This is a genomic window from Acinetobacter sp. Leaf130 (assembly GCF_001423205.1).
Taxonomy (GTDB): domain Bacteria; phylum Pseudomonadota; class Gammaproteobacteria; order Pseudomonadales; family Moraxellaceae; genus Acinetobacter; species Acinetobacter calcoaceticus.
The window spans coordinates 288,358-346,028 of the sequence record NZ_LMOE01000006.1 but is presented as its reverse complement, the minus strand read 5'-3'; the positions used below and the strand labels follow the sequence as shown (position 1 = coordinate 346,028).

Sequence of the window (57,671 nt, the reverse complement as noted above, 5' to 3'; positions counted from 1 at the left end):
TAACGCTTGTGCGCGCTCAGCAGACATAAGTAACATTGCAGACGCACCGTCAGATAAAGCTGAAGATGTAGCCGCAGTTACCGTACCGCCTTTTGGATCGAATACAGGACGTAATGCTTTGAACGATTCAATGTTTGCATCTGGACGAATCACTTCATCGATGTCACAAAGGATTTTAAAACCATTTGCGTCGTGACCTTCAACACCAACGATTTCGTTTTTGAAACGACCTTCTTGTGTTGCAGCCCAAGCACGGCGATGAGATTCAACACCAAATGCGTCTTGCTCTTCACGGCTAATGCCATTCATACGACCTAACATTTCAGCAGTTAAGCCCATCATGTTAGATGCTTTTGCATAGTGTTTAGATGCTTCTGGGTTAAGGTCGATGCCATGCATCATACCTACGTGCCCCATATGCTCTACACCACCAATAATGAAGATATCACCTTGGTTTGTTGCGATCTGTGCAGCAGCAGTATGAAGCGCTTGCATAGATGAACCACAAAGACGGTTTACCGTTTGACCTGCCACAGTTTTTGGTAGGTCAGCCAATAAGCCGATGTTACGTCCAATGTTCATACCTTGCTCTAGAGTCTGGTTTACACAGCCCCAGATCAAGTCTTCAACTTCATTGGTATCAAACTGGTTACGAGCAACGAGTGCACGAACTAATTCAGCAGATAAGCTGTCAGCACGTACATTGCGGAACATACCGTTTTTGGTTTTACCCATTGCAGAACGTACGCCATCAACGATGACAACGTCACGTGGATTTAAAGTAGCCATTCACGTTGCTCCTTAACCGTAGAATTTTTTGTTGTTAGCAGCCATGTCACGCAACATTTGTGGCGCTTCATAAGCCTTACCTAAGTGTGCATATTTGTCGCAAAGTGCAACGTATTCAGCAACACCTGTCTGGTCGATATAACGACATGGACCACCACGGAATGGAGGGAAACCTACACCCATAATCATTGCCATGTCTGCTTCAGCAGCAGTTGCAACGATGTTGTCTTCTAAGCAACGAACTGTTTCGTTACAGAAGGCAAGCATCATGCGGTCAATGATTTCTTGGTTATCAAACTCGCGTTTTTCACCCGTTACGAAAGGAGCAATGATTTCATACGCTGTTGGATCAACAGTTTTTGCTTTTTTGCCTTTCTTATCGAGTTCGTATTTGTAGAAACCAACGTCATTCTTTTGACCAAGACGTTTAGCTTCGTACATTGCTTGGATTGAACCTTTGTAGTCTGGCTTCATGCGGTCTGGGAAACCTTCAGCCATGACTTCTGCACCATGTACACCTGTGTCGATACCAACAACGTCGATGAGGTAAGCAGGACCCATTGGCCAACCAAACTTAGACATTACATTGTCAACTTGCTGGAAGTCTGCGCCGTCTTTTACAAGAAGGTCAAACGCACCAAAGTAAGGGAATAATACGCGGTTAACCAAGAACCCTGGGCAGTCGTTTACAACGATTGGTGTTTTACCCATTTTTTGAGCAAGAACAACAGTAGTTGCAATCGCTTCTTCAGAAGTCTTTTCACCACGAATTACTTCTACAAGCGGCATCATGTGAACCGGGTTGAAGAAGTGCATACCTACGAAGTTTTCAGGACGTTGTAAAGCTTTCGCTAAACGTGTAATTGAAATTGTAGACGTGTTAGACGCAATAATCGTGTTTTCACGAACATGCTTTTCAGTGTCAGCAAGAACGATTTCTTTAACTTTTGGATTTTCTGTAACCGCTTCGATTACGATGTCGACTTCTTTAAACTCATCGTAGCTTAAAGTAGGACGGATACGTGCAAGGGTTTCACCCATTTGCGCAGGTTTCATTTTCTTACGTTCAACTTGTTTAGTTAACAAGCTGTTCGCTTCTGACATACCTAATGCAAGTTGTGGGTTACCAATATCTTTCATGATAATTGGTGTGCCTTTGCTTGCCGCTTGGTAAGCAATACCACCACCCATAATACCAGCGCCAAGTACAGCTGCTTGGTTTACAGGGTGAGCACCTTTTTCATGTTTCTTAGCAGTTTTCTTAACAACTTGGTCATTGAGGAATAAACCAATCAATGCGCCAGCTTGTGGAGTAATTGCTGCTTTAGCAAAACCTTCAGCTTCAGCTTTTAATGCTTCGTCACGTGCAAGGCTTGCACCTGCTTGTAATGAATCAAGTAATAATTTTGGAGCAGGGTATTGAGCCGGATTCGCTTTAGCAAGTACAGCACCTTTTGCTGTGTTGAACGCCATCATTTGTTCAAGCGGGTTCAATTTTACAGCATCAAGTTTTTCTTGACGTTTTGCTTTCCAGTTCAAACGACCAGAAATCGCCTGTTTAACTAAATCAGTTGCAGCTTCAAGTAATTTATCAGCAGCTACAACCGCATCTACAGCACCGTCTTTTAATGCAGCAGCTGGTTTTTTCGGAGCAGCCATCGCCATCCATTCAACCGCGTTGTCGATACCGATAACACGGCTTAAACGTACGCTACCGCCGAAACCTGGATAAATACCAAGTTTAATTTCTGGTAAGCCAACCTGTGCAGCTTCTGACATCACACGATAGTCACACACTAAACACATTTCAAAACCGCCACCTAACGCCATACCGTTAATAGCAACAACTTTTGGAATGTCTAAATCTTCAAAGCTATTGAAGATTTCGTGAACAGGCATAAGCCAGTCAACAATCGCTTTTTCACCTTGAGCGAAATTTTCACCAAACTCGGTAATGTCTGCTCCAACAATAAATGTTGATTTGCCAGAGGTAACAACTAAGCCTTTAATATCATTATTTGCTTTTACCGCAGCAATAGCAGCTTGGAAATCTTCAATTGTTGCACGGTTAAATTTATTGACCGACTCACCTTGTAAGTCAAAGCGGAATTCTGCAATTCCGTCCGAAAGCATTTGGACGGTAATGGCATTGCCAGCGTGGATCATGCCTGATCTCCTTGGTTTTGGAGGACTTCTAAATTGATGTTATGAAGCGTGTGCACAGCTTTGGTACACATTTATGCTTCGCTAATCTTACGATAACTATATCTAAAAAAAACCTGACAAGTTGTATCAAGCCGTGACGCAAGGGTCATCTTATTTTTTATTTAATTCATCTCTAGTAAATGCATAAAAGAAATCATAAAGATAGGTGTAAACCAAAGTCATTTGTTTTAATTTAATTTTTTCTTTATAACGCATTGGAATTATCAAATTTTTATATAAAAACCATTAAGTTTTAAAGCTTAACTTTTTGTCAAAAAAGTCAATTGTTCAAGTCATAGCCTATAAAAGAAAATAGGAATATGCATAAATTTTAAGTTCTTAAAGTTATGGAAAAATAACGTATATTTATTTTTTTTATTTAAAGTATGATCTCTATCATTTGACTTAATTTTTTTACATTGGCTTTTTATAAGTCAATTTTGTTAAAATTTGCGCCAATTAAATAAACCTCCGGTTTCTATTACCTTAAATATAAGGTGAAGTTGCCCCAATCTTTTAAAAGAGTAGCAATATGATTAAGTGGATCATATTAGCGATTTTTGTGATATCAGCATTGTATATCCAACATCGCGGTAAAGTGCGTCACTCGTTTTATCGTCAGTTTTTTGACCATTCAACCTTGCTCGCACCGATTAACTTTTTAATGTACATCTTTTCAAAGGTGCCGAATCAGCCTTATATCGACACTCAGCATTTTAAAGATTTAAAAGTGTTGGATGAAAATTGGGAAATGATTCGTGACGAAGCGAAAGCTTTATATGATCAAGGTGGGATTAAAGCATCGAGTACTTATAACGATTTAGGTTTTAACTCGTTCTTTAAAACCGGCTGGAAACGTTTTTATTTAAAATGGTACGAATCAAGTCATCCATCTGCTGCTGAGCTTTGTCCAAAAACCACAGCTCTTCTTAAAACATTGCCAACGATTAAAGCCGCAATGTTTACTGAACTTGCACCTGACAGCCGTTTGGTAAGACACCGTGACCCATATGCAGGTTCATTACGTTATCACTTGGGTTTAATTACACCAAATGATGACCGTTGTTTTATTGATGTCGATGGTGAAAGATACTCTTGGCGTGATGGCCAAAGTGTAGTGTTTGATGAAACTTATATTCACTATGCTGAAAATAAGACAGATCAAAACCGTATCATTTTCTTTGCAGATGTTGAACGTCCAATGAAAGTGAAATGGATGGAACGTTTTAACCATTGGTTCGGTCGTAGTGTGATGACCGCGGCAAGCTCACCGAATGAAACAGGTGACCAAACAGGGGGCTTAAATAAAGCGTTTGGTTATGTCTACCAAATTCGTATTAAAGCCAAAGCATTAAAAGCTAAAAACCGTAAGTTATATTACTTCTTAAAATGGTTATTAATGCTTGGAATTTTCTTCCTTATTTTTGTTCGACCATATGTATTTTAATTAAAACGCCCGAAAGGGCGTTTTTTGTTTTGATTATTTAAATAATTTGCATTTATTTTTTCGCACTTAAAAAGATGATTATTAGAGCGGATAGTATTTTTATTTAAAATTTTAGGTGAATTTTATATTAATTATTGGGATGATAATGCAACTGGTAAATATATACCTTTCTTGTACTTGATAAATTTAAAAATTTGCGTGGAATATAAATGAATACGGTGATGAAACAAGCTTTAGTAATAACTACATTCAGTGCAGCAGTAATATTGACGGGATGTGGAAAATCTAAGCCAGAGCCAAAATCAAAAACAGATAAAGTTGAGACAATTTCGGATTGGAGCTGTACACACCCTGAAAATTTAAATCAGATTCAAACCTCATTGAAAAAAGAGTATTTGAAACAAATCGAACGCAGTTTAAGACAAAGTCAATATCAGGTTGATGCGGATATCCTTAATAAAATTAATCAAGGATTGAAGTTTGAAATTAAAAATATTCGCACTTTACCCTTAGAAGACGATAGTCAAAAAAATACACAATTAAGTTGTGAAAGCCAATTGGTCGTTTCATTTCCTAAAGGTTTACAAAAACGTGCGGAAAAAGCATATATTGAAGTGCTGCGCCATTCTAATGAAGAGTCTGATACGCTCAATGATTATTTTTCGGATAATGATTCACCTTTGACGCTTGAAAATGACCAATTGAAAGGTGATTTTTTCTATAACATCACAAAAACAGATAAAGAGGGTTTGGTATTTAATTTGCCAAGTCAAAATACTGTGATTGAAGGAGTGGTTTTTGTTGCCACCAAAGCTGTGCAATATGCGGCTTATGTTAAAGAAAATGAGTTGATAGAAGAAAATATTGAAGAAAATCGACAAATATCTGAGGAAAATAATGAAGAACAGACTTCTTTAGCTCAGGAAGCCATGGATGTTCGTAAAAAAGAATTAGATGCCGAAAAAGCTAAGCAAGTGGAACGTTTAAATCAGACTTGGGATAAATTGAGTGCCGAGAAAAAAATTCAATTTAAACAAGATCAATCGGACTGGTTTAAAAAACGAGATGTTGAGTGTAAGGTACTGGCACAAAAGAGTGTTGATGATATTCCTGAAAAAGATTTAGAAACTTATCAAAAACAATCGAATTACTGGACTGCTGAAATGAGTAAGCAAAACCAAGAGATGCAATATACACAGTGCTTTATCCAAAAAACTATAGAGCGAACGGTTTATTTAAATAATTTAAATTAATCTGGAACTCTCTATAAATACTTGGTCAATCGTGTTTAAAATGGATGGGATTGACCAATTATAGGTAATTACTCTGACTTTATGAGTGAGAGCTTTAACCCAGTAATTATAGATAAATGAATAGTTTTATTACGCCCGAAAGGGCGTTTTTTTATGCTGTACAGTATTTAATGGATTTTGTGACTTACTTCACAGTGCTAGGAAATTGTTACAACTATTAAAAGCCAATAAGCAATTTTGATTCTACAATGACGCGGTTTTTTCGAAGACTGGTTAGCGGAAGTAGGTTTTAAAATGGCTCATGCTCATCACGCAGTTCATGCACATGTTCACCATATCAAAGTGAGAAAAGAAGACAGTTCTCAACGTGATTTAAAAACGAAAGTGATATTACGTAAAGCAGCTTCGACGTCTGAAAAACATAAAAAATCTGATGCTAAAAGACAGTCATCTGAAGATCAAAATATTAATTTGCACAAGTTCTCAAGTAAGCTTGAAAGTATATCTGCCAACCATAGCAAAGAAAAATGTGCCAAAAACATCCGTATTGCTTTACAAGCCGCAGGAGCAGATGTGTCTAAGCACCCAGTAGCTGCCTCTGATTGGGGGCATACGCTTGAACAAAATGGCTATAAGAAAATTAAACCTGCTTTTAACCGTCCCCAAGAAGGTGATATCTATATTATTGAGCGGACAAGTGGTCACACATATGGTCATATTGCAGGTTATACGGGTAATGGCTGGTTCTCGGATTTTCGCCAAAAAACCTATGCGGTCTATAAAGAAAAAGATGTTAAATATAGCTACTATCGTCTCGACTCTTAAGTGAGTACGACATAGTCTGTCGGGGCCTATCAAAATCTCTTTTCAAATTTGGCTTCTGGCACAGTAAAGCACTTGAAAAGTAGTGGTTAAAACATCACATTAGCTATTCAGTATTAAGCCATGTCTGCCGATAGTGAATCAAAACGCTCGTCCCCACATTGAAAAAATTTTAGCCCACATGACCCAACTTCCAGGCGTTTATAAAATGCTAGGGAAAGAGGGCGAATTGTTATATGTCGGCAAAGCTAAGAACCTAAAAAATCGGGTGTCGAGTTATTTTGTTAAAACGATTGAACATCCCAAAACTCAGGCTTTAGTTGCAAGAATTTATAATATTGAAACTTTGGTGACTCGTTCAGAAACCGAAGCATTACTTTTAGAACAAAATCTAATTAAACAACATCGTCCGCCTTATAACATCATGCTGCGGGACGATAAGTCATATGTCTATATTTTTGTGTCGTCAGATAAGCCCTATCCTCGGCTTGCGAGCGGTCGTGGCAAAGGGAAGCATCAAATTGGTAAGTTCTTTGGACCTTATCCAAGCGCCTATAGCGCTCGCGATACTTTACTGGTTTTACAAAAGCTTTTTAATGTGCGTCAGTGTGAAAATAGCTACTTCTCACAGCGCAAGCGCCCATGTTTGCAATATCAAATCAAGCGTTGCTCTGCACCTTGTGTAGGTTTGATTTCACCCGAAGATTATAAAGAAGACGTTAATAACAGTATTCGCTTTTTGCAAGGCGACACCAAAGAGTTAAATCAAGAGCTCATTGCCAAAATGGAGCAAGCTGCGGCTGAGCTCGAATTTGAAAAAGCTGTTTTTTACCGCGACCGATTGTCTTTGCTTCGTGAAGTACAAGCACAACAGGCTGTTTTTAAGGTTAAAGGTGAGGCGGATATTCTGGCAATTGCATATCAGGCTGGCGTGACTTGCGTGCAAATTATGTATGTACGCAATGGACGAATGTTGGGAGGTAAAAGCTATTTTCCCGACATGCTAGGCGATGACCTTGGCCAAATGCTCAGTGACTTTATGGCTAACTTTTACTTTCAGGTTGCAGATGAAGTTCCAAATGAACTCATTGTGAATATTGCTTTACCTGACCGTAAAGAATTAGAAGAAGCATTGGCACAGCAGTTTGGTAAGAAGGTCCAAATTAAGAGTAGTGTGCGAGAAACTCGTGCGGAGTGGCTAGAGCTTGCTGAAATGAACGTTCAACATGCCATTAAGGGACAGTTGAGTAATCATTTGGAACTCAATGAACGTTTTCATCAGTTAGAACAAGTGATTGGAAGACCCGTCGATCGTATCGAATGCTTTGATATTAGTCACACCATGGGTGAAGCTCCAATTGCATCATGTGTGGTGTTTGACCAAGGTGGTGCTCGTAAGCGTGATTACCGCCAATTTGCCATTCAAGATATTACCGGCGGCGATGATTACGCTGCCATGCGCCAAGCTTTAACACGACGTTATAAAAAAGCCATATTGCCCGATTTGTTATTGATTGATGGTGGTAAAGGTCAACTTCACATGGCGATGGACGTCATGCAAGAACTTGGGCTCGATGCTTTTATGGTGGGGGTATCTAAAGGTGAAGGGCGTAAACCAGGCCTTGAAACTCTACATTTTACAGATGGCACGAAAATTCAATTACCAGAAGACAATAAAGCATTGCACTTGATTCAACAGGTGCGTGATGAAGCCCATCGCTTCGCAATTACTAAACACCGAGCTAAACGTGATAAACGTCGTAGTACATCAGTTTTAGAAGCAATTCCGGGGTTGGGACCGAAACGCCGTCGAGATTTATTGACTCATTTTGGTGGGATCCAAGGTGTTTTGAAAGCTTCAGAAAAAGAGCTCACACTTGTGCCTGGTTTTGGTGAGATGATGGCAAGAACAATTTATAAAATTCTGCACGAATAAGCATAGGCTTAAAGTTCGAGTGACAAAATAATTCGCCAATTACTAAATGATTGACCATTCACATTCCAATCAAAATGATGAAAGATATTTCCTAATAACACTTTCGTTTTAGGGAAAGGAATGTCATTGCTGCGATTATTTGAAGAAATAAAAGAAAAGGAATGGATTGAAATACCTGAAGGATGGTTACAAGGCCGCACGGTTTTCGGTGGTTTTGTTGCAGGGTTGTTGATGCAAAAAGCATGTTCAAATATTCACGACCCAAATAAAAGATTATTAAGTTGTAGCATTACTTTTGTTGGCCCTGTACAGCAGGGACCTGCCCAATTGACTATTGAAATTTTAAGGGAAGGAAAGTCGGTCACTACGCTTGAAACCCGTTTATGGCAAGATGGCGCGGTACAAACTATTTTGGTCGCAAGCTTTGGTGTGCCTCGCACTTCGAATATTGAAGTACGCCAAGAACCTATGGTTCCAGTATATGCACAGCCAGAAGACTTACAGCCTCTTCCTTTTGCTAGACAAATGCCAGAATGCTATCAACATTTTGATGTATGCTGGGCAGAAGGTCATTATCCTGTTACAGGAAGTCAGTATGCTGACTTTGGAGGATGGTCAAGATTTTCCCCAGAGAAGCATGAAAACCGTCAAATGACTTTGCCAGATTTAATTGTTCTGATGGATATTTGGCCACCTGGTGTATTGCCGATGTTTAAACAAGTTGCTCCTGCAAGTTCTTTAACTTGGCACATCACCTATGTACATCCGATCCAGCATCAACTATGTGACTGGTTTAAATATAAAGTGGTAACTGAATATGCTGGTGAAGGTTATTCCACAGAATATGCGCATTTATGGGATCAAAATGATCATTTAATTGCAATTTTACGGCAAACTGTTACGGTATTTACCTAAGCAGTCTACTTCCTCGATTCATATATTTCGTATAAAGTGGCTGTTACAGATAGATACAATATTGAAGAAAGTATTTTTGTCTGTTACAAGATGCTTGAAGACTAAATTGGCGGTGTTTATGACCACAGGGCGAATCCTGAATATCCCAAATATCCTAACTTTGGCGCGTATCGCGCTTATTCCTGTATTTTTGGTGATTGCGTATTGGCCGCCTGCAATGGGTATTGGTGAGCATGAAGGAAGTATGAGTCGTCATATTATCTTGACTGCAATTTTTGTGTTTGCTGCTATTACCGATTGGTTTGATGGCTATTTGGCACGAACTTTAAACCAGACTTCAGCATTTGGCCGTTTTTTAGATCCAGTTGCAGATAAGCTTATGGTGGCAGCAGCACTGATTGTTTTGGTGCAATGGAACCCGACCATATCAATGGCTTTTGCTGCAATTGTCATTATTTCAAGAGAAATTACAGTTTCTGCTTTACGTGAGTGGATGGCAGAGCTTGGCGCAAGAACGAGTGTAGCTGTATCAACAGTAGGCAAATATAAAACAGCTTTTCAGATGATTGCCATCAGTGTGTTTTTACTTAATTGGCAACCTTTAGAAATGCTGGCATATGCCTTGTTATATACCGCTGTGATTCTTACTTTATGGTCAATGTTTATTTACCTAAGAGCCGCCTGGCCTTATTTAAAGCAACCTTAATTTCAGATTGAATGATTAAGCCTTTCTATAACGAAAGGCTTTTTTATTTTCGGATAGTGCAAGAATCGGGTCGTCACCGAGCTTTAGGTCCTTTAATGTAAGATATAAGTGCTAAGGAGGTGACACATGCAAATGCTTTCTTCTCGGCAATTTGCTGTAATTGCCACTGTAATTGAATATTTATATGAACATCTGGACCAGCAACCTAGTCTGGACGATGTTGCGAGTCATATGAATTTAAGTTCAGGTTATATTCAACGCCAGTTTCAAGAATGGGTGGGTATTAGCCCGAAAAAATTCGTTCAATATATGAGTTTGCAGCAGGCTAAATACTATTTGATGCAGCAACGCAGCTTATTAGACACTGCTTTAAACACGGGTTTGTCTGGTACTGGTCGTTTACATGATCTGTTTATTCAGCTTGAAGGTATGACGCCTGGTGAATATAAACTGCAAGGTGAAGGGGTTACACTTAATTATTCGATTGAGGCAAGCCCATTTGGTGAGTTGTTGGTTATAAGCAGCGAAAAGGGAATATGTTCTGTTCGCTTTATCGATACTCGTGAGAATATCGAAGAAATAATTAAACAGCAGTTCCCTAAAGCCCAATTAAAAAATCAGGCGCCGATTTGGCATCAACAAATTGCGCAGTGGTTTGAACAAGATTTCTCAGAACACTTACAGCAAAAACTTCCGCTTAACTTGGCTGGAACTCCATTTCAATTGCAAGTCTGGGAAGCGTTACTGACCATTCCAGAAGGTCAATTGCGGACCTATCAAGATATTGCAGAGCAGATTGGAAAGCCTAAAGCTGTTAGAGCTGTTGCCACAGCAATTGGGCAAAACCCGATTGCATATTTAATCCCTTGTCATCGGGTGATACGTGCAACAGGCATGGTCGGAGAATATCATTGGCAAAAGGGGCGTAAATTGGCATTGTTAGCTTGGGAGATGTCAAAGCAACATGGAGAGACCGCATGACCTTGGATTTATTTGCTCCAGAGCCTTGTGAAAATTTATTACCTTATGATGGTGAAGTTCAGGACTATGGTTGTATTTTAAGCCCAGAAGAAGCTGAACAATATTTTCACTATCTTTACCAACATCTCGCGTGGAAACATGACGAGGCTAAGTTGTATGGCAAGCACTTTATCACCCCTCGAAAAGTGGCATGGTATGGAGATAATTATTATCAATATAAATATTCGGGTGTCATTCGTGATTCTTTGCCTTGGGATCGAGCGCTTGCCAAACTCAAACAATTGGTAGAACAGCGACTTTCAGAAAAATTTAACTCGTGCTTGGCAAATCTTTATGAAGATGGAACACAAGGGATGGCTTGGCATAGTGATTCGGATGTTTCTTTAGCGAAAACCACAACGATTGCATCTTTAAGTTTTGGAGCTACCCGTAAATTTTCTTTTAGACACATTCAAAGTAAAAAGAAAGTTGAATTGTGGCTACAACCCGGCCAACTCATCGTGATGCGTGGTGAAACACAACAACATTGGCAACATCGTTTAAATCGCTCAACAAAGATTTTACAGCCGCGTATTAATCTTACTTTCAGGCAGTTTCAGTTTTCATGACTTTCATTAAAAATTCGGCAAGAAAAAAGCCCATGATGGCAACATGAGCTTATTCCTCTGAGGGGGATGCTTCTATTGATGAGCTGCTGATGAAAAGAATCATCAATAAGAGCTAAAATCATAATATGAGAATATTGTGATCTATTCAATGCATTAAAATGTAAGAAAAGGTTAAATTATCATAAAGTCGGGTTTTAAATTTCACCTTTTTCAGATAACTCCATAAAACGTTGTTCAATAAGTGCTGCATTTTCTTGCAAAATTTCGGTGAGCTTTTCAACATTTAAAAAATCAAAACGATTTTTAGAAGCAACTAAAGTTAAAGCTAAAGGTACCTCTTTGTTCGAAAAACGAACTGGAACGGCAAGGCCAGAAACATTGGGGTCAATCTCACCTTGTGAGAAATAGAATCCTTGTTTTTTAATTTTACGCATACGCTGAATAAAGCTTGGTTCATCTTCAGCAAAACCTGATTGTTTTAATTCTTGCTGGTAACGATGATAGTAGTCTTGCATCCGTTGTTTACTTAAATGCGAAACCATCGTTTTTGGAGATGACCCCACGTAAATAGGTCTTGGGCAGCCTCGGCCATATGAGAGTAATTCGGTGTCTTTGAATATTTCATGGTGAATATCAATGCAATAGTCATCATTTAAATAGGTGAGCAAGCAGCACAGTTCGGTACGCTCCACAATGTTTCGCATAAATGGTGTGCTGATTTGAACTAACGGATCAGTAGTTCGAGAAATATAGTCAAGAACTGCAATTTTTGAGCCTAAGGTATAATCGCCAGACGTTCCATTAATGCGTTTTAATAGATCGGTAGACACCAGTTCTTTCAGATAACGGTAACTGGTTGGTTTAGACAAGCCAAGTTCTTCGCAAATAATATCGACATTAATTATTGGACGCGAAACTGAAAATAGGTCCAGTACGGTTAAAATTTTGCCAAAACTTGAAATTGCCATAGCGTCTTGTTCGTATCCTTTAACAAAGAGTCATGTTTGAGTTCTTATAACAGAAAAAAAGAAAATTTGTCTCAATTCTAAAATAAATGCCTTATTTGAGTATTTTACTCTGACAAAGAGAAAACTTCTCTTGGCTTATACATCATATACGATTATCAAAAAATATATCAAATTATCAAATAGAGATATTTTAGTTGACTAAATCGCTTTATTTTGAAAAAATTGCCAAACAAAATATCTAATCGAGAAATTGGTCGATTCTAGGCGAATTTCTTGATACCTCTTCTTTCCAAAGTTTGGCCGTTTAAATAACGTCCAAATTGAAATCATCTGGGCCAATCAGGCAGGATGTGGAAAAATCATTGTATTGAAGGATGCTCCTCATCTCATTTGCTTTTAGGCAAATGGCACAGTTTTGTTGTCTCTAGAAAGGCAATTTAACATTGAAGGGCATGCTCATCAGTTCAAATCTGTATTTGAGATGAGTTCATGTTATTAAAGCAAATACTGGCATTTCGCCCGAGTAGGCTTGATCTGATCTTTGCAACAAAAACATTTATTGCCGGAATGCTAGCGTTATTTGTTTCATTTGAATTAGATCTGATTAACCCGATGTGGTCGATTGGTACGGTCTTGATTATTGCCAATCCCTATTCGGGAATGGTGTCCTCTAAGTGTGTCTACCGTGTGGTAGGGACGATTGGTGGGGCTGTGATTGCCTTAACGCTAACGCCACATCTAATTAATACACCTTGGTTATTTACCGTGGTGTTGTCGTTGTGGGTGGGTTTTGCGCTTTATGTGTCTTTACTTGACCGGACTCCACGCAGTTATGCTTTTATGCTGGCGGGTTATTCGACAGCCATGATTGTCTTCAATGCAATTACGTATATTGATCAATACAATATTTTTGATATTGCTTTAGCTCGGGTCATAGAGATTTCGATTGGAGTGGTTTCAAGCGCTGTGGTTTCTGCCACTATTCTTCCAATGCACATTGGTTCTGCGATTAAGCAACGCGTCATCAAAACGCTGAAAGATACAGAGAATCTGTTTGCTAATTTATTAACTGCTGACCCGAAGCAGAATAATACTCAACTTTTAGCGACCATTACTCGCGACACCACCGATATTCATGCTTTGGCAGTACATTTGAGTTATGAGAAGGGTGAGTTGCATGGCATGACAAAACCATTGCAGGAAATGCTTCATCAAATCTCAATGGTGGTCGCTAATCTAGTCGCTTTGTCTGAGCGTATTAAACAACTTCAAGAACTTCGATTCATCGAGACTCATGCAGAAAAACTGCAACAGCTTTCGGCTCATGTTGTACAGTTTTTAGAGCAAAAAGATCTAATTATTGATGAAAATATTTTGCAGTTACCTGATAAGTTTGAAAGTGACTTTGCAAGTTTGATGGAATCGGCTTCTACACATCAGCAAGTTTTGGTTGCAGCCATGAAAATGGATGTGCGCCATTTCATTAGCAATGTTTTAGCGGTTAAAGTCTTGTGGCAGCGAATTCAGCAAGGGAATAAAGAAATCCCTGACAACATTACGCCAATGACCACCAAATATCCGAGTTTACACCGTGACCATGGTGTGGCTATACGAGGTGGCATCAGTGCAGTCCTTATTACATTTATTGTGACTGGGGTCTGGATTATTTCGGGCTGGAAAGCTGGATTTATGATGGCGCAAATGGGTGCAGTAACGGCCTGTATTCTAACGGCCTTAGATAATCCCGTTCCGGTTTTGCGTATTTTTATCTGGGGCAGTATCGCTTCAGCAGTTTTAGTGTTCGTTTATGCATTTGGTATTTTCCCTCATGTCACCACATTCTGGGAACTTGGACTGGTTTTATTACCTATGTTCCTGTTTGCTGTGTCTATGATGGCTAACCAGATGCTTATGCCAGTAGGTATGGTCTTAGGTATTAATACCATGATGGGCCTAAATCTACATAATGCTTATAGCATGGATGCAGTGTCTTATCTTGATGGTTCTTTTGCCATGATCTTGGGTGTCTTAGTGTCTTTAGTTGTCATTGACGTGGTTCGTGCAATGTCTCCAGACACCAGTGCCAGCCGTATTTTGGCCTTGCATTATCGTGCAATGAGACAGGCGATTTATTTGCCATATGGTCTTGATTTTAAAGTTCACTTACGCAGCATGCTAGACCGAATTGGGATTCTAAACAGCAAAATGGTGCAATCTGGCGAGATTAAAACTTCAATTCATCAAGCACTGATTGAGTCGAGTAGTATTGTTGATTTAAGCCGATTGCAAGAACTGGCGAATCAGTTCCCTCAAAATTCAGAACTGGCTCATCACATCGGAAATCTGCAACAAAATCTGGATGAACTGTTTAGAGCTAAAGAAAATGATGCAGACAATACTGTAGCTTTAGTGGAAAAAATCCATCGAGCTTTATTTGAACTAAAACAGCTTGCTTCAAATGTTGACGATATGACTATGCGACAAAGATTACTCATTTCACTTAACAATATTGCTTATAGCATGTGTCATGTTTCATCAGATCAAATGAGTGAAAACAGCACCTTTAGAGGAGCCACAGCAAATGGGTGAGTTTAATGTTTATGGCATTTACGTGCCTTCTTTGCTCGTTCAAGCCCTCTTAGCATATATATGTTTCCGTGGATTAAGTGTTTTAACCAACAAGTGGATTGCACAAGGCTGGATTGCATTACCTAGTATTTTTAATTTGTGTTTTTACCTTTTATTGCTCTTGGTGATACATCAAATTTTTGTTGGGGTTGGTGCATAGAGATGATTGCGAAATTAAAGATTGAGTTAGGTGAGTGAAATGAATCAGGTGGATTTGAAAAAAGTCATCCGTCCAGTAATTTTGATTGTCGCATTAATGGTTGCGGTTTATACCATTGTGCATTTGTGGAACTACTACAATGCAGCGCCGTGGACACGAGATGGTCGAGTTCGTGGTGATGTCATCCAAGTATCTTCGGATGTAGCGGGTCTTGTCACAGAAGTTTTGGTTCAAGATAACCAGAGTGTGAAGAAGGGACAGGTGCTTTTTAAAATTGATGTGTCTCGCCGGGCTTTAGATGTAGAGCAAGCAAAATCTGATTTAGCAAAAGCGAAAGCAGCATTTGCTCAATCACAAGCAGGCTTAGCTCAAGCAAAAGCAAACCTGATTAAATCAGATACCAATATTCGTTTAGCTGAAAAAAATGCGAGCCGCTATTCAAACTTAATGGATGGGGCGATTTCAAAACAAGAACAAGATCAGGTTTTTGCAACACGTGATCAATCCCATGCAGAGCATGAGCAACTACAAGCAGCAATTGAGCAAGCAGAAGCAACTGTTAAGCAACAGCAGGCTTTGATTGAGGCAGCAACGAGCAGTTTACATTTGGCTGAGCTTAATATGCATCGTGCTGCGGTAATTGCTCCCGCTGATGGTACTTTATCTAACTTTGATATGAGCCCAGGTAACTATGTTCAAGTAGGCCAAGCGGTTGCTGCATTACTTGACCGTAAACAACTTTATGTTGTGGGATACTTTGAAGAAACCAAATTAAATCGTATTCATGTCGGTGATCAGGCCACTGTACAGTTAATGGGTGATAACCAAAAAATTAAAGGCCATGTACAAGGTATTGCATCGGGAATTGAAGATCGTGAGCGTTCAAGTAGCTCTAAGCTTCTTGCCAATGTAAATCCAACTTTTAGCTGGGTTCGTTTAGCGCAGCGTGTACCCGTGAAGATCGTATTAGATGAAACACCGAAGAATCAGCTTGCTTTTGTCTCGGGACGAACTGCTACCGTACATATTGTTGAGAAGTAAAAAAAGAAGGAAGGCTTTAGCCTTCCTTCTTTTTTAAAATCTTAGGGTGTTAAACCGACTGGATTTCGATACCAACTCTGAATGAGTAGTGCAGCTGCAAAACTATCTGCTGATAGCTTTTTTGCTCGACCTTGTTCTTGGTAAAAACCTAACTCTTCTCTCGCTTCACGTGTCGTTAAACGCTCATCTACCATCAACGTTTCTATGTTGGTTTGATGACGTAAACGTCTCGCAAATTTGCGGGCACGTGTAGAGAGTTCTGACTCGCTATCGTCCATATTTAGGGGAAGGCCAACCAAAAATAAATCGGGTTGCCATTCTTTCACGATTTTTAAGAGTTGATCCCAATTTGGGATGCCATCTTTCATGACAAATAGAGGGAGAGGGTTGGCACTTTCAATTGAAGATTGGCCAATCGCCATTCCCATTTTTTGAGTGCCAAAGTCAAAAGCCATAATCGATTTTGATTGTGTTTCGGTCATTAAGCGTGTCCGATTTCAGATGCTAGCCACGCACGATCTACACCAATTTTTTTATAAGCTGCATCCCAACGATCGTCATAAGGCAGGTTAAAAATCAGATCCATATCAGCATCACAAATGAGCCAGTCACCACGCGTAATTTCGTCTTCTAACTGATTTTTGCTCCAGCTCGCATAGCCTAATGCAATTTGGTATCGACCTACACCTTCGTTATGAGCAATCGCATCGAGAATATCTTTACTGGTCGTAATACAAACATTTTCACCTACAGCAATAGATGAATGCCATGTTGGTTGCCCAGTATGGAGAACAAATCCAGCTTCAGGACGTAAAGGACCACCTTGTAAAACCGCATGTGGATTTACATTGTCAGCTTCAATGTCGAGATCATTGAGTAATTCTTTAATTTGAATACCAGAAGGACGATTAATAATAATGCCTTGAGCACCTTCTTCATCATGACGAGCAAGATAAATTACAGTGTTTGCGAAAAAGTCATCTGCCATTTCTGGCGGGGCAATCAGACAACGGTGAGTCAGGTATTGTTTGGTCACCTAAGCGGTTCTCCCTCAAAAAATGTCACTAGAGGGCCTCTCGACCCTTTTATCTATATAGGTTCTTTTTATCAACATACAAGAGTTAATCGGATTTCGCCAATCTTTTTCTCTCATTTTCTTTATTAATTTGAAGAAGCCTGAAATTTAAGTTGGCGTAATTGTTTTGCGTGCTGCAAGGTTGTTTCATTAATTTCAACACCACCTGACATGCGAGCTAACTCAAAAATGATTTGATTTTCATCAAGTTCTATAATTGTACTGCTGGCTGGGTCAGTTTGTTGTTTTTTCACTAATAAATGTTGATCAGATTGTGCAGCAACTTGTGCTTGGTGAGTAATACATAAAAGCTGGACATGTTGCGCTAAGTCGGCAAGTAAACGTCCCACAACTTCTGCGGTTCCACCGCTAATACCCACATCAATTTCATCAAACACCAACACTTCGGATTCGGTTTTCTCAGCATTCATGACTTGCATTACGAGTGCAATACGAGAAAGCTCACCACCAGATGCCACTCGTGCCAGTGGTTGTGGAGGAATACCTTTATTGGCAGTAAATAAAAGTTGAATAAAGCTTAAACCCTCTGCTCCTGGTTGTTCTAATGGTTCGAACTTAAACTCGAAGTGTGCTTCTGGTAACGCTAAAGGTTTCACTTGTTCAGTTAATTGTTTAGCAAGCGGAGCGGCAGCTTCACGACGTATATTGTCTAAATGCTGAGCTTTTTCTAAAAACTCCTCATGCGACTTTTCAACTTGCTCTGCCAGTGTTTCTGGGTCTTCAAGTTGATGTAGTTGCTCAAGCTCACGTTGCCAAGCTTCATATTCTTCTTTAAGTGTTTCCGGTTGAGTCCGGTATTTGCGTGCCAGACGATGAAAAACCTCAAGTTTAGAGTTGAGTTCTTCCATTCGCTCGGGGTCAAAGCTTTGACGATCAATAAATTGACGCAAGTTCGCCGTTGCATCATCTATTTCACTTTGAGCATTCAGTAAAGAATTATAAATCTCAGAAAGCTGATCACTACGCCCGGCATGAGATTCTAGACGGCGAATAATCGAAGACATTTCTTGAGTAATATTCTGCTCAGCTTCATCTAAAACATTTAAGCTGTAGCTACAGTCTTGCATGATATGTTCATGATGACTAAGACGATCAAATTCTTGCTCAATTTCTTTATAGTCGGTTTGAATGACGTCTTCAAGTTCTTCGATTTGATGCTCTAAAGTGCCAATACGTTGCAAACGTGTTGCTTGTGCATCTAAGGCAGCTTGGTGTAAACGAATCGTGCGTTGCCACATACTATAGGCTTCACGTACATCATTCGCTTCAACATAAAAATTGTTATAACGATCTAGCCAATGCTTTGGATAAGGCGGTTCAAGAAGCTGCTGCTGGCTGTGTTGGCTATAGAGTTGAACGAGCAAACGGCCCAATTCTTTGAGTTCAGATAAACTGCTAGGGCGGCCATTGACCCATGCTTTACTACGTCCAGTTGCAAAAATAACGCGACGTAAATGAATTTCCCCAGAATCATCATCTAGCTCGTGTTCTTGTAGCCATTTTTCTTCAGGGCTATTATTTTGATAGGTAAAAACAGCGGTGATATCCGCTTTGTCTGAACCATAACGAACATAATTTGTATCTGTACGTTCCCCTAGACAGGCAGAAAGTGCATCCAGTAATAATGATTTTCCGGCACCTGTCTCGCCTGTTAGAACATTAAATCCTTGTTCTATATCAATAGCTAAATGATCAGCTAATGCAAAATTAATTAAAGTTAAATGTGTGAGCATAAACGCATCCAACGCGCCAAATTATGGGTTAAAGATAGAGAAGTTTTGAATTTGCTACAAGTGATCTATTATTCTAACTGAAATTATAGAACAGCAAGATTGCGGATATTTACAATGAAAAAAACATTAAGCTTACCGAAACCACCGATAGGGATGATTAACCGTCATAAAAAAAACAATCCTGCGGAAATGAATAAAATTTTAAATCAGCATTTTAATGCATTTAAACAAGCAGCCGCACAAGGAGATTATGCCAAAGCTTATCAACATGTTAAACAGGCTGTTAATTTAGTTCCCAAGCATCCGGGAGCATTATCCGATTTGGCATATACCGAGCTACGCTTACACCGTTATAACGATGCCTATCAACACTATTTGCAAGCTATTCAGGCAAGTGGGTCTAACGTAAATACAAACTTATACGATGGATTAACAGAAGTTTGTCATCATTTAAATAAAAAAGAAGAAACAATAAAATTTGGACACTTGGCCATTACAACTAAAAAAGAATTGGCTAAGAACGAACCTGTTTTGCCTATTCCGAGTCATGCGCCCCCAGAGTTTAGTTCAAACCCTCAAGAAAATATTATTGCCTTTTCATTGTTTGGGGCAAACCCGCGTTATTGTGAAACCTCTATTTTAAATACTGAGTTAGCCAAACAAGTTTATCCAGAGTGGACGTGCCGATTTTATGTCGATGATACCGTTCCAGTGCTTGTGCAACAGCGTTTAAAAGAGAAAGGTGCGCAAGTGGTACCAGTGACGGACTCCCAAAAACAACTATCAGGGTTGTTTTGGCGTTTTTTTGTGATGGATGATCCAACAATTAAGCGTTTTCTTATACGTGATGCCGACTCGATTGTGTCGTACCGTGAAAAGGCGGCTGTAGATGCGTGGCTCAAGAGTGATAAATGGTTTCATTTAATGCGAGATAACTATTCTCATACTGAACTAATTCTGGCTGGAATGTGGGGCGGATGTACGGGGATTTTTCATAATATTGAAGCACATATCAGAGATTATGTTGCCACCGGGCGTTATCTGGATAATCGGGTGATGGATCAACATTATTTGCGTTATTGTATTTGGCCGACTTTAAAACAGAGTGTGCTGATACACGATAGTCAGCAATTCGATTCAGATGCTATCGATTTTCCAGCGTATGATCTGGTGTTAATGCAAAATGACAGTGAAAATTTTCATGTAGGAATGAATGACGGTTCACCGGTAGTTGCTACAGCAGTTGCCCATCCAACAGCACAAAGAGTGTGTTGGGTACTCCTAGATGAAAATCAGGTCGAAGTTTGCAGATACGATGCAATTGTGTCGAATAGTCGAAATATTGAGATTAATTTACCTCATGCTTTTGCCAAAAAAATTCAGGCCGAGCAGTGGAAATTACAAGTCTATCCGTATGAAAACTGATTGATTAGTTATTTAGGCACAATTAAACTACATTCATCATAATTTATATAAATATGGCATTATCTGGAGAATGTGCATGAGTACAAACCAATTTGATCATGTAACGGTCATCAAAAAATCAAACGTTTATTTTGGTGGAGCATGTATCAGCCATACCGTGCAATTTGAAGATGGAACGAAAAAAACACTAGGTGTTATTTTGCCGACTGAGCAAGCCTTAACTTTTGAAACACATGTCCCTGAGCGTATGGAAATTATTTCAGGTGAATGTCGCGTAACAATTGCGGACAGTAATGAAAGTGAATTGTTCCGTGCAGGCCAATCATTTTACGTGCCTGGAAATAGCGTTTTTAAAATCGAAACTGATGAAGTCCTCGATTACGTGTGCCATTTAGAAGGCTAAGAAATTCCTGTTCAAATCGGGTACACTATGCCCAAAGAAATCCTGTGAAGTTGGCTTTGCAGGATTTTTATTTTTTTGCTCAAACGTTGTTAGAGGTCATGCATGGCAAAACAGGAATATTATTATGGCGTTCATTCAGTGGAGTCATTGCTAGAACTTGAGCCGGAGCGTGTGCTAACCCTGTTTACTTTAAAAGGACGGGATGATCAGCGTTTGCAAAAGATTTTGCAATTGGCAGAGCCTTTTGGAATTAGTGTACAAAAAGCAAGCCGCGATAGTCTTGAAAAACTTGCAGGTCTACCATTTCATCAAGGTGTAGTTGCAGCAGTGCGTCCGCATCCTGTCTTAAATGAGCAAGATCTTGATCAAATCTTAAGTGAAACTCCAGATGCCTTGTTGTTAGCATTAGATCAAGTGACAGACCCACATAACTTAGGGGCTTGTATTCGTACTGCCGCTGCGATGGGTGTGCAAGCAGTCATCGTGCCTCGTGATCGTGCGGCAAGTTTAACGCCAACTGCTCGTAAAGTTGCAGCGGGTGGAGCCGAGAAAGTTAAATTCATTCAAGTCACAAATTTAGCTCGTACATTGGCTCATCTTAAAGAAACAACTCATGTGCGTGTGATTGGCACCATGCTTGATGAAAGTGCGTTGCCACTTCAAAAATGCGATTTTTCTGGCCCAGTCGTGATTGTGATGGGAGCTGAAGATACCGGTTTGCGTCCTATTACACAGGCACAGTGTGATCATAAAGTTTATATTCCTATGTCTGGAAATCTACAAAGTCTAAATGTCAGTGTAGCGACTGGTATGGCTCTTTATGAGGCTTGCCGCCAGCGTTCTGAGGTATAATTTAGCTGCCTTTCTAGTTTTAAGTCATCTTGATATGTCTCCCCGTAAGCAAGGTTATTTCTTTGTATTGGTGACCATGTGCATTTGGGGCGGGTTTACGCTTTTTGCCCGTTTAAATGCACAGTGGCACATCAGTGCTTGGGATATTGCCGCACTGCGCTTCGCTATAGCCTTCCTAATTTTAATGCCTATTTTGATCTATAAGAAAGATCTCGCTTTTTTATGGAGTAAGCATGCGGTTATTTTGGCCTTGATTGGTGGGGTCATTTATTGTCTTACCGTCTACACCGCATTTCTCTATGCTCCCGCCGCTCATGCTGCAATTTTCTTAAATGGCTGTATCCCAATTTGTACTGCGTTCGCAGCATATATTTTATTTAGACAACCATTTGATAAACATACATGGGCTAGTCTGGCAATCATGATCGCTGCTTTAGGTCTCATGAGTGTTTTGATGCTGCAAGGTAATGCTTCTGCTTTTGGAATAGGTGATCTACTCCTTTTTATTAGTGCGATTTGGTGGGGGATTTTCACTGTGTTACTTAAACAGTGGAAACTGTCTGCATGGCACTCAATGGCAAGTGTTGCGATTTGGTCTGCAATTATTTATTTGCCCATCTATGTTTTATTTTTGCCTAAGCATTTCATGGAAGTCAGTCCTGTTCATTTAGCCATACAAGGCATCTTCCATGGTGTGTTTGTCGTTATTATTGCAACTTTGACTTATGTGGCAGCCATTCAGCGACTTGGTGCTTTTAAAACAGGAAGCATTGTCACTTTGGCGCCTTTTATTGCAGCCATATTGGCCGTACCTCTGTTAGGGGAGGCGTTAAGCCCATCGATTGTTGTGGGCTTGGTCGGAATGGGAATCGGTGCTTTACAACCTTGGCGATGGTTCCGACCAGATAGCTTGGCACAAAAAATTAAACAGCAAAATGAGCCAGATTAGTCTGTACGTTTCAAATAACTTTGATGTAAAGGCTCTAATTGTTGATGTAAATGTTCGAGTAATCCGTCATTAAACACAATGTCATTGGCAAGTTCGCGTTTTCGCTCACGTGGCATTTGCGCCGCAATAATTTTCTGGATTTGTTCTTGGTTTTGTCCATCGCGTTGACTTGCACGCTGAATTTGAGTTTGTTCACTGGCATCAACTAGTAACGTGTGATTAACCAATTCATGCTGGTTGGTTTCAAAGAGCAATGGCGAAACTAAAATCACATAAGTACTACGCGGATTTTGTAATTGTTGAATAATAGATTGGCGGATTGCAGGATGAGTAATTTGCTCAAGTGTATGGCGTGCTTGTGGGTTTTGAAAAATATACTCGCGTAGGGCACGGCGGTCTAAACTCCCGTCTGCTTGAAGTACCCAATCTCCAAAAGTTTGTTGAATTTTTTGAAGGGCAGGTTGGCCTTTTTCAACCACTTCGCGAGCAACGATGTCGGCATCGACGACTTGTATTCCTTGGGATTCAAACCATTGTGTTGCAGCAGATTTTCCACTGCCAATTCCACCTGTGACTCCCAGAATAAAAGCCATCTTAACCTCCCAAATAGATTTTCATAATCTGGTCACCCCATAAAAAGGCAACCCAGCCTGCAATAGCAATATATGGCCCAAAGGCAAAGGGCTGATTGTCATTGCGTAATTTTAGTAAAATGATGCCAATAATTGCACCTAGTAAAGATGACAATAGCACAATTAATGGCAGCATCAATGGCCCCATCCATGCACCTAATGCCGCAAGCAACTTAAAGTCGCCGTAGCCCATGCCTTCTTTGCCAGTAATTACTTTAAATAGGTAATACACAATCCACAGGCATAAAAAACCAATTAAGTAACCCCAAATGGCTGAGGTGGGTGTGGTGTAGATGCTAAAGGTATTAATGCCTAAACCTAGTGCGGCCAACGGTAAGGTAAAACGGTCGGGTAGCAGCTGAGTATCAAAGTCTATAAATGTTAAAGCAATTAAAACCCAAGTCAGGACTAATCCAAAAAGCATTTGTATGGTTGGGCCAAACACCATGACCACAACCAGTGAACATGCCATTGTTAATAGTTCGATGGCTGGGTAGCGCATGCTAATTGCATGCTCACAATGCCCACATTTACCTTTTAAAACCAACCAACTTATGACAGGAATATTTTGATACCAGCGAATGGGCTGGTGACATTGGGGGCATGATGAAGCAGGCTTACTTAATGTCAGTTTTTCATGATCAATGATTGGTTGTTCAGGATTGAGTAACATTTGACATTCTTGCTGCCAATCTTGTTCCATCATTTTGGGGGTGCGATAAATCACCACATTCAAAAAACTACCAATACATAGGCTCAATAGTGCAACTGCAATATAAAGTGCAGTTAAGTTTTGAATAAAATAAGCAATAATTTCTTGCATTACACGACTGAGCCCATTTGGAAAATTGGAAGATACATAGCAATCACTAGACCGCCTACGAGTACTCCTAAAATTGCCATAATTAAAGGTTCCATCATTGAAGTTAAGCCATCAACGGCATTATCAACTTCATTTTCATAGTAGGTGGCAACTTTATCGAGCATGCTGTCTAGTGCACCAGATTCTTCACCAATTGCGACCATTTGTATAGCCATAGATGGAAAACGATTTGAAACGCGCATCGCAAATTGGAGTTGTTGACCTGTTGCAACATCTTCACGAATTTTCATTACAGCTTGTTCATAAATAACATTATTGGTTGCACCTGCTGTTGATTCAAGCGCATCAATGAGCGGAACACCTGCTGCAAAAGTGGTTGCTAAAGTACGGCTGTAGCGGGCAATAATCGCCTTGTAAACAAGATCACCAAAGATAGGCAACTTAAGCGTGAGTTTGTCTAAACCATCACGGAATTTTTTACTACGCTTTTTAGCTTCCATAAAACCAACAATAATTGCAACAATCACAATAATCATAATGAACCAGTATTCCTGCATCCATTTCGACATATTTACGACCATTTGTGTAAATGCAGGCAAATCTGCGCCAAAGGAAGAAAACAGGTCTTGGAAGACAGGAACTACTTTAACCATCAAAATAATGGTAACAACCACAGCAACTACAATAACCGTTGCAGGGTATTTCATGGCTTTCTTGATTTTCTGCTTGAGCAATTCACTTTTTTCTTTGTAAATTGCCACACGATCCAGCATGGTTTCAAGCGCACCAGATTGTTCGCCGGACTCTACAAGAGAGCAAAACAATTTATCGAAGTGCTGAGGATACTTTCTTAAAGCTGATGCAAAAGTACTACCACCTTCAACTTCGCCTTTAATACCGAGCACCACCTCACGCATCGCTGGGTTTTCTAAACCTTCTGCCACAATTTCAAAGCCTTGTACCAGTGGAACACCAGCTTTCATCATGGTTGCAAGTTGTCGGGTAAAAATCGTGATATCGAGCGTTGATACCTTTTTCTTGAATAAACCTTCAAGAATATTTTTACGCTTTTCCCGAATATTACGGACAGTTACCCCTTGTTTGCGTAGGGTGACTTTGGCTAAAGCCATATTTTTAGCCGGAAGTTCTCCCTTAATTTTTACGCCCTTACGGTCAACCCCTTCATAAGCAAAAGTCGGCATCAATTGTGCCTTTTTGACAGTCATGACATTATCCTTATTTTAAATTGTCTTTTATTCACTGGTCACGCGGTTGACTTCTTGTAAAGAAGTAACACCTTGCATGACTTTCTTTAAACCTGAGCGACGCAGATTACTAAACCCCAATTTTTCAGAAGCAGCAGCGATTTCTAAAGCATTGCCATCTTCCATAATAATCTTGGAAATCTCAGGTGTGACTTTCATTACCTCATAAATACCTACTCGACCTTTGTAGCCCTCACGACATTCAGGACAACCGACCGGTTGAAAAACTTGAAAATCGGGATGTGTTAGATCTTGTTCGGTAAAACCCATTTCTAATAGGCTTTGTTTAGGAATGTCACTAGGCACCTTACATTGAGGGCATAATCGACGTGCCAAACGTTGAGCAATAACCAGATTGACCGATGTCGCAATATTAAAAGATGGAACTCCCATATTGCGTAGACGAGTAAGTGTTTCAGGAGCACTGTTGGTATGTAGTGTGGACATCACCATGTGACCCGTCTGAGCAGCCTTAATCGCGATTTCAGCTGTTTCTAAATCACGAATCTCACCGACCATAATAATGTCAGGATCCTGACGTAAAAATGATTTAAGCGCAGCCGAAAAACTAAGACCTACTTTAGGGTTCACGTTAACCTGATTAATACCTTCAAGGTTAATTTCGACCGGATCTTCGGCAGTAGAAATATTGGAGCTTTCAGTATTTAAAATGTTGAGGCCCGTATATAAGGATACTGTTTTACCAGAACCTGTAGGACCAGTAATTAAAAGCATACCTTGTGGCTTATCTAATGCTTCCATAAAGAGTGCTTTTTGCTCTTCTTCATATCCTAGAGCATCAATCCCAAGCATGGCACTAGATGGATCGAGAATACGTAGAACTAGCTTTTCACCAAATAAGGTCGGAAGAGAGTTCACACGAAAATCAATTGCTTTAGATTTCGATAGCTTGAGCTTAATACGACCATCTTGAGGAACACGCTTTTCAGAAATGTCCATTTGAGACATAACTTTTAAACGGGAAGCTAACCGAGTGGCGAGTTGCAAAGGTGGGTTTGCAATCTGACGCAATACGCCATCGACCCGATAACGGACCCGATACGATTTCTCATAGGGTTCGAAATGCAAGTCTGAAGCCCCCATACGAATAGCATCTATTAATAACTTGTTAACATATTTAACAATAGGTGCTTCATCGCCTTGTGGAGTATCCTCATCCTCTTCAGAAGCGGATGAGGTATCAAGGTCTACATCAAGATCAAACTCTTCATCACTAAACTCAAAATTACTTTCTTCATTAAATTGCTGTACCAGAATTTTCTCGAGTTTATGGTGCTCGACAATAATCGGCTCAACCATAAGCTTGCTGTTGAAGCGAATAGCATCAATAGCATCAACATTGCTGGGATTACTGGTTGCAACATATAAAATCTGTCCTCTTTGTACGAGAGGCAAGATCCGATGTTTTAAAATCAGTTTCTGGTCGACCAAATCTTTAGGAATCTGGCTGGTATCGTAAACGTCCAGATCAAAATATGGTTCAGCAAATTCAATAGAAATTGTTTCAGCTAATAAAGAAGGGGAGAGATTAACCTCTTCAATCAGGTACGCAACAGTATCCTGTTTAGCTCTTTTTGCTGCATCTAATGCTGTTTGCATGGTCGCTGCCGACACATGTTTTTCTTCGACTAATCGTCGAAAAAACCCCGAAAATTTTGGAGATGTATGTATGACTGACATCTGCCTACCTGTGCTCATATGTTTATAATTGGTATATAAAAAATTATACTTTTGTTATCTAAAATTACTACCTGAGAAAATGATGCTCTCGTCTTGATCCGCTTATCAAAGCTTGAACCAGTCGAAGTTTTTATTCATTAATTTTTAAAAGCTAAGGCTTTGGGCTCAATAAAGTTTTATTACTGATTTCAAATAGTAGAAAAGATATGAGCAACCCCGTTAAAGAAAAGTATCTGAAATTTGTAGAAATGCGTGTAGAATGTGCTGCATTTTTGATGAAAGGTGAGCCGTATGTCGGGTTCGACGATTACGCCTTGGGTAGTTGGCAACTGGAAAATGAACCCAATGCGTGCCAATGCCAAACAACTTATAGAAGAATTTAAACAACTATTGCAACAAAACCAAATTGCAGATGAAAGCTGCCATGTCGGGGTTGCTCCAGTTTCTATTGCACTTGCAATGGTACAAACACAATTGCAAGATGCTGCAAGAACAGTATATACAGTTGCACAAGATGTATCGCGTGTAGCAGGTACAGGCGCCTATACTGGTGAAGTCAGTGCAGAATTATTAAAAGATAGCCAAATTAATTTTGTATTGGTAGGTCACTCCGAACGCCGTGATTTATTAGGTGATAACGTTGAAATTTTGAAGGCCAAACTCCAAAATTCTTTAAATGCAGGCTTAACTGTCATTTATTGTGTGGGTGAAAGTCTCGAACAGCGTGAACAAGATCTGGCAGAACAGGTTGTATTGCAACAAATCTGTGATATAGCTCCTGTAGTGACTGCAGAGCAATGGCAAAAGCAAATTGTAATTGCTTATGAGCCAATCTGGGCAATTGGTACAGGTAAAACTGCTTCACCACAAGATGCACAGGCAATGCATGCTAAAATCCGTGAAGGTTTAAGTCAGATTACTTCTGCGGGTCCAGACATTGCGATTTTATATGGCGGTAGTGTAAAAGCTGAAAATGCAGTCGAGTTGGCAGCATGTCCAGATATTAATGGCGCGTTGGTTGGAGGTGCTTCGTTAAATGCAGCATCTTTTTATCAAATCGTAGAAGCCTTTGCACAAAGTAAATAACGAGGATAGGGTATGCACTCTTTTGTACTGATCGTACATATTATTTTAGCGGTACTGATGATTGGCTTGATTCTAGTGCAACATGGTAAAGGTGCGGATGCTGGTGCTTCTTTCGGCGGTGGCGGAGCAGCCACTGTATTTGGCGCATCGGGTTCTGCTAACTTCCTTACTCGACTTACTGCTGTGTTAACAGCATTGTTTTTTGTGACTAGTTTAACCTTAGCTGTTTTTGCTAAAAAACAGACTACTGAGGCATATAGTTTAAAAACTGTACAGACGACAGCGCCAATTCAAACAACATCGCCTGAAACTTCACCAAATGCACCAAAAACGAGTCAATAATTCGAAATAAGGCTTTCCTTTTGCAGTTGGAAGCACTAGAATGCGTCCCACAAGCTGCGGTGGTGGTGGAATTGGTAGACACGCTACCTTGAGGTGGTAGTGCCTTCGGGCGTGGGGGTTCAAGTCCCCCCTTCCGCACCAGCTTTTAACCAGAAAGTTGAGTGCAAGTAGTTTGTTTTTGTTGCGGGATGGAGCAGTCTGGTAGCTCGTCGGGCTCATAACCCGAAGGTCGTTGGTTCAAATCCAGCTCCCGCTACCAATTTGATTAAGGTGCAACTTAATCAGGCAAATATCTAGTAAGTTTACATTGACTTTATTTGATATTTGTATATAATTTTTGCACGTTGATGCGGGATGGAGCAGTCTGGTAGCTCGTCGGGCTCATAACCCGAAGGTCGTTGGTTCAAATCCAGCTCCCGCTACCAAGTTTCTTAAAAGAGGCTCACAGACAAGTGGGCCTTTTTGCACAGTGGACTATTGTTTTCTGTGCAAAATAGGGGCGATTAACGCCCTTTTTTATTGGTTATCGTATCGCTATCGTGTAGTTTCGACATCAATTGGTCAAATAGTCATGCTTCACTATAGTAGGTCTGTGTCGGTTAAAACAACCGATTGAATCGCACGAGAATGACGAGAGTAAATGAAATTATCAAATAAATCCCAAGCATTGCATGACTTAATTGTTCCTGCAGTACAAGCATGTGGTGTCGACCTTTGGGGAATCGAGTTTCTCCCACAAGGCAAACGTTCATTATTGCGTATTTATATCGATAAAGCGGTAAGTGAAGATGCTGAGCCTGTACTTAATGAAGATGGCGAAGTAGAACAAGGCCGTGGTATTGGTGTACAAGATTGTGTGCGTGTAACACAACAAGTTGGCGCAATGCTGGATGTTCATGATCCAATTTCAGGTGAGTATTCATTAGAAGTTTCTTCCCCGGGCTGGGATCGTCCATTTTTTCAACTAGAACAGTTACAAGGCTACATTGGACAACAAATTGCTTTGCGTTTGATTGCAGCAGTAGAAAACCGTCGTAAATTTCAAGCAAAACTTATCTCAGTAGACCTTGAAAATGAAGAAATTCAGGTTGAAGTTGATGGGAAGCACGTGCTTGAGATCGACAGCAACAATATCGATAAAGCAAACTTGATCTATCAAGATTAAATTTATTAAATTTTATAAGAAATCGGTAGGTGACTTATGGGCCGCGAAATTCTTACCGTTGTTGAAACGGTTAGTAATGAAAAAGGTGTTAGTCGTGAAGCGATCTTCGAGGCTTTAGAACAAGCTCTAGTTGCTGCAACGAAGAAAAGATTTTATGAAGGTACGCATGCTGAAGAAGCTCAGCTTCGTGTAGAAATTGATCGTAAAACTGGTGATTACAGTACGTTCCGTCAATGGACTGTTGTGGCAGATGAAGATCATGAAATGCCAGCTTGCCAAGATGCGATTTCTGACCTTGACCCATCTAAATGGTCAATTGGTGATGTACGTGAACTTGAAGTAGAATCTATTGAGTTTGGTCGTATCGCTGCACAAATTGCAAAACAAGTTATTGTACAAAAAATTCGTGAAGCTGAGCGTGCGTTAGTTGCTGATGCATACGAGTCTAAAGTTGGTGAGTTGATTTACGGTGAAGTGAAAAAACAAACCAAAGATGGCTTTATTATCGATTTAGGCGACAACGCTGAAGCTTATCTTGCGCGCGAAGAAATGATTCCTAAAGAAATTCTTCGTCCAAAACAACGTATGAACGCTATTTTATACAATGTGAACCGTGAAGGTCGTGGCGCTCAGTTGTTGTTATCACGCGCTAAGCCTGAAATGTTAATTGCTTTAATGAAAAAAGAAATTCCTGAGATTTCTGAAGAAATTATTGAAATTAAAGCAGCGGCACGTCAACCAGGCGTTCGTGCTAAAATTGCAGTGAAAACAAATGACCATCGTATTGACCCTGTAGGTGCATGTATTGGTATGCGTGGTACGCGTATCCAAGCGGTACAACAAGAGTTAAACGGTGAACGTATTGATGTAGTGGTCTGGTCTGATGATCCAGCTCAGTACATTGCAAGTGCATTAGAACCAGCTGATGTTTCAGGCATCGTGCTTGATGAAGATGCAAGAAGTGCCGATATTATTTTTGCAACCAGCGATCAATTGGCTCGCGCGATTGGCTCACAAGGCCAAAATGTTCGCTTGGCTTCTGATTTAACTGGCTACAAACTCGACATGATGCTTGAAGAAGAGTATCGTGCTCGTCAGCAAAATGAAGCTCAGCAATATCTTGACATGTTTGTATCACGTCTCGATATTGAAGAAGATTTAGCAATGGCATTGGTGGAAATGGGCTTTACCTCTTTAGAAGAGATTGCTTATGTTCCAGCTGAAACTTTTGACGAAATTGAGCTTGATGCTGAATTGGTTGAGTTATTGCAAAGTCGTGCAAAAGAAGCAGCACTTACTGATGCTTTGAAACAGCAAGAAAATATTCAAGAACCGAGCGCAGACCTTCTAACAATGGAAGGCATGACTTCTGAGATCGCTTACTCGCTTGCCGCGCGCGGTATTATTACTGTCGATGATTTGGCAGATCAGGCTACTGACGATATCTCTGATATTGAAGGACTTGATCATGAAAAAGCAGGTCAATTGATCATGAAAGCTCGCGAATCATGGTTTAACTAGGAGATGAAATATGACGGACAAGTCGATTAAAGAGTTAGCTCTCAGTGTAGAACGTCCTGTTGAGAAGCTCCTAGAACAGGCTCGTGAAGCAGGTTTGCCTCAACGTACAGCAGACGATATTATTACCACTGAACAACAGGATACTTTAGTCAATCATTTGAAAAAAGTGCATGGTCAGGAAAGTGGTAACACAGGAAAAATTGCGTTGAAACGTAAAACAACCAGTACCGCTAAAGTTGCAAGTACTTCAGGTAAAGCAAAAACAATTAACGTAGAAGTACGTAAAAAACAGGTTTTTGCTAAACCAAACCCTGAACAAATTGCAGCTGAAGCTAAAGCACGTGCAGAAGCTGAAGCTAAAACACGTGTAGAACAGCAAACGCGTGACACTGCACAGCAAAACGCGCGTCTTCAAACAGAGCAAAAAGCAAAAGCAACTTTAGATGCTATGCGTGCTGCTCATCAACAAGATAGCGCTGCTCAGACAGCTCCTAAAGCTGCTGTAGTCGTGAAAAGACGTGGTGGTGGTACAGTAAAACCTGCACCAAAACCAGCAGAAACATTAGAGCAAAAGAAAGCGCGTGAAGCACAAACAGCTCAGTTAAAAGCAACTGAAGAAGCTGCGCGTCGTAAAGCGGCTGAAGAAGCTCAGCAACGTACACTTGAACAAATGCGCAAAATGGCGTCTAAGTATTCAAATGACGAAGCTACTACTACAATTCGTGTGATTGATGATTCTCCACTTGCTTCAGGTCTAGTTGGCCAAGCTTATGAAGATTCATTTAAGCAAGAAGACCGTGAAATTAAACGCGGTGGCGCAACTACTAACCCACGTGCGGGTAAAAAAGGTGGTCGTCGTGGTCAAGAAGAGCAAAGCTTTGTTAACCATAACAAACGTGGTTTAAAATCAAGTCAGGCAAATAAGCATGGATTTGAAAAGCCAGTTAAAAAGCAAGTTTATGATGTAGAAATCGGTTCAAGCATTGTTGTTGCCGATCTTGCTCAAAAAATGGCGATTAAAGTACGTGAAGTTATCAAATCACTTATGAAAATGGGTGAGTTGGTTAATCAAGATCAAGCTATTGATCAAGATATAGCAGCACTTGTTGTTGAAGAAATGGGCCATAACCCTGTTTTAGTTTCTGATACACAAGCGGAAGATAACTTGCTTGAAGCGGCTGAAGAAGCACGTGGTGAGCAAACAACTCGTCCGCCAGTTGTTACCATTATGGGTCACGTTGACCATGGTAAAACATCATTGCTTGACCGTATCCGTCGTTCGAAAGTGGCGGCAGGCGAAGCAGGTGGTATTACCCAGCATATTGGTGCATATCACGTTGAAACAGACAAAGGAATCATTACATTCCTTGATACACCGGGACATGCTGCGTTTACTTCAATGCGTGCACGTGGTGCTAAAGCAACAGATATCGTTGTATTGGTTGTTGCAGCAGATGACGGTGTAATGCCACAAACTGCAGAAGCAATTGACCATGCGCGTGCAGCAGGTACTCCAATTATTGTTGCAATCAACAAAATGGATAAAGAATCTGCTGATGTAGACCGTGTGTTAAATGAATTAACAACGAAACAAATCGTTCCAGAAGAATGGGGTGGTGATGTTCCGATTGCTAAAGTTTCTGCACACAGTGGACAAGGTATTGATGAACTCCTTGATTTAATTCTTATTCAATCAGAATTGATGGAATTAAAAGCATCTGCTGAAGGTGCTGCACAAGGTGTTGTTATTGAAGCGCGTGTTGATAAAGGCCGTGGTGCAGTAACTTCTATTCTTGTTCAAAACGGCACATTAAACATTGGTGACCTCGTTCTTGCAGGTTCATCATATGGTCGTGTCCGTGCAATGTCTGATGAAAATGGTAAGCCTATTAAATCAGCAGGACCATCTATTCCAGTAGAAATTCTGGGTCTTCCAGATGCTCCAATGGCAGGTGATGAAGTTCTTGTTGTAAATGACGAGAAGAAAGCACGTGAAGTTGCTGATGCTCGTGCTGACCGTGAACGTCAAAAACGTATTGATCGTCAAAGCGCAATGCGCCTTGAAAATATCATGTCGTCAATGGGCAAAAAAGATGTTCCTACAGTGAACGTTGTTTTAAGAACAGACGTACGTGGTACTTTAGAAGCATTGAATGCAGCTTTACATGAATTATCTACTGATGAAGTAAAAGTTCGTGTAATTAGTTCGGGTGTTGGCGCGATTACTGAGTCTGATGTGATTCTTGCTGAATCTTCAGAAGCTGTATTGTTAGGCTTTAACGTTCGTGCTGATACGACTGCTCGTCAGAGAAGTGACCAAGACGGTATCGATATTCGTTACTACAGCATCATCTATGAATTGATTGATGATGTGAAAGATGCCATGAGCGGTAAACTTGCTCCTGAACATCGTGAAACTATCTTGGGTGTTGCTGAAGTACGTGAAGTATTCCACTCAAGTAAGTTTGGTGCAGCAGCTGGCTGTATGGTACTTGAAGGTGTATTGCATCGTAATAAACCGATTCGCGTATTACGTGATGACGTGGTTGTGTTCCAAGGTGAGCTTGAATCTCTTCGTCGCTATAAAGAAGTGGTTGAAGAAGTTCGTGCCGGTATGGAATGTGGTCTTGCGGTGAAAGGTTATAAAGACATCAAAGTGAAAGATAAAATTGAAGTCTATGATGTTCAATTGATTAAACGGAGTCTTTAATGGCGGGTAGCCAACGCTTAAAGCGCATGGCGGATTCAGTTCAACGCGAGTTGTCTGAGCTGATTCGTCAGGAGCTTAAAGATCCTCGCTTAGGTGGTCTAGTGACCATCTCTGCGGTGAAAGTCAGTGCAGACATGGGTTATGCTGAAGTTTATGTCACCGTAATGGGACGTGAGCTTGGTGATGAGCAAAGTGAAGCAGCAAATAAAGAAACTTTAGATGTATTAAATAAAGCTTCTGGTTTCTTGCGTCATGAATTGAGCCGTCGTATCAAGACACGTATTACGCCAAGATTGCGTTTCCATTATGACAAGACTAATGCCTATGGTAACTATATGTTTGGTCTGATCGAGAAAGCGGTAAATGATTTACCGAAACGCGAGTCAGATGACGAACAGTAATATAAATTAAATAAAAAAAGCCACCTTCGGGTGGCTTTTTTTATTGGTTGTCTTTTTTCCCTATTCTTTTGGAGGGTCCATAGGTGGTTTATTTTGTGAGAAACGCTGTCCAATTTTATAACGATCCCAAGGCAAAGGGCGTTCAATTGCTTCAGGAACTTCTCCACTCAATGAGCGCAAACGTAAATGTAGCGCAGCTTGAGCAATTAAATTTGCTGAAACCGGTGCAGTAATAAAAGCTAAAAGTGTGATCAGTAGCTCGGCAAAACCAAAGCGGCCTTGAAAAGCAAAAAAGATCATGGAAGCAATCAAGAAGCTGCCTAATCCTAACGTACTCGATTTTGTGGGTGCATGTAAGCGCATGAATAAGTCAGGTAAGCGGACCATACCAATTGAGCCGACTAACATAAAGAAAGCGCCAAAAATCAGAAAGACCGAAACAATAATTTCCATTACAAACTGCATTTTGATCTCTCCTTAATCGACAACATGACCGGTTGTGAAGTAACGTGCTAAGGCTGCTGTAGATACGAAACCTAGCATAGCAACCAGCAGCGCTCCTTCAAATAAAGAAGTCGTCATCCAGTAAATGCCTAGCACAACAATGAGGCAAGTTGCATTTAAGAAAAGAGTATCGAGTGCTAAAAGTCGATCTACAATTGATGGACCGATTACCATTCGGAAAAGACAAAGTAGCATAGAGATTGTAATGGCAATTAAGCTAATACCTAGAGCATAGGGTAGGATTGTCATACACTTGCCTCCGTTTCGCTTTTTACATCAAAAATTTCCATAAGTGGAATTTCATAGCGTTGTTTGATGTCTTGAATGTCAGATTCGGTATCATCCGTGCTCAAGGCGTGAACCAAAATATCTCCACGTTCCTGATCAATACCGGCAGAGACAGTACCAGGCGTTGTCGTAATGATCATTGCCAGTAATGTATTGACCTGCTCATGTTCCGTTTCTAGTGGCACACGATACCATTTAGGATGTAAATTTTTGGTAGGTCCTAAAACGAGCTTTGCTACTCGAAAGTTAGAAATGACAATATCCCAAAGAACTACAAAGCATAATTTAACAGCAGGTTTCCAGTGAATATGCGGTGTGCGGGTAATGAACGGTTTGACTAAACGAGGAATAATCAAGCCTAAAAGCACAGCCGTCAAAAGATCACTGGCATCAAGACTATGTGACAGCATCAGCCAAAATAAAATGATAAGAACGGAAACAAATGGATGTGGAAACCAGCGTTCAAGCAAATGAGATAACTGCATTGTTATGGCTCCATAGGTTTCAATTGACTTTCATCAACAATGGTAGGCGTTTGTAGTTTGTCCTGTTGCTGAATTTGTCGATGTTTATATTCTGAAATATGTTCACCATTGAAGGTATCTTTCGAAATAATATCAGGAATGAGGTAAGCATTATGATCTTCAACTTCACCCCCATATTTAGTTTCTGGTAGGTAAGCGGGATCAAATGGTTGCACGCTGATAAATTCACCATTTTGATCTACTTTAAGAATAGTACGTTGGTAAAGCGCATGGTCTTGGATCTGCTGGGCAGTACTTAATGTGTAATGCTGAATAGGTGCAGCAAATACGACATAAGCCATTAAGCCAGCAAGTAACACATAGATGACTTTATCATTACGTGGTGGAGCTCGTTCTGGTAAGGCCCGATAAAGAATATAAGCAGGATGGATTGGATCTTGTTCAGGAGGTGTTGCTCGCCAGAACAAGATAAAACCAACACGTGTTAGAGCAATAATACTTAATAGGCTAACAACAAGTACCACACCAATGATCCATGCTTGATAACTGGTTTCAACGGTCGCTTGTAAAATGAATACTTTTCCAAGGAAACCACTAAAAGGTGGTAAGCCGGCCATCATCATCGCAATGATGAAATAAGTAAATGCAGCAGCTTTTTCTTGTTTAATTCTTGGGGCAACCTTTAAATGATCTTTAAAATCTCCACGTTGTGAGGTTATCCATCCACAAAATAGATAAAAAGCTGCTCCAATCAGCGTACTGTGCACTAAGTAATATAATGCGCCAGACCATGCTTGTGTATTCGACATGGCAATTGCCGTGAGCAAGGTGCCAATTGAAGAAAGCACCATAAACCCGACAAAGCGACGTAATCGATCTGCTCCAATTGCTCCAATCACACCATAGAGTGATGTAATTAAGCCAATCGGAAGTAACCAGCTTTTTAAGATTTCTTGACTAAGCGCATCGTCAAATACAGTTCCATTCACACGCAAAATCGAATATATACCGACCTTGGTCATAATGGTGAAAATTGCAGCTACAGGCGTACTTGCAATAGCATAAGTTTTTGGTAGCCAAAAACCTACAGGAAGCATGGCTGCTTTAATGCCAAACACTACAAATAAAAGTAACGCACCTGCTACGGCTAATTTATGTTGATCTGCTTCGAGTGTGGGGATAAGACGTGAAACATCCACCATATTGAGGCTACCCACACTACCATAAATCATACCAAGGCCAATTAAGAATAGGGCAGAGGCTAACAGATTGATAATGACGTAGTGAACACCCAGCTGAAAGCGTGGCTTGCCTTGTCCATGTAAAAGCAAAACATACGAAGCCATCAACAAGATTTCAAAAAAGACGAAAAGGTTAAATAAATCGCCTGTTAAAAATGCTCCGCAGATACCCATTAACAAGAAATGAACCATGGCATGGAAATAGCGACCACGGGTATCCCAATTGTCGCTTGCATACCATAAAACTGGGACGACTAGTGCATAGGTCAGTACCAGCATAAAAGCAGAAAGGCGATCTAATACGAGTACAATGCCAAACGGTGCCGACCATTCACTCAGTTGGTAAATGGTAATTTGGCCCGTGCTTGCAAAGCTCAAATATACAATTGCGGTAATTAATCCAGCAATTGCCGAAACAAGACTAATGCCACGACGCCATGGTTGTCGCCAGTCATCTTTTAAAGCACCTGCTCCAGGGTTGCCGAGCAGCAATAATATAAAAGCAGTAAATGCCGGGATGAGAATGCTAAAAATAGGCGCATGTTCTTGCCAGAAAGATAAAAAATCAAACATTACGGCTCATCCTCGCGTGGGTCGTATGTTGGAGAGATGTCTTCTTTAGCATCAACATGATCACTACCTGACTCATAACGGCTACGCAGCGCCAGTTGTACAATAAAAGCGGTGGTTGCAAAACCGATCACAATGGCTGTTAACACCAGCGCTTGAGGAAGTGGATCGGTTATTTTTGTTGTTTCGGTTAAAATTGCTTGTGAGCTGATTTGTAATCGGCCCATAGCAAATAAAAATAGGTTTACAGCATAACCAATTACAGCTAATCCAAGCACGACAGGGAAAGTACGAGCACGTAAAATCAGATAAATACCTGTGGCAACAAGTAAACCAATAGCAGAAGCCAATAAGAATTCTAAACTGATCATGATGATTCCTCCCGATGTGGTACTACAGGACCAGACATACTTGAGTGGCGAGAGTCTCCCAATACTGAGATAAGCAACATCGTTGCACCAACAACGGTGATATAAACGCCTAAGTCAAAACTTGCAGCTGAAGCCAGATGTAGTTTTCCTAAAATTGGTAATTCAACATACACGTGCGCGCTGGTAAGGAATGGGCGTAACCAGAACCATGCAGCTACACCAGTAAGCCCAGCAATTGTTAAACCTGAACCAATCCAGACTTCGTAAAGACGTCCTGATTTTGCTTTGAGTAATTGTTCAGTTTGGTCTTGACCTAGCGCAATATATTGGATGATTAACGCCATTGAGGTGATTAGACCTGCAATGAAGCCACCGCCTGGATAGTTATGGCCGCGCATAAAGATATAAACACTCACGACAAGCGCTAATGGCAATACCCAAGAGGCTGTAATACGGAACATGAGCGGAGATGGATTAAAACGGTAGGTGAGACCTTGGGTCATGGTTGTACCATGTACACGCATGCCATCCATGAGGCAAAGTGAACCAATAGCCGCAATTCCTAGTACCGTAATTTCACCAAAGGTATCGAAACCACGGAAGTCAACTAAAATGACATTTACAATATTTGAACCACCACCGAGTGGTAAAGATTGTTGGGCAAAGAACCATGAAATCGAATTATGATCACGGGTTAAAATCAGCCACGTAATCCAGCCTATCCCTAAGCCTCCAACAATGGCTAAAGCGGCATCTCTTAAACGTCTTGAGCGCAGAGATTCATAAGGCGTTAGCTGTGGAAGTAAAGATAAACTCATTAATAAAAGAACAGTGGTTACAACATCCACAGTAATTTGAGTCAATGCCAAATCTGGAGCTGACATGGTGACAAATACCATCGTTACAACCAGACCAATTGCACCACTAATGAGGACTGCTTTAATACGTTCATGGTGGAACCATAGCATCATCCAGCAACCCGAGAATAAGGTCAGCCAGAGAACGATGGCAATCCATGGGGCATGAGTGAGTTCACGTGTGCCTGTAGTAAGCCCTTGATTGAGTAGCGGCATGGTTACCATGATGATGCTAAAAGCAATGATCAAGAACAAGTAACTTTGCAATGAGCCATTTTCAGTTTTTTGTTTGATTTTTCGGCTGGTGAGCAACAGATGTTTTAAAAATAAATCAAATAAAATACGGCCTTGTAATCTGCCAAGACGTGGGTCAAGGTCAATTTTACGAATCATGCCATCTTTTGCCAAAGCAAAATAGAAGAGTGAACCGCCCACTAAAGCAATAATACTCATAATGAGAGGAGCATTGAATCCGTGCCAGATTGCAAGATGAGTTCCTACAAATTCTGGTTGCATCAAGCTTGCTCTCGTTACGCTATTTACCAGTGGTTCTACCAATAAAGAAGGTAAAATTCCAACCAAGATACATGGCACAGCAAGAAGAATGGCTGGCGAACGCATGCCGATAGGTGGTTCATGTGCATTTTTATTTGGAACTTGTTTACCAATTGGGCCATCAAAAAACACGCCATGCACTAAGCGAATTGAATAACTTACTGCAAAAATACCAGCCAGAGTTGCAATAATGCTGGCAAAGATAACCGTTGAACCTGAAAGATTCGCCAATAGCTCGGTAAAGAACATCTCTTTAGAAATAAAGCCATTGGTGAGTGGTACCCCTGCCATAGACGCAGCGGTGATCATGGTTAATGTGGCCGTGAAAGGAAGTAATTGCCAAATACCACTGAGTTTTCGAAGATCACGTGTACCAGTTTCATGGTCAATAATCCCCGCAAGCATAAACAGGGCTGCTTTAAATGTCGCATGGTTAATAATATGAAAAATGGCAGCAGCAACTGCTAAAGGCGAACCTATTCCAAGTAGACAGACAATAAGACCTAAATGGCTAATTGTTGAATAGGCGAGCAAACCTTTTAAGTCTTCTTTGAAAATGGCAAAACATGCGGCCATACAAAGTGTAAATAGGCCGACAAACGTCACGATATTGTGATAAATCGCAGCGCCTACAAAAATTGGCAGTAAGCGGGCAAGTAGAAAGATCCCAGCTTTTACCATGGTTGCAGAGTGTAGGTAGGCAGACACCGGAGTAGGCGCAGCCATTGCGTTGGGTAACCAAAAATGAAATGGAAACTGAGCACTCTTCGTAAATGCACCAAGCAAAATAAGCAATAACATTGGAATAAATAGGGAATGGGCTTGAATGGCATCTTTCATGCCCATGATGTCATTAATTTCATAGGTTCCAGTGATTTGTCCTAATAGAACAAATCCACCCAATAACGCCAAACCACCCATCCCTGTAATGGTGAGTGCCATTCGAGAGCCGCGTTGAGCAGCTTCATAATGACTCCAGTAACCCACTAATAAAAAAGATGAAATACTGGTGAGCTCCCAAAAGACTAATAAAATAATAAGATTATTAGAGAGCGAAATACCCAGCATTGCTGCCATAAACAGCATGAGTAAAGCATATAGTTTGCTTAAAGAATTTTTAGGGCCAAGATAGTAGTAGGCGTATATATAAATGAGTGTACCGATACCGGTAATAAGTAGAGAAAATAGTAAACCAAGAGCATCGAGTCTGAAGCTTAGATTAATTCCTAATTGAGGTAACCAATCCCAGCTCTGTTGAATGCTTGCACCACCAAGCACAGTTTTTGCTTGAGCCAGTAATAAACCAAAACTGGTTAAACTGACTCCGATTGCCCCTAAAGCCGTTACTCCACGCGAGAACCGTTGAAGCAATGAAACAAGGGTGGTGCCTAATATTAACGGTAATAAGATAATTATCGGTAGCACACTCGTATCCATATGTGATTTAGGCCGAGACCTAAAAGTGAAATTTTAATTTCAGAACAGATAGGAATTCAAAGAGATTTCCAAGGCTTGTATTCTGAAAGCCCAACCAAATTAGAAAATAAAGCGAGAAACAAGTTGTATTGCGCAACTTGAAGAATAAAAACGCAAAATGAAATTTATTGTACACTAAAAAAGCAGTAAAAATCTGATGTTATTACATGTAGTAACAACATCTAGTGATTTTAGAGCCTAAAAATCCTGCTTAAACTCTATATTGTGTGAAGCCGAATTTCATTATAAAAATAGAGTAAATGGGTCATAAAATTTAAACAGAAGGGCTTTCTTCTGGTGTATCTCCTGCATGAATCATGCGGAGCAATTCATTTTTTTGTTGCTCATTTAGATTTTGGATTTGCTGAAATAAAACACCAATTTGTGCTGGAGATGGTGTTGGGTCAATTAAGCTAAGAGGTTGTGCCTCTATAGACTGCGTTAATGGTTCGCTTCTTTGTAGCAATGTATAGATGTTTTCAAGCTGTTGCTTAGTTGTATTTAAATCAAGGTGGCTAATTTTACCGTGTTCTAATTTTAAACATTGATAGTTGGAAGCATGTTCAAGTAATTCCTCACGACTTCCTGTTGCAATAATTTGTAAGCGCGGGAATGCCTGATGAAGCCGATTCAAGATTTCTGTGCAATGTGTGGAGTCGAGCTGTGCATCAATCTGATCTATTAATAAAATCCCTTCACCTTCGAGGCAAGGATTTAAACTTAAGGGATTAAGTAAACAGAGTCTACGGGCTACATCACCTACCAACGCAATCCAAGTTTTTGTGGTGTTGGAAAGCTGCTGAAACGGTAGGGTTTGACCTTCATAGTCAACCATGAGCTGGAGCCGAGGTTGATATTGCAAATATAGGTCTTTAAGTTCAGGCAGAACAATATTTAATGCATTTTTCAGTGCATAAAGATTCGGGGAGGTGAGCTGTTTAGGCTGCCCTGATAACTCTTTTTGAAGCTCATTTAATAGTTCTGTTTGATCTTGCTGATCTGATTGTTTGGAAATAATACGTTGTACGAGATGTGCAGCTTGGGCATTCTCGATATCGCTAATTTCACGTAACCATTCAAAAAAACGAGTAAACGTTGTAAATGGTAGCGGGCTAATGTCATAGGCTGAAATGGATTGGGTAATGCCGGGTAAATTTTTATTCAGCAGATTAATATCATTTACAAATCGCTCGGCTGGGTAGTAAGCGACTAAGGGCAATCCTTGGAGTGGATCCTTTTTTATGACTTGCTGATAAAGGGCCATAGTTTGATCAAGTTGCTGCGTTTCAACTTGGCTTATCCCAATACCACTTGAATTTAGAGTTTTAAAAAGTTTCCAGCTACATAGTGAAGAATCCACCTGTTGGGCAGAGGTACTTTCAGGTAAATGGCCAATTTCTGCTGGAACTTGAATGGTCACTTCGATTCTTGATTGTAGGCGCGACTGAGTAATGTCTTGATCAGGCATGACAATACCAGGGCTACGTAAATCTTTAAGACGGGCAGGGAACCAAGTTAAAGCATGGTAAGTATGTTTGAGTAACATACTTTTACCAGTTGCTTGTTCACCTAAAATTAAGGTAATAGGCTGTTTTTCATATTGAAACTGTATTTTAAGATCGTGGAATAAAGCAATATGTTTAAATTGGATCGATTCAAGTTTCATAGGCTCACCTAAGTATGAGCGCTTCAACCAACCGATTGACGAAGACTTAAAGGCGCCCTTAGTTTTAATTGTTGTATCAGATCATAAAGATGATGGATATTTAAACTTACTTTAGCACGAGTACAGGCAACGTAAAGTAATCTTAACTCTTCATCTGTAATCTTGTGTTCTAAGCCATTAATTTTAAATTGATAGTCATCTTCAATATGAACGCGGTTCCATTCTAAGCCTTTCGCTTTGTGGGCTGTAGAGATGACATAATCAGCTTGCTCAATGGGTGTAATCTTTGCAAGTGCTTTCTTTAATGGGTCAGTCCCGTGATCATCAACCAATTTAACCAAAGGTTTAATGTCACTACCTTCATTGGTTTCACAGTATTCATGAACATCATGCCATGAATTGAACCATGCTAACTCAGGAACATCGGTGACACGTTTGCCTTGTTTCAAGAGGCTTGCAGCATCTACAAAACGGTTTAGTTTTTGATGGTCTGCTTGCAAACTCACTTTATCGCCATGAACTAAACCTGCCAACAAAAGTTCCATCGCACGGGCATTGGTGCGGCATAAAATTGCATCACGCATTTTAGTGTGAGGTTTATTAACTACACTTGATTTCTGGTTCGGATTGCCAAGTAGAGGAACAGTCTCATTTAAGCCGCCCAGCAACGCATTGGCAACGTCAGCAATCGTTTCACCAAAACGAAAAGACGTGGTTAGACGAGATTCAGGTAAGGGTAATTGCTGCATAGCATTAATCGCACCACGCCATGCATAAATTTGCTGATGAGCATCGCCCACATAAATGACCTGCGTATTTTTTTGTCGAAGCAAAATACCCAGCATTAAAGGGTCGGCATCTTGTGCTTCATCAAATAACACATAATCACTAGGAATGTTCGGTTCAGATAATGCCCAAAGTTTAAGGTAAATATCATGGCCAATTCCGGCTTGATGATTCGGGTCAATCGACTCTAGCCAACGACGTTCTACAGCAGGATAAAGATGCTTTTGTAATTCGATAATATCATCTGGATGTAACCAATTCGGTGCTTGAATATGGCGAGGTGCAGGGTATTGAGAACTCGTTGAACAGAAGTAACCCACCGCATTTGCGACAAGACTTGCTAGTCGGCTTGGCATCAAGACATATTTCTCGTAACGCCCACCCATCATTCGTCGTAAAGTAATCGGTTCTAGTCGATATTCTTTAGCAATAAAACTTGGACTTAAGCGCGGTAGACGTAATTTGTCAGTTACACCACGGGGCACACTACGAAAGGCAAGTGAGTGAAAAGTACGGCAGTCGACATTGCGATGAAATTTGTTTTGGGCTTCACCAGCAATCGCTTTGTTAAAAGCCAAATACATACCGCGCCGCTCAGGCATGGCATCGCTAATCATTTGTAAAGTAGTGGTTTTACCTGTACCCGCATAGGCAATCACTTTAAATGATTGCCCAAGACGTGCGTTGTCTATGGCAATTGCTTGCTCATAGGTAGCTTTAGGTTTTTCAATATTCGACACTGAGTGATTTTATACCTTGTTGCGGTTAGCTTTTTCAACTAAACCAGATAAACCCTGACGACGAGCTAATTCGTCAATAATAAGTTGTGGATTAAGATCGAAATAACCCAACATGACAATAGTATGGAACCACAAATCCGCTGTTTCATAAACGAGATCGTTTAAGTGAGCTTCTGAATCTTGAACTGCAAAATCTTTAGCAGCAATAATGGTTTCTACACTTTCTTCGCCGACTTTTTCTAAAATTTTATTGATGCCTTTTTTATAGAGGCTGGCAACATAAGAGGTATCTGCTTCAGCTTGCTTACGCTCTTGCATCAATTGACCTAAATGAGCAAGTACATCAACTTGTTCAGTGGTGTGGGCGTGATCGTGAGCTTCTGTTTTAGCATTTTCACCGTAAATTGCAGTAGGGTCTTTTAACTGCGCATCGACAATTTCCCAACCTTGTGGGGTAAGTTTACGGTAGAAACAAGACTCACGACCTGTATGACATGCAATACCGCCGTGTTGTTCAATTTGCAACACAATGACATCGGCATCACAGTCCAGACGAATTTCATAAACTGTTTGGAAATGGCCTGATTCTTCACCCTTGTGCCAGAGTTTTTGGCGAGAGCGAGAGAAGTAAACGGCCTGATTTTTTTCCGCTGTTAGCGCGAGTGCTTCACGGTTCATCCACGCCACCATCAAAATGCGTCCGGTTTGATGATGTTGAGCAATGGTAGGGATAAGACCATTGGAATCAAATTTAACTTCATCTAACCAGTTTGACATGAGTGGAAATCCATTGAGTGGAAAGCAGCTAGTGTAGCGCTTGTGCTTAGGGTTGGCTATGCTTGTTGTATAAAAAATCAGTTATATGATTTTTCCATAAGATGGGCGTTATTAAATAATATTTTTTTATAGAATAAGACTTTTTAAATCGCTTTTTCAGCTAAAAATTAATCTCTATAATAAAATAGATTGAAAAATTACCTGCGTTCATTAAATAACTTAGGAAAATAAATTTTGGATAAAATAGAAAATTTTGCTTGTCGAGTATGTGGGCTTATACAATGTGAAGAACCATGGGGTGAAAGTGGGGAAAATCCAAACTTTGAGATTTGTGGTTGTTGTGGTGTTGAATTTGGATATGAGGATTATACTAAAGAATCTGTAAAAGCGTACCGCAAGAAATGGTTGGAGACAGGTGCTAATTGGTGGGAATTAAAAAAGAAACCTAAGAATTGGGATATTGAAAAACAATTACAAAATATCCCTGTAAATTTTAAATAACTTATAAGTTTAAGTTATTCGAAATCTCAATCAAATTTTGATCTGGGTCGCGAATATAAACTGAAAGAATAGGGTGCATTGCACCGGTACGTTCGACGGGGCCTTCTTCAATTTGAATATTTAACTGATTAAGGTGTGTAACCACTTCTGAAATTGGTGTCTCTGAAATAAAACACAGATCGGCAGATCCAGAAGTTGGATGCAATGCCTTGGGTTCAAATTCATTGCCTAGTTGATGCAAATTAATTTTTTGATGCCCAAACTTTAAAGCTTTTCTGTCACCTTTAAACGTAATGACCTCAAACCCCAATACTGTTTGATAGAAATTACAGGTGTTTTCAATATCTGCAACGGTTAAAACGAGATGATCAAGGTGGCTGATTTTCATATATAACTCGCTATTCTTTTGTGAGGTTAATAGTCGGGAAGAGATTCACTTTTTGAATTAAGTGCATTTTCTTTTTCGCAATATTGAGCAATTTTCTGATAATCAAGTTGTTGAAATGGACCTGCTTTTAAGCCAGAAACTGTGATTGCCATTTCTTTTCGAAAATAAGGGATCTGATACATCCAAGGGAACACGAGATCTCTTAAACCTCCCGCCCACCAATGGTCAGATTGATAAAGTGGTGTTAATAAGCGACTGAGGAATTGATAAAACTGAGTGGAAGAGCGGCGATGTTGATGATAGTGCTGCCAGAGGAGTGACCAGTCAATATTTTGGTTCTTTTGGGCAAATTGCAATGATTGAGAAAAAGCCCAAGCATCCAGTAAAGCCATATTTGCGCCTTGTCCCAGTTGAGGGCTCATAGCATGAGCAGCATCACCAATAACACCAATTCGGCCTTGCCCAAATTGAGTCATCACGACATCACGGTATTGGGCAGATAGCCATTTAGGTTGAATTTGATTGTTGTACAAAATCTGTTTTAACCATTCTGCTACATCAGGCCAGCGCTCTGAAACTTGGTTTAACCAAGTCTGTTTTGACTGCTCGTCTTTCAAAAATGTAGGTAATTGTGCAGTAGGTAGGCTCCAAAATACACTCGCAAGTCGTTGCTCGGGTGCAGAAGGGATTGCCCCTGTAGGTAAAATCCCCATCATGATTTTGGAGCGATCATAAAATTGATGCAGAATTTGGGGATTCAGTGCTAAACATTCAGGCACGATACTCCAAGCAGCACCCCATGGATAAGCTTGATCGACCTTTACCCATGCTTTTGGTCGCAATTGACTACGAGCGCCATTGGCAATTAAGACCGCATCAAAGCAATCATCAAACTTTTGGTTGTGATTAAAGCCAAAGACCCGAATTTCATTAGGGTGTTCTTCAAGTCTTTCAATTGTGTGGCTCATACGCCAAGTAATGTGACTTGAATATTGAGAAAGTTTTTGAGTAAGAACGTGACATAAAGTAGAACGGTGAATACCTAAACCATAAAGATTTGTTGAAGCTTCATGATAGTGGCTATTTACTAAAAGGCGTTTATCAGGAAGTTGCCCTTCTAAACCTGTGACTTTTGCACCTAGTGTTAAGGCTTCATCAAGTACACCAAGATGCTCAAATACGGCTAACCCAGCAGGCTGTAGTAAAAGACCTGCACCTACCGGAGATAATTCATCAACTTGTTCAAAAATAGTCACATTATTGCCTTCGCGGGCGAGCAAAATCGCAGTTGCTAGACCTGCTGTACCAGCACCGATAATGGCAAAATGAGATGTTTTCATTGTTTATTCTTTTGAAGTGTTTATAGGTTCAATTTAACAATGAACTTATCACTGATCTAGAAAAATTTTTTAAAATTAAATTATCGTCATAGAAAAATCCCTTGCGATTGCAAGGGATTTAAATGTTATTTCATCACTCGCCAAAGTGCTAATAAGCTACTCAGCACAATCAAAATAACCGAAACAAACCAAGGGCTAATAATCGCGATGGTTAGTAAAATCAGCATAGTACTGCCGAACATCCAACTGCGGCGTTGTTGATGTTCCATTTGCAAACGAAGTTGCTGCATTTCGCGTAACTGACGGTCTTGCCAAGCAGACTGATTTTTTAAACCATTTAAACTATCAACAATTAAGCTTGGGAAATCTTGAGCACCTAAAAGCAGGTCAGGTAGTTGCTGCCCTAACTCTTTTATATTTTTGACTGGGTTCATGTTGGCTTTGACCCATTCAGTCAAAATTGGTTTTGCCAATTTCCAGATGTCGAGTTGCGGATAAAGATCGGTCCCTAGGCCTTCGACATGCACTAAAGTCTTTAACAACAACATGAGTTGCGGTGGAATTTCTAAATGGAAGCGACGGGCAATATCCATCACTTGAATTAAGATGCCAGCAAAATCAAGTTGATCCATTGGTTTAGACACCATTGGACCAACGGTGCGACGCATTTCACGCGATAGCGCATCTTGATCTGTACCCGGTGGAATCCAGCCAGCTTGGTGCACAATTTGAATGAGCTGCATAAAGTTGCTGTTCATTACAGCAAGCAACATGCGGGCAATCGTCATCTGGTCATGCTTAGATAACTCACCCATAATTGCACAGTCGAGTGCAATAAAGCGTGGATTACTTGGGTTAATTGTTTCTACAAAGACATTGCCGGGGTGCATGTCGGCATGGAAAAAGTTATCGCGAAATACTTGCGTGAAGAAAATGGTTAATCCTTTTTCTGCAAGTTGTGCGCGGTCCATGCCAAGACGATCGAAAGTCGCCGTATCTGAAATAGGTACGCCTGTAATACGTTCTGCCACCATGACATCTTTGGTGTCCATGTAGACTTCAGGCACATACATCATGGTTGAGCCAGTAAAATAATGGCGCATACGACGGGTATTATCCGCCTCAATACTCAAGTCCAGCTCGTTCAAAATGATCTGGCGGTAGTCTTGAATAATTTCGCTTAAATGCAACGCACGAGCAGCTTCAAGGCGGCTTTCTAGTGTGTTGCCTAACCACGCCAAAATCTCAAAGTCTTGCAAAATTTGGTTGCGAATATCCGGGCGAGTCACCTTAATAACGACTTCACGACCATCGTGCAAAGCAGCAGTATGAACTTGCGCAATTGACGCCGCAGCTAATGGCTGGTCATCAAAGCGAGCAAACAAGGTATTTACGTCAGCTTTTAACGAATCTTGAATACGTTGTTTGGCAACATTGCTATCAAAAGGTTTTACCTGATCTTGAAGTAAGACCAATTGAGCGAGTATTTCAGGTGGAATCAAATCACGTCGGGTTGACAGTAATTGCCCAAGCTTAATTGCAAGCGGCCCCATCTCTTCCAAAGCTTCTTTGAGCTTTAAAGGATTTTTACGTTCACGACTAGACCATGCGGCCGGGTGCATTTTAATAACACTTAATGCACGTTGAGCTTTAACTGGTAATTCATCCGCAGGGAACAACGTATCGAGTCTATAGTGCGCTGCAATACGCCAAAGTTCGAGTAAACGTGAAACGTGCGGAATCATATACAGTCTTACCTAGTCTTGAGAGGGTTGTAGTTGTGCGTTGAGTTGCTGCAATTTAGCTTCTAGACGGTCAATGTCTTGATTAAGCTTGCGCGTTGCTTGAGTTAAATCATCCATTTCCCAGCGAGGGGCAAATAGACCGCTATCTTCTTTTAATGCATCTTCAGCAAAAAACAGATGGCTTTGAAGAGAGCGTTTTAAATGTTTTGGTGCTAGCTGAATCTTGCCAATTTCGTGGGCAAGTTGAGGACCAACCCATCTTGATAAGTGCGCAGCTAAATCTGGTTCAGCTTGTTGCATTATTTTTTGAATATCCTGTAACAGGTGATAATCACCTTGCAATGGGATATTGCCAATCTGATCTGGATCGCTGACCAATAGTTTGATCAGCTCAATGACATCTTTAACATGCAAAGTTGCTGTAGCTTCAGAAATTTTGAATTGCGCATCAAAAGGGCGTTGTTCAAAAATAGAAGGTTTTTCACTTTGCCCTGTTGCGGTAGGTTCAAGACGAACTTTTTCTTGATCAAAGAATACATCGACAGAAAGTTGTGGACTGTCGATTACGACACGCAACATTTTGCCCTGTAACTGATTAAGCTGAATGCGAGTAACCGCATCCAGATCGATCAGATGATGAATGATACGTTCGACTGCACCGAGTGCCAGAATCGACCACATATCGTTAACCCTTACAGTTTGAAGCCACGGTGAACGGCAACGATACCAGCAGTAAGGTTGTGATAGTCACAGTTCTGGAAGCCAGCATTTTCCATCATACCTTTTAAGGTGCGTTGGTCTGGATGCATACGAATTGATTCAGCCAAATACTTATAACTTTCTGAATCATTGGCAACTAATTTACCCATAATTGGTAAAGCAGTGAATGAGTAGAGATCATAAAGTTTTGAGAATGGCTCAAATACAGGCTTAGAAAATTCAAGAATAAGTAAACGACCGCCTGGCTTTAACACACGGAACATAGAAGCAAGTGCTGCATCTTTATCAGTCACGTTACGTAAGCCAAAACTAATGGTGAGTAGATCAAAGCTGTTATCTGCAAAAGGTTCTAAAGTTTCTGCATTGGCAAGTACGAAGTCGACATTGGTACAGCCTGCATCAATCAAACGGTCACGGCCTACATTGAGCATAGATTCGTTAATGTCTGAAAGAACGACATGGCCTTGAGGACCAACTTCGCGGCTGAATACTTTCGCTAAATCGCCTGTACCACCAGCAATGTCCAACACATGTTGACCACGGCGTACACCTGACATGTTAATTGCAAAGCGTTTCCAAAGGCGGTGAATACCAAATGACATCAAGTCATTCATCAAGTCATATTTGCTTGCAACCGAATGGAAAACTTCTGCAACTTTTTGAGCTTTATCTTCAGTTTTAACAGTCGAGAAACCAAAGTGTGTAGTTTCTCCCACGTTGCCAGTATTGCCAGCACCACGTGGTAAATTGTATTTCGGTACAGAACCGTTAACCGGTGTGTCAGTTAAGGTTTGTTGTAAAGTTTGTTGTTGCCCTTGAGGGATACCTTGCGGTAAAGGTGAGCTTAGGAATGGGCTAACTTTGTCTGAACTTTGTGCCTGCTCAGTTGGAGATGTTGGCTTTTGGTTTTCGTTAGACATATTGTCTCTCCTAGACTCAAACTCAAGTGAAACGGAATAAGTTCTGCATGATGACAGATTTTGTCTATTTTTACAGGCATCATCATGCAAATATAATGAATAAAATCTCAACTTCGTAAGGTTGATTTTTTCTCTGTGCCGACCTTATCACACTCTAAACGGATTCGGATGCCCTGAATGTACATTTTCAATAATCTGGCGTTCTTTTTCCGTAAAAGTCTTGATAAACGTCTCGGCTGATTTTAACGGTTTCATCGCAGTAAAACCATCTTGGATAAAATCATACATCAACTCGAAGTGATATTTTTGGGCAATACCTTTACACATTTTAAAAGCCGTGAACATCATAAATGAGCGCATATATTTATCGAGTGCTGTGCCTAAATCGTCAAGAAGAGCGAGTTGTTGATAACGAGCTTCTGCTTGATCAAGCTTGGTTAAGGTTAAGCGCATGATTTCATCGGTTAATACCGTATCAGCCGGATAATCCTCAAGAAGCTGTATCGCCACTTGTTCATCAAGCTGAGTGGCAAGCACAGCTAAACTTACCGATTTAGTTCCAGTTTTAATTGCATTCTCAGGCAATACTTTTTCGGCTTTATGTGCATATTTCAAGAGGCGTTCAATTTGTGCTGCAAGGGCATCAAACTCTGGACCACCATATAAACGATTTAAAAAATACTGTGCCATGAGTTTATGTTCAGGCAAGTTGAAAAATTCATGATGTGTATCTTTCATCCGTTCTTTTAGCCATGTTTGTACATCTTGCAAACGTTGGGCAAGCACCGGATTGTCATGATAATTAAATGTTTTATATTGTTGTAAAAGTTCATCAAAAGCAGCGAGTTTAGACATGTAAGACTCTAATATTGGGCTATTTACAAAAAATCATAAGAGGCATTGTAACCTTGTACTATGGCGAGAAGATGTAAAAAAAATGATTCATGCGTCAATTTTTATCGGGGATTTGGTCGCAATGACATAATTTGTATAGCAATTCATCATTTAACCGCATAAGTTAAAGATCATCGAAATTAAACAATAAATCATTAGAGTCGTGGACTATGAGTGAACAACAACCAAAATTTGAAATTCGAGATGAAGAACAGCTTTCGGTCGATTTGATTGAAGCACAATATGCTCTAAAAGAAAGTCGAGGGAAGCCGAATGCTAAAAGTACACTCATTTTAATGAGTGGTATTGAACTGGCTGGAAAAGGCGAGGCGGTTAAGCAGCTTCGCGAGTGGCTAGACCCAAGATATTTGCGGGTAAAAGCAGATGCACCACGTGTGCTGACAGATACAGAAGCATTTTGGCAATCTTATTCGGAGTTTATTCCTACCGAAGGTCAAATTGTGGTGATGTTTGGCAATTGGTATAGCGATTTACTTGTTACGGCAACGCATGTGTCTGAACCTTTAGATGAGGCGCGATTTGATGCTTACGTTGAAAGTATGCGGGCATTCGAACAAGATTTGAAAAATAATTATGTCGATGTGGTCAAAGTCTGGTTCGACCTTTCATGGAAATCACTCCAAAAACGTTTAGACAAAATTGACCCGTCAGAGCAGCACTGGCATAAGCTCCACGGCCTAGACTGGCGTAATAAAAAACAATATGACACTTTGCAAAAGTTACGCCGCCGTTTTACCGACGATTGGTACATTATTGATGGCGAAGATGAAACACAACGCGATCAGTTTTTTGCTCAATACCTTTTACAACACATGCGTCAACTTCCTGACCATGAAACTGAAGTTAAAGGAAAATGGCAACAAGCTAAAATTCCAGAGAGTTTATTAAAACCTTCTAATGAGCCACTTGAAAAAGCTGAATATAAAAAAGAGCTCGATAAACTCAGCAAAAAAATTGCTGATGCAATGCGTTTTGATAAACGTAATGTCGTGATTGCTTTTGAGGGGATGGATGCCGCTGGTAAAGGTGGTGCAATTAAGCGAATTGTTAAAAACCTAGATCCGCGTGAATATGATATTCACTGTATTGGAGCACCTGAACGGTACGAGGCACGACATCCTTATTTATGGCGTTTCTGGAACCGTATTAATGAGGCTGAAAAAATCACGATCTTTGATCGGACGTGGTATGGGCGTGTACTTGTTGAACGTGTTGAAGGTTTTGCTTCGCCTTTAGAGTGGCAGCGTGCTTATGACGAAATTAATCGTTTTGAAAAAGATTTATTTGATAGTCAAACGATTGTAGTAAAAATTTGGCTGGCAATTAGTAAAGATGAACAAGAGCAACGTTTTAAAGCCAGAGAAGAGACGCCTCATAAACGCTTTAAAATTACCGCAGAGGATTGGCGTAATCGTGATAAGTGGGATGATTATTTAAAAGCGGCAGCAGATATGTTTGAGCGAACCAGTACTGAATACGCACCTTGGTATATTGTTGCAACTGATGATAAATATACTGCACGTCTAGAAGTATTAAAGGCAGTTTTAAAACAGCTGAGAGCAGATTAAGCTCTCAGCCATAAGGTACCTACTAATTTACAATAGTGGTACGGCTTTTTTGCTGAATACGTTTTGCAAGATTGTAACTGTCATTCAGGTGAGTTTCTGCTATTTTTTTCATCATGAAATAGCCTAAACTTGCTGCTACAATTTGTCCGCCTAGCGGTATAAATTTAGTCACCTGTTTTGTTACGATTTTGCCCAAAAAACCATTAAATGTTTTTTTAACAGTAGTACGTGCCACTACAAAACCTGAAAATTCAAAACCGCGTTTACGTAATTCATCCCAATGAATTGTTTTAGTTTTTGGGTCGTAAACACTCACGTGCTCAGGTGCTAAGCCAAAACGGGAATTGATATCTGGAATAAGGTACGACAAAATTCCTAAATCTATCACCACGTCTAAAAACGGAATCGGTACAATTGCCGCTCCTGCTGAGACGTAAGCTCTTTTTTTGATGAGGTCACGACACTCATCGCGAATTTGTTCCAGATTTAGGCTAGGATCAATATAGTCAGGAATGTTATCAATTTTCATAATGTCTACCTGTGTAAGTTTCTTGATGGCGTCATTTAAACCAAGCGTAAGTGACACCTAAAGTTAAATTATGCTGTGTTTAAACCAACGTGACATAGTCAGATTCAGTTGTATAGTAATGAATGTTTATGATTTTGTGCATAAATTATGCAAGCAGGATATGAAATAAATGGGGATTCATGTTATTCAAAGCCAACGTATTGATGTGTTGTTGCAAGGTGTATTAGCGTCTACATCGCAAACTTCAACGCATCCTTTACAGGTTTTGAAAACACAGCATTTTGTTGTTCCAAGTCCTGCGGTTGAGCAGTGGCTAATACAGAAACTTGCAGAACAGCAAGGCATGAGTGCCAATTACCAGTTTCATCAACGGGTACGAGGTTTCCAGTGGTATGCCTATCAGCAAGTTTTAACTGCCCATAAAGAACAGGTCCGTAAAGCGAACATCCCACGTTTAATTTTTAAATGGCGGGTTCATCAGGCTTTGTATGAATTTATACAACCTGATGCAATTAGCATAGATACCTCACATCCTCTCCATTCTATTGTTCAGCGCATTTATGACAGCGCAGACCGACTTGAGCAAGGCATAGATAAACAACTAAAAAAACAAAAAATGCTGTATTGGGTCGCTGAGCAGGTTGCCGATCTATTTAGTAACTACATGATTTATCGTGGACAGTGTCAGCGTGGTTGTGAAAATAGTTGTACGTGTCCAGAGAACTGGTTGGCTGCTTGGGGGCAGGGGCGAGCGCTCGATATTGAAAAATATATTGTGCAAAAAGACGAAGAGGTTACTGCTTTTGCATTGCATCAAACTCAAGAGCTAGAACGTTGGCAGCGGTGGTTGTGGCAGCAACATTTTCATGATGACTTTTTGCAGATGCAGCAAATTGATGCGTTGTTTTGGCAAGAGATCGAACATTCAGATCGTAGTAAATGGGCTATTTCAAGATTACCTCATCAGGTGGTGATCTTTACATTATTGGATTTACCGCCAAGCCAGTTACAGTTCTTGCGCCGTTTAGGGCAATATATTGATGTGCTAATTTTGCACTATAACCCTTCGCAAGAATATTGGGCAGATAGCGTCGATCCACTGTGGAAACAGCGTTATGACTTAGGGGTGAAAGAGCGCTTTATTGCGAAAAACCCTAAGGCAACGGATGCTGAAATTAGCGATTTCTTTAATAAATTTACACTCAACTTTAATGCTGAAGCACGTGAGTCCAGACATCCACTTTTAACAAGATTGGGTAAACAAGCCCGCGACCACTTTTCGCTATTATCAAATTTATCTACGGGTGAAGAGGGTAAATGGGTTGATGCTTTTGTGGATGATTTCCCTGAAAGTTTACTCGGTAAAGTTCAGTCCGATATTTTGCATTTGGTGGAACCCCAAGCTAAGCAATATGAGCTTGCTCCAGACGATGACTCTATTCAGATCCATGTTTGCCATTCTACTTTACGTCAGCTTGAAGTGCTAAAAGAGCAATTGATTGGTTGGTTGGCCAAAGCACATGAGCAGCCGCGTCGTCCAAATGATATTTTAGTTTTAGTTCCTAATTTGACCGACATAGAGCCTTTAATTCGGAGTGTATTTCCTGCTACTGCCACTGAGCAGGGGGTGCATTTACCAGTGAAAATTGCAGGTGTTGCCTCACTCGATGCATTAAATGCTTGGCGTGCAGTGATTGGGCGTATTCAGCTGATGCAAGGGCGTTTTAGCTTTGATGATTTTGCTGACTGGTTAAGCTTGCATGCGACCCAGCAGCGTTACGAACTTGAATATGTTCAGGTTGAGCGAATTTTAAATTTACTTGCCGATGCAGGCTTTAAACGAGGGCTTGATGCAGAGCATCTCAAGCGCAGTTTATGTGAGGGTGATGACGATTATCGATATAGTTTTAAATTTGCTTTAGAGCGATTGGCTCTAGGCATTGCTGTGCCTGTACATGAAACATTTAATCAAGTGCTGAGTTATGCCAAAGTTCAACCAGGTGATTTTGAGTTGATTGGTACACTCATTCAGATTTATCAAGATTTGAATGAGCGCCGTGATTGGTTAACCCTACATGAACAGGGGCAAGTCTATACGGTTGAATATTGGCTCCAAGTACTGGGTAAAGATATTGTCGAATTTGAGCAGGTGGGTGTTGCTGCTTTAAAAGCTGTTCGGGAAATTGTCAAAAAACAAGAGCGAATGTTGACGCTCGCAAGTTATTACGCCGAGACAGAAACAGGAACTTTGCGCAAAATTACGTTGCCTCTACCTTATATTATTGAAGAAATTCAACGGACCTTAGAAAGCCAAAGTGTACAAGCGGAACCGACTGGGCAGATTACCTTTGCCCAAATTGGACATATTCGACCGCTCCCTTATCGCTTAATGGTGATGTTAAATCTTGATGCAGGGCAATTCCCAAACCGTGATACACACGTTCCATTTGATTTAATGGATGCATTGCGCCAACAGTTAGGAGACCGCTCTCGTCTTGAGGATGATCAGGGTGCTTTTTTAGATGCTTTATTATTAGCCCAAGAAAATTTATGGCTGTTTTATAACGGGTTTGATGTGAACGATGGCGAGGTGAGAGAACCTTCCAGTATTCTTCAAGAGTTCCGTGAACACCTTGCCTTGATTGTAAAAGCCGAAGACGATGTATGTGAAAATGTAGTTGTTGAAGGGATCGAGATTCCAGCTCAGTTAAAACAACTGTATCACCTTCATCACTTACAGCCTTTTGATCCGAAAGGTTTTACTGTAGAAAAAAGTGGTGTTCGTTACCAAGATCATTGGTTTAAGGTCGCTTCACAAATTCAGCAAGTCTCAGGAAACCGTCAACCTTGGGCGAATACGACCTATCCGCTGCAAGCGCCTGACATGTTGGTTTTAGATAGCCTGCAATGGATACAGGATGTGACGTTCCCCGCACGACTATATTTGAAAACTTTGGGTGTCGAAAACTTAGGAAGTGTCGGACTGCTCGACCAAAATGAACCCTTGTTACTAGATGGTTTAGGACGTTATGCGATTCGACATTTTTTACAGCAATCCGATCAACAAGCACAACCTGAGGTATTACTTGATCAATTACCTGTAGGCAAAGTCAAATATAGCGCGTGGCAGCAAGGTGTTTTTGAACAAGAGTGCCTGCTTGAACGCCTCCATCAATACGCGCCAGCAGTCACACAAACGACTCAGCGAGTTTGGCGAATTGCTAAACAGCTCCATATGAATATTACTGTTCCAAAGTCTGAAACTCAGGATTGGGTCAGTATGGAACCTTCAAGTGCTCGGGCAAAAAGACGTGCGAAAGTCTGGTTAGAATACCTACTCTGGTTGGCGTATCTTAATGAGGGAAGTGCAGGAGCTGAAAAACGCCGTATTGTGGTTTTTAGCGATCAAACCGTGATTTGTAGTGGAGTAAGTTCTGAACAGGCTCGGCAATATTTACAACCGTGGTTTAAAATCTGGCGTTATGCACAACAACAACCATTGGTTCTACCAGCTGCCTTATTATTAAAGCCACTAGAAAAAGCCAAAGCATATCAGTGGGAAACGGCAGATCAGGCAGAAAAAGCAAAACTGGATGAGAAGAGCTATGCTGAGCTGTTAAAATACTGGAATGAAACAGGGTCATTTACCACGATGGATATGACTCAAAATGAAGCTTGCAAGCTGCATAAAGACTGGAGCTTTATTTTACAAGAACAAGATGCACAAGCTTTACTTCAACATGCTTGTGATGAGTTTGCGTATGATCTGTACCATCCAGTTTTTCAATTTCAACATTCGGAGTAAGACATGAACTCAAGAGTACAGGTGTCTTATCAACCTATTATTGATATTGATTTTAGTGGATTACACTTAATTGAAGCTTCAGCAGGTACAGGAAAAACTTATACTTTATCGAGCCTGATGGTCCGTATTTTTCTTGAAAAGTACTTGCCTCGACAAGTCATTGCGACCACGTTTACCCGTGCTGCTGCTGCCGAATTAAAAACTCGTATTCGTGCCCGTTTGGTCGAAACGTATCGTTATTTAGAGACGAAGCGCTGTTTTACAGAACACGAATTAATTACGCAGGCCGAGCAAGAGCCTGACTTATTACTCCAACATATTTTAAAAAGCTTTGCGACGCGAATTGCCTATGCGTGTGAGC

At 40.5% G+C, this 57,671-nt stretch carries 53 protein-coding genes, 3 tRNA genes and 1 pseudogene (2 of these 57 only partly in view); 30 read left to right on the top strand and 27 right to left on the bottom strand.

The window, feature by feature from the left end:
- From fadA to ASF86_RS19365, 3 genes are all read right to left on the bottom strand, one after another.
- Positions 1–789, bottom strand: partial view of an acetyl-CoA C-acyltransferase FadA gene (fadA, locus tag ASF86_RS14640; protein WP_017391387.1) — the 5' portion only. 384 nt of this gene lie to the left of the window's left edge; only the first 789 of its 1,173 coding nucleotides appear in the window; its start codon is at positions 787–789; the stop codon falls past the left edge of the window.
- 12 nt (positions 790–801) lie between these two features.
- On the bottom strand, positions 802–2,955 hold the full coding sequence (fadB, locus tag ASF86_RS14635; protein ID WP_056483159.1) for a fatty acid oxidation complex subunit alpha FadB: 2,154 nt from the start codon (positions 2,953–2,955) through the stop codon (positions 802–804).
- A gap of 150 nt (positions 2,956–3,105) precedes the next feature.
- Positions 3,106–3,222, bottom strand: coding sequence for a hypothetical protein (locus ASF86_RS19365; protein ID WP_100222434.1), 117 nt, complete (start codon positions 3,220–3,222; stop codon positions 3,106–3,108).
- Positions 3,223–3,526: 304 nt separating this feature from the next.
- Between ASF86_RS19365 and lpxO the strand changes: the two genes are divergently transcribed.
- The 9 genes from lpxO to ASF86_RS14595 all read left to right on the top strand — a co-directional run bounded on the left by lpxO (position 3,527) and on the right by ASF86_RS14595 (position 11,662).
- Complete coding sequence (gene lpxO, locus ASF86_RS14630) at positions 3,527–4,441, top strand: lipid A hydroxylase LpxO (RefSeq protein ID WP_056483156.1); 915 nt, start codon at positions 3,527–3,529, stop codon at positions 4,439–4,441.
- A 90-nt stretch (positions 4,442–4,531) separates the two neighbouring features.
- The gene (locus tag ASF86_RS19360; RefSeq protein WP_080547775.1) at positions 4,532–4,654 is read left to right on the top strand and encodes a hypothetical protein; all 123 of its coding nucleotides are present in this window, start codon (positions 4,532–4,534) and stop codon (positions 4,652–4,654) included.
- Positions 4,651–5,694: a lysozyme inhibitor LprI family protein gene (locus ASF86_RS14625; protein WP_081407712.1), complete on the top strand. Its 1,044-nt coding sequence runs from the start codon at positions 4,651–4,653 to the stop codon at positions 5,692–5,694. The genes ASF86_RS19360 and ASF86_RS14625 overlap by 4 nt, the downstream gene beginning before the upstream one ends.
- 294 nt (positions 5,695–5,988) lie before the next feature.
- The gene (locus ASF86_RS14620) at positions 5,989–6,519 is read left to right on the top strand and encodes a CHAP domain-containing protein (RefSeq protein ID WP_056483150.1); all 531 of its coding nucleotides are present in this window, start codon (positions 5,989–5,991) and stop codon (positions 6,517–6,519) included.
- Positions 6,520–6,652: 133 nt separating this feature from the next.
- Positions 6,653–8,452: an excinuclease ABC subunit UvrC gene (gene uvrC / locus ASF86_RS14615; RefSeq protein ID WP_004640818.1), complete on the top strand. Its 1,800-nt coding sequence runs from the start codon at positions 6,653–6,655 to the stop codon at positions 8,450–8,452.
- 120 nt (positions 8,453–8,572) lie between these two features.
- Complete coding sequence (locus ASF86_RS14610; RefSeq protein ID WP_056483147.1) at positions 8,573–9,367, top strand: thioesterase family protein; 795 nt, start codon at positions 8,573–8,575, stop codon at positions 9,365–9,367.
- A gap of 118 nt (positions 9,368–9,485) precedes the next feature.
- A complete protein-coding gene (pgsA, locus tag ASF86_RS14605; protein ID WP_005037212.1) occupies positions 9,486–10,073 on the top strand; it encodes a CDP-diacylglycerol--glycerol-3-phosphate 3-phosphatidyltransferase in 588 nt (195 codons plus the stop codon).
- A 126-nt stretch (positions 10,074–10,199) separates the two neighbouring features.
- Positions 10,200–11,054 carry a methylated-DNA--[protein]-cysteine S-methyltransferase gene (locus ASF86_RS14600; protein ID WP_056483145.1) on the top strand — a complete coding sequence of 285 codons (855 nt, stop codon included), beginning with the start codon at positions 10,200–10,202 and terminating at the stop codon, positions 11,052–11,054.
- Positions 11,051–11,662, top strand: coding sequence for an alpha-ketoglutarate-dependent dioxygenase AlkB family protein (locus ASF86_RS14595; protein WP_056483143.1), 612 nt, complete (start codon positions 11,051–11,053; stop codon positions 11,660–11,662). The genes ASF86_RS14600 and ASF86_RS14595 overlap by 4 nt, the downstream gene beginning before the upstream one ends.
- Before the next feature lie 194 nt (positions 11,663–11,856).
- Here ASF86_RS14595 and ASF86_RS14590 read toward each other — a convergent pair whose 3' ends face one another.
- Positions 11,857–12,630: an IclR family transcriptional regulator gene (locus tag ASF86_RS14590; protein WP_003654555.1), complete on the bottom strand. Its 774-nt coding sequence runs from the start codon at positions 12,628–12,630 to the stop codon at positions 11,857–11,859.
- A gap of 367 nt (positions 12,631–12,997) precedes the next feature.
- On the opposite strand from ASF86_RS14590, the pseudogene ASF86_RS19355 reads away from it, so the two are divergent.
- The 4 genes and pseudogenes from ASF86_RS19355 (at position 12,998) to ASF86_RS14575 (ending at position 16,459) form a co-directional block, all read left to right on the top strand.
- Positions 12,998–13,129 (top strand): annotated as a pseudogene (locus ASF86_RS19355) (hypothetical protein).
- Positions 13,120–15,219: an FUSC family protein gene (locus ASF86_RS14585; RefSeq protein WP_056483140.1), complete on the top strand. Its 2,100-nt coding sequence runs from the start codon at positions 13,120–13,122 to the stop codon at positions 15,217–15,219. The pseudogene ASF86_RS19355 and the gene ASF86_RS14585 overlap by 10 nt, the downstream one beginning before the upstream one ends.
- Positions 15,212–15,418 carry a DUF1656 domain-containing protein gene (locus tag ASF86_RS14580; protein WP_004640831.1) on the top strand — a complete coding sequence of 69 codons (207 nt, stop codon included), beginning with the start codon at positions 15,212–15,214 and terminating at the stop codon, positions 15,416–15,418. The genes ASF86_RS14585 and ASF86_RS14580 overlap by 8 nt, the downstream gene beginning before the upstream one ends.
- A gap of 39 nt (positions 15,419–15,457) precedes the next feature.
- Entirely contained in the window at positions 15,458–16,459 is a 1,002-nt protein-coding gene (locus ASF86_RS14575) for an HlyD family secretion protein (protein ID WP_003654559.1), read from the top strand.
- A gap of 41 nt (positions 16,460–16,500) precedes the next feature.
- Here the strand turns inward: ASF86_RS14575 and ruvX are convergent, their stop codons facing one another.
- The 3 genes from ruvX to recN all read right to left on the bottom strand — a co-directional run bounded on the left by ruvX (position 16,501) and on the right by recN (position 19,288).
- Entirely contained in the window at positions 16,501–16,941 is a 441-nt protein-coding gene (gene ruvX / locus ASF86_RS14570; protein ID WP_002115066.1) for a Holliday junction resolvase RuvX, read from the bottom strand.
- Entirely contained in the window at positions 16,941–17,495 is a 555-nt protein-coding gene (locus ASF86_RS14565) for a YqgE/AlgH family protein (RefSeq protein WP_003654562.1), read from the bottom strand. Before ASF86_RS14565 ends, ruvX begins: the two co-directional genes overlap by 1 nt.
- 125 nt (positions 17,496–17,620) lie before the next feature.
- Positions 17,621–19,288 carry a DNA repair protein RecN gene (gene recN, locus ASF86_RS14560; protein ID WP_056483137.1) on the bottom strand — a complete coding sequence of 556 codons (1,668 nt, stop codon included), beginning with the start codon at positions 19,286–19,288 and terminating at the stop codon, positions 17,621–17,623.
- Between the two features lie 114 nt (positions 19,289–19,402).
- Here recN and ASF86_RS14555 point away from each other — a divergent pair, with 114 nt between their 5' ends.
- From ASF86_RS14555 to ASF86_RS14540, 4 genes are all read left to right on the top strand, one after another.
- Complete coding sequence (locus ASF86_RS14555; protein ID WP_056483134.1) at positions 19,403–20,713, top strand: tetratricopeptide repeat protein; 1,311 nt, start codon at positions 19,403–19,405, stop codon at positions 20,711–20,713.
- Between the two features lie 76 nt (positions 20,714–20,789).
- Positions 20,790–21,116, top strand: coding sequence for a pyrimidine/purine nucleoside phosphorylase (locus tag ASF86_RS14550; protein WP_003654567.1), 327 nt, complete (start codon positions 20,790–20,792; stop codon positions 21,114–21,116).
- A 102-nt stretch (positions 21,117–21,218) separates the two neighbouring features.
- Positions 21,219–21,968 (top strand): 23S rRNA (guanosine(2251)-2'-O)-methyltransferase RlmB, encoded by a 750-nt coding sequence (gene rlmB, locus ASF86_RS14545; RefSeq protein ID WP_005037200.1) that lies wholly within the window; start codon positions 21,219–21,221, stop codon positions 21,966–21,968.
- 34 nt (positions 21,969–22,002) lie between these two features.
- The gene (locus ASF86_RS14540; RefSeq protein ID WP_056483131.1) at positions 22,003–22,917 is read left to right on the top strand and encodes a DMT family transporter; all 915 of its coding nucleotides are present in this window, start codon (positions 22,003–22,005) and stop codon (positions 22,915–22,917) included.
- Here ASF86_RS14540 and coaE read toward each other — a convergent pair.
- Genes coaE through pilB form a run of 4 tightly spaced genes read right to left on the bottom strand, consistent with a single transcriptional unit; the run spans position 22,914 to position 27,338 of the window.
- On the bottom strand, positions 22,914–23,510 hold the full coding sequence (gene coaE, locus ASF86_RS14535; protein WP_003654573.1) for a dephospho-CoA kinase: 597 nt from the start codon (positions 23,508–23,510) through the stop codon (positions 22,914–22,916). The two genes, ASF86_RS14540 and coaE, sit on opposite strands and share 4 nt — an antisense overlap.
- A gap of 1 nt (position 23,511) precedes the next feature.
- A complete protein-coding gene (locus ASF86_RS20170) occupies positions 23,512–24,372 on the bottom strand; it encodes a prepilin peptidase (protein ID WP_005037195.1) in 861 nt (286 codons plus the stop codon).
- A complete protein-coding gene (locus ASF86_RS14525; RefSeq protein WP_056483128.1) occupies positions 24,372–25,598 on the bottom strand; it encodes a type II secretion system F family protein in 1,227 nt (408 codons plus the stop codon). The genes ASF86_RS20170 and ASF86_RS14525 overlap by 1 nt, the downstream gene beginning before the upstream one ends.
- Positions 25,599–25,625: 27 nt before the next feature.
- Positions 25,626–27,338 (bottom strand): type IV-A pilus assembly ATPase PilB, encoded by a 1,713-nt coding sequence (gene pilB, locus ASF86_RS14520; RefSeq protein WP_056483126.1) that lies wholly within the window; start codon positions 27,336–27,338, stop codon positions 25,626–25,628.
- A 291-nt stretch (positions 27,339–27,629) separates the two neighbouring features.
- Between pilB and tpiA the strand changes: the two genes are divergently transcribed.
- The 9 genes from tpiA to ASF86_RS14475 all read left to right on the top strand — a co-directional run bounded on the left by tpiA (position 27,630) and on the right by ASF86_RS14475 (position 34,563).
- Positions 27,630–28,424: a triose-phosphate isomerase gene (gene tpiA / locus ASF86_RS14515; protein WP_003654580.1), complete on the top strand. Its 795-nt coding sequence runs from the start codon at positions 27,630–27,632 to the stop codon at positions 28,422–28,424.
- A gap of 12 nt (positions 28,425–28,436) precedes the next feature.
- Positions 28,437–28,766, top strand: a complete 330-nt coding sequence (gene secG, locus ASF86_RS14510) for a preprotein translocase subunit SecG (protein ID WP_005037186.1) — start codon at positions 28,437–28,439, stop codon at positions 28,764–28,766.
- A 56-nt stretch (positions 28,767–28,822) separates the two neighbouring features.
- Positions 28,823–28,907: transfer RNA gene (locus ASF86_RS14505), tRNA-Leu, on the top strand.
- 41 nt (positions 28,908–28,948) lie between these two features.
- Positions 28,949–29,025 (top strand) — tRNA-Met (locus ASF86_RS14500).
- Between the two features lie 89 nt (positions 29,026–29,114).
- Positions 29,115–29,191, top strand: a tRNA-Met gene (locus ASF86_RS14495).
- 215 nt (positions 29,192–29,406) lie between these two features.
- Positions 29,407–29,931 carry a ribosome maturation factor RimP gene (gene rimP / locus ASF86_RS14490; RefSeq protein WP_005037183.1) on the top strand — a complete coding sequence of 175 codons (525 nt, stop codon included), beginning with the start codon at positions 29,407–29,409 and terminating at the stop codon, positions 29,929–29,931.
- Between the two features lie 36 nt (positions 29,932–29,967).
- Entirely contained in the window at positions 29,968–31,452 is a 1,485-nt protein-coding gene (nusA, locus tag ASF86_RS14485) for a transcription termination factor NusA (protein ID WP_003654584.1), read from the top strand.
- Positions 31,453–31,462: 10 nt separating this feature from the next.
- Positions 31,463–34,162, top strand: a complete 2,700-nt coding sequence (gene infB, locus ASF86_RS14480; protein WP_017391373.1) for a translation initiation factor IF-2 — start codon at positions 31,463–31,465, stop codon at positions 34,160–34,162.
- Positions 34,162–34,563, top strand: a complete 402-nt coding sequence (locus ASF86_RS14475) for a ribosome-binding factor A (RefSeq protein WP_003654587.1) — start codon at positions 34,162–34,164, stop codon at positions 34,561–34,563. The genes infB and ASF86_RS14475 overlap by 1 nt, the downstream gene beginning before the upstream one ends.
- 60 nt (positions 34,564–34,623) lie before the next feature.
- Here ASF86_RS14475 and ASF86_RS14470 read toward each other — a convergent pair whose 3' ends face one another.
- From ASF86_RS14470 to hisIE, 9 genes are all read right to left on the bottom strand, one after another.
- The gene (locus ASF86_RS14470; protein ID WP_017391372.1) at positions 34,624–35,028 is read right to left on the bottom strand and encodes a Na+/H+ antiporter subunit G; all 405 of its coding nucleotides are present in this window, start codon (positions 35,026–35,028) and stop codon (positions 34,624–34,626) included.
- A 12-nt stretch (positions 35,029–35,040) separates the two neighbouring features.
- Positions 35,041–35,316 (bottom strand): monovalent cation/H+ antiporter subunit F, encoded by a 276-nt coding sequence (locus ASF86_RS14465; RefSeq protein ID WP_005037177.1) that lies wholly within the window; start codon positions 35,314–35,316, stop codon positions 35,041–35,043.
- Positions 35,313–35,840: a Na+/H+ antiporter subunit E gene (locus ASF86_RS14460; RefSeq protein WP_005037176.1), complete on the bottom strand. Its 528-nt coding sequence runs from the start codon at positions 35,838–35,840 to the stop codon at positions 35,313–35,315. Before ASF86_RS14460 ends, ASF86_RS14465 begins: the two co-directional genes overlap by 4 nt.
- 2 nt (positions 35,841–35,842) lie before the next feature.
- Positions 35,843–37,654 carry a monovalent cation/H+ antiporter subunit D gene (locus ASF86_RS14455; RefSeq protein WP_056483123.1) on the bottom strand — a complete coding sequence of 604 codons (1,812 nt, stop codon included), beginning with the start codon at positions 37,652–37,654 and terminating at the stop codon, positions 35,843–35,845.
- The gene (locus ASF86_RS14450; protein WP_005037171.1) at positions 37,654–38,022 is read right to left on the bottom strand and encodes a Na+/H+ antiporter subunit C; all 369 of its coding nucleotides are present in this window, start codon (positions 38,020–38,022) and stop codon (positions 37,654–37,656) included. The genes ASF86_RS14455 and ASF86_RS14450 overlap by 1 nt, the downstream gene beginning before the upstream one ends.
- Entirely contained in the window at positions 38,019–40,871 is a 2,853-nt protein-coding gene (locus tag ASF86_RS14445; protein ID WP_056483120.1) for a monovalent cation/H+ antiporter subunit A, read from the bottom strand. Before ASF86_RS14445 ends, ASF86_RS14450 begins: the two co-directional genes overlap by 4 nt.
- Positions 40,872–41,184: 313 nt before the next feature.
- On the bottom strand, positions 41,185–42,576 hold the full coding sequence (locus tag ASF86_RS14440) for an AAA family ATPase (RefSeq protein ID WP_056483117.1): 1,392 nt from the start codon (positions 42,574–42,576) through the stop codon (positions 41,185–41,187).
- A gap of 23 nt (positions 42,577–42,599) precedes the next feature.
- Positions 42,600–44,102 (bottom strand): UvrD-helicase domain-containing protein, encoded by a 1,503-nt coding sequence (locus ASF86_RS14435; protein WP_004640865.1) that lies wholly within the window; start codon positions 44,100–44,102, stop codon positions 42,600–42,602.
- A 9-nt stretch (positions 44,103–44,111) separates the two neighbouring features.
- Positions 44,112–44,879: a bifunctional phosphoribosyl-AMP cyclohydrolase/phosphoribosyl-ATP diphosphatase HisIE gene (hisIE, locus tag ASF86_RS14430; RefSeq protein ID WP_017391368.1), complete on the bottom strand. Its 768-nt coding sequence runs from the start codon at positions 44,877–44,879 to the stop codon at positions 44,112–44,114.
- Positions 44,880–45,113: 234 nt separating this feature from the next.
- On the opposite strand from hisIE, the gene ASF86_RS14425 reads away from it, so the two are divergent.
- Positions 45,114–45,380 (top strand): hypothetical protein, encoded by a 267-nt coding sequence (locus ASF86_RS14425; protein ID WP_017391367.1) that lies wholly within the window; start codon positions 45,114–45,116, stop codon positions 45,378–45,380.
- A gap of 1 nt (position 45,381) precedes the next feature.
- On the opposite strand, the gene ASF86_RS14420 is transcribed toward ASF86_RS14425, so the two are convergent.
- The 6 genes from ASF86_RS14420 to ASF86_RS14395 form a co-directional block, all read right to left on the bottom strand.
- Complete coding sequence (locus tag ASF86_RS14420) at positions 45,382–45,768, bottom strand: VOC family protein (RefSeq protein WP_017391366.1); 387 nt, start codon at positions 45,766–45,768, stop codon at positions 45,382–45,384.
- Positions 45,769–45,794: 26 nt separating this feature from the next.
- On the bottom strand, positions 45,795–47,108 hold the full coding sequence (locus tag ASF86_RS14415) for an FAD-dependent oxidoreductase (RefSeq protein ID WP_056483113.1): 1,314 nt from the start codon (positions 47,106–47,108) through the stop codon (positions 45,795–45,797).
- 125 nt (positions 47,109–47,233) lie between these two features.
- The gene (locus ASF86_RS14410; RefSeq protein WP_003654608.1) at positions 47,234–48,853 is read right to left on the bottom strand and encodes an ABC1 kinase family protein; all 1,620 of its coding nucleotides are present in this window, start codon (positions 48,851–48,853) and stop codon (positions 47,234–47,236) included.
- A gap of 12 nt (positions 48,854–48,865) precedes the next feature.
- Positions 48,866–49,534 (bottom strand): SCP2 domain-containing protein, encoded by a 669-nt coding sequence (locus ASF86_RS14405; RefSeq protein ID WP_056483110.1) that lies wholly within the window; start codon positions 49,532–49,534, stop codon positions 48,866–48,868.
- Between the two features lie 11 nt (positions 49,535–49,545).
- Positions 49,546–50,493 (bottom strand): bifunctional demethylmenaquinone methyltransferase/2-methoxy-6-polyprenyl-1,4-benzoquinol methylase UbiE, encoded by a 948-nt coding sequence (ubiE, locus tag ASF86_RS14400; RefSeq protein WP_056483107.1) that lies wholly within the window; start codon positions 50,491–50,493, stop codon positions 49,546–49,548.
- A gap of 147 nt (positions 50,494–50,640) precedes the next feature.
- Positions 50,641–51,348 (bottom strand): FFLEELY motif protein, encoded by a 708-nt coding sequence (locus tag ASF86_RS14395; RefSeq protein ID WP_005037154.1) that lies wholly within the window; start codon positions 51,346–51,348, stop codon positions 50,641–50,643.
- A 209-nt stretch (positions 51,349–51,557) separates the two neighbouring features.
- Here ASF86_RS14395 and ASF86_RS14390 point away from each other — a divergent pair, with 209 nt between their 5' ends.
- Positions 51,558–52,976, top strand: coding sequence for a hypothetical protein (locus ASF86_RS14390; protein WP_004640882.1), 1,419 nt, complete (start codon positions 51,558–51,560; stop codon positions 52,974–52,976).
- A 22-nt stretch (positions 52,977–52,998) separates the two neighbouring features.
- Here the strand turns inward: ASF86_RS14390 and ASF86_RS14385 are convergent, their stop codons facing one another.
- Positions 52,999–53,505 carry a hypothetical protein gene (locus ASF86_RS14385; RefSeq protein ID WP_056483103.1) on the bottom strand — a complete coding sequence of 169 codons (507 nt, stop codon included), beginning with the start codon at positions 53,503–53,505 and terminating at the stop codon, positions 52,999–53,001.
- 169 nt (positions 53,506–53,674) lie between these two features.
- Between ASF86_RS14385 and ASF86_RS14380 the strand changes: the two genes are divergently transcribed.
- Positions 53,675–57,310: an exodeoxyribonuclease V subunit gamma gene (locus tag ASF86_RS14380; protein ID WP_056483100.1), complete on the top strand. Its 3,636-nt coding sequence runs from the start codon at positions 53,675–53,677 to the stop codon at positions 57,308–57,310.
- 3 nt (positions 57,311–57,313) lie between these two features.
- Positions 57,314–57,671 carry the start of a UvrD-helicase domain-containing protein gene (locus ASF86_RS14375; protein WP_056483096.1) on the top strand. It continues 3,341 nt past the right edge of the window, so only the first 358 of its 3,699 coding nucleotides appear in the window; it begins with the start codon at positions 57,314–57,316; its stop codon lies beyond the right edge, outside the window.

What these genes read in the sequence shown, in the direction of transcription:
- nusA (WP_003654584.1), top strand. Translation starts at nt 29,968, where the DNA reads ATGGGCCGCGAAATTCTTACCGTTGTTGAAACGGTTAGTAATGAAAAA.
- ASF86_RS14395 (WP_005037154.1), bottom strand. Translation starts at nt 51,348, where the DNA reads ATGTCTAAACTCGCTGCTTTTGATGAACTTTTACAACAATATAAAACA.
- tpiA (WP_003654580.1), top strand. Translation starts at nt 27,630, where the DNA reads ATGTCGGGTTCGACGATTACGCCTTGGGTAGTTGGCAACTGGAAAATG.
- ASF86_RS14385 (WP_056483103.1), bottom strand. Translation starts at nt 53,505, where the DNA reads ATGAAAATTGATAACATTCCTGACTATATTGATCCTAGCCTAAATCTG.
- infB (WP_017391373.1), top strand. Translation starts at nt 31,463, where the DNA reads ATGACGGACAAGTCGATTAAAGAGTTAGCTCTCAGTGTAGAACGTCCT.
- ASF86_RS14580 (WP_004640831.1), top strand. Translation starts at nt 15,212, where the DNA reads ATGGGTGAGTTTAATGTTTATGGCATTTACGTGCCTTCTTTGCTCGTT.
- lpxO (WP_056483156.1), top strand. Translation starts at nt 3,527, where the DNA reads ATGATTAAGTGGATCATATTAGCGATTTTTGTGATATCAGCATTGTAT.
- pilB (WP_056483126.1), bottom strand. Translation starts at nt 27,338, where the DNA reads ATGTCAGTCATACATACATCTCCAAAATTTTCGGGGTTTTTTCGACGA.
- ASF86_RS14410 (WP_003654608.1), bottom strand. Translation starts at nt 48,853, where the DNA reads ATGATTCCGCACGTTTCACGTTTACTCGAACTTTGGCGTATTGCAGCG.
- coaE (WP_003654573.1), bottom strand. Translation starts at nt 23,510, where the DNA reads ATGGCTTTTATTCTGGGAGTCACAGGTGGAATTGGCAGTGGAAAATCT.
- rimP (WP_005037183.1), top strand. Translation starts at nt 29,407, where the DNA reads ATGAAATTATCAAATAAATCCCAAGCATTGCATGACTTAATTGTTCCT.
- ASF86_RS14415 (WP_056483113.1), bottom strand. Translation starts at nt 47,108, where the DNA reads ATGAAAACATCTCATTTTGCCATTATCGGTGCTGGTACAGCAGGTCTA.
- ASF86_RS14470 (WP_017391372.1), bottom strand. Translation starts at nt 35,028, where the DNA reads ATGCAGTTTGTAATGGAAATTATTGTTTCGGTCTTTCTGATTTTTGGC.
- ASF86_RS14590 (WP_003654555.1), bottom strand. Translation starts at nt 12,630, where the DNA reads ATGGCAATTTCAAGTTTTGGCAAAATTTTAACCGTACTGGACCTATTT.
- ASF86_RS14390 (WP_004640882.1), top strand. Translation starts at nt 51,558, where the DNA reads ATGAGTGAACAACAACCAAAATTTGAAATTCGAGATGAAGAACAGCTT.
- ASF86_RS14555 (WP_056483134.1), top strand. Translation starts at nt 19,403, where the DNA reads ATGAAAAAAACATTAAGCTTACCGAAACCACCGATAGGGATGATTAAC.
- pgsA (WP_005037212.1), top strand. Translation starts at nt 9,486, where the DNA reads ATGACCACAGGGCGAATCCTGAATATCCCAAATATCCTAACTTTGGCG.
- ASF86_RS14460 (WP_005037176.1), bottom strand. Translation starts at nt 35,840, where the DNA reads ATGCAGTTATCTCATTTGCTTGAACGCTGGTTTCCACATCCATTTGTT.
- ASF86_RS14465 (WP_005037177.1), bottom strand. Translation starts at nt 35,316, where the DNA reads ATGACAATCCTACCCTATGCTCTAGGTATTAGCTTAATTGCCATTACA.
- ASF86_RS14380 (WP_056483100.1), top strand. Translation starts at nt 53,675, where the DNA reads ATGGGGATTCATGTTATTCAAAGCCAACGTATTGATGTGTTGTTGCAA.
- ASF86_RS14595 (WP_056483143.1), top strand. Translation starts at nt 11,051, where the DNA reads ATGACCTTGGATTTATTTGCTCCAGAGCCTTGTGAAAATTTATTACCT.
- ASF86_RS14625 (WP_081407712.1), top strand. Translation starts at nt 4,651, where the DNA reads ATGAATACGGTGATGAAACAAGCTTTAGTAATAACTACATTCAGTGCA.
- ASF86_RS20170 (WP_005037195.1), bottom strand. Translation starts at nt 24,372, where the DNA reads ATGCAAGAAATTATTGCTTATTTTATTCAAAACTTAACTGCACTTTAT.
- secG (WP_005037186.1), top strand. Translation starts at nt 28,437, where the DNA reads ATGCACTCTTTTGTACTGATCGTACATATTATTTTAGCGGTACTGATG.
- ASF86_RS14620 (WP_056483150.1), top strand. Translation starts at nt 5,989, where the DNA reads ATGGCTCATGCTCATCACGCAGTTCATGCACATGTTCACCATATCAAA.
- ASF86_RS14550 (WP_003654567.1), top strand. Translation starts at nt 20,790, where the DNA reads ATGAGTACAAACCAATTTGATCATGTAACGGTCATCAAAAAATCAAAC.
- ASF86_RS14445 (WP_056483120.1), bottom strand. Translation starts at nt 40,871, where the DNA reads ATGGATACGAGTGTGCTACCGATAATTATCTTATTACCGTTAATATTA.
- fadB (WP_056483159.1), bottom strand. Translation starts at nt 2,955, where the DNA reads ATGATCCACGCTGGCAATGCCATTACCGTCCAAATGCTTTCGGACGGA.
- ASF86_RS14610 (WP_056483147.1), top strand. Translation starts at nt 8,573, where the DNA reads ATGTCATTGCTGCGATTATTTGAAGAAATAAAAGAAAAGGAATGGATT.
- ASF86_RS14600 (WP_056483145.1), top strand. Translation starts at nt 10,200, where the DNA reads ATGCAAATGCTTTCTTCTCGGCAATTTGCTGTAATTGCCACTGTAATT.
- ASF86_RS14585 (WP_056483140.1), top strand. Translation starts at nt 13,120, where the DNA reads ATGTTATTAAAGCAAATACTGGCATTTCGCCCGAGTAGGCTTGATCTG.
- ASF86_RS14540 (WP_056483131.1), top strand. Translation starts at nt 22,003, where the DNA reads ATGTCTCCCCGTAAGCAAGGTTATTTCTTTGTATTGGTGACCATGTGC.
- ASF86_RS14405 (WP_056483110.1), bottom strand. Translation starts at nt 49,534, where the DNA reads ATGTGGTCGATTCTGGCACTCGGTGCAGTCGAACGTATCATTCATCAT.
- recN (WP_056483137.1), bottom strand. Translation starts at nt 19,288, where the DNA reads ATGCTCACACATTTAACTTTAATTAATTTTGCATTAGCTGATCATTTA.
- hisIE (WP_017391368.1), bottom strand. Translation starts at nt 44,879, where the DNA reads ATGTCAAACTGGTTAGATGAAGTTAAATTTGATTCCAATGGTCTTATC.
- ASF86_RS14450 (WP_005037171.1), bottom strand. Translation starts at nt 38,022, where the DNA reads ATGATCAGTTTAGAATTCTTATTGGCTTCTGCTATTGGTTTACTTGTT.
- ASF86_RS14575 (WP_003654559.1), top strand. Translation starts at nt 15,458, where the DNA reads ATGAATCAGGTGGATTTGAAAAAAGTCATCCGTCCAGTAATTTTGATT.
- ASF86_RS14525 (WP_056483128.1), bottom strand. Translation starts at nt 25,598, where the DNA reads ATGACTGTCAAAAAGGCACAATTGATGCCGACTTTTGCTTATGAAGGG.
- ASF86_RS14455 (WP_056483123.1), bottom strand. Translation starts at nt 37,654, where the DNA reads ATGTTTGATTTTTTATCTTTCTGGCAAGAACATGCGCCTATTTTTAGC.
- ASF86_RS14420 (WP_017391366.1), bottom strand. Translation starts at nt 45,768, where the DNA reads ATGAAAATCAGCCACCTTGATCATCTCGTTTTAACCGTTGCAGATATT.
- rlmB (WP_005037200.1), top strand. Translation starts at nt 21,219, where the DNA reads ATGGCAAAACAGGAATATTATTATGGCGTTCATTCAGTGGAGTCATTG.
- ubiE (WP_056483107.1), bottom strand. Translation starts at nt 50,493, where the DNA reads ATGTCTAACGAAAACCAAAAGCCAACATCTCCAACTGAGCAGGCACAA.
- ASF86_RS14440 (WP_056483117.1), bottom strand. Translation starts at nt 42,576, where the DNA reads ATGAAACTTGAATCGATCCAATTTAAACATATTGCTTTATTCCACGAT.
- ASF86_RS14475 (WP_003654587.1), top strand. Translation starts at nt 34,162, where the DNA reads ATGGCGGGTAGCCAACGCTTAAAGCGCATGGCGGATTCAGTTCAACGC.
- ruvX (WP_002115066.1), bottom strand. Translation starts at nt 16,941, where the DNA reads ATGACCGAAACACAATCAAAATCGATTATGGCTTTTGACTTTGGCACT.